The 51,156-nt window shown below is 38.5% G+C and carries 46 protein-coding genes, 1 tRNA gene and 2 pseudogenes; 24 read left to right on the forward strand and 25 right to left on the reverse strand.

Annotated features, from left to right (window positions below; translation table 11 throughout):
* Positions 1-289: 289 nt before the first annotated feature.
* The 3 genes from ACWIX0_RS06790 to ACWIX0_RS06800 all read right to left on the reverse strand — a co-directional run bounded on the left by ACWIX0_RS06790 (position 290) and on the right by ACWIX0_RS06800 (position 2,345).
* On the reverse strand, positions 290-457 hold the full coding sequence (locus tag ACWIX0_RS06790; RefSeq protein ID WP_454173051.1) for a glycosyltransferase family A protein: 168 nt from the start codon (positions 455-457) through the stop codon (positions 290-292).
* Between the two features lie 188 nt (positions 458-645).
* Positions 646-721, reverse strand: a tRNA-Val gene (locus ACWIX0_RS06795).
* A 421-nt stretch (positions 722-1,142) separates the two neighbouring features.
* A complete protein-coding gene (locus tag ACWIX0_RS06800; protein WP_454173053.1) occupies positions 1,143-2,345 on the reverse strand; it encodes a cation diffusion facilitator family transporter in 1,203 nt (400 codons plus the stop codon).
* 677 nt (positions 2,346-3,022) lie between these two features.
* Between ACWIX0_RS06800 and ACWIX0_RS06805 the strand changes: the two genes are divergently transcribed.
* The 4 genes from ACWIX0_RS06805 to ACWIX0_RS06820 all read left to right on the forward strand — a co-directional run bounded on the left by ACWIX0_RS06805 (position 3,023) and on the right by ACWIX0_RS06820 (position 6,841).
* On the forward strand, positions 3,023-3,559 hold the full coding sequence (locus tag ACWIX0_RS06805) for a hypothetical protein (RefSeq protein ID WP_454173055.1): 537 nt from the start codon (positions 3,023-3,025) through the stop codon (positions 3,557-3,559).
* A 62-nt stretch (positions 3,560-3,621) separates the two neighbouring features.
* On the forward strand, positions 3,622-4,635 hold the full coding sequence (locus ACWIX0_RS06810) for an AAA family ATPase (RefSeq protein ID WP_454173057.1): 1,014 nt from the start codon (positions 3,622-3,624) through the stop codon (positions 4,633-4,635).
* 22 nt (positions 4,636-4,657) lie between these two features.
* Positions 4,658-5,107 carry a hypothetical protein gene (locus tag ACWIX0_RS06815; protein ID WP_454173059.1) on the forward strand — a complete coding sequence of 150 codons (450 nt, stop codon included), beginning with the start codon at positions 4,658-4,660 and terminating at the stop codon, positions 5,105-5,107.
* Positions 5,108-5,116: 9 nt separating this feature from the next.
* Positions 5,117-6,841: a hypothetical protein gene (locus ACWIX0_RS06820; protein WP_454173060.1), complete on the forward strand. Its 1,725-nt coding sequence runs from the start codon at positions 5,117-5,119 to the stop codon at positions 6,839-6,841.
* A 279-nt stretch (positions 6,842-7,120) separates the two neighbouring features.
* Here the strand turns inward: ACWIX0_RS06820 and ACWIX0_RS06825 are convergent, their stop codons facing one another.
* The 4 genes from ACWIX0_RS06825 to ACWIX0_RS06840 all read right to left on the reverse strand — a co-directional run bounded on the left by ACWIX0_RS06825 (position 7,121) and on the right by ACWIX0_RS06840 (position 12,494).
* Positions 7,121-7,621 carry a chemotaxis protein CheW gene (locus ACWIX0_RS06825; protein WP_454173061.1) on the reverse strand — a complete coding sequence of 167 codons (501 nt, stop codon included), beginning with the start codon at positions 7,619-7,621 and terminating at the stop codon, positions 7,121-7,123.
* A 1-nt stretch (position 7,622) separates the two neighbouring features.
* Positions 7,623-10,085, reverse strand: coding sequence for a chemotaxis protein CheW (locus ACWIX0_RS06830; RefSeq protein ID WP_454173062.1), 2,463 nt, complete (start codon positions 10,083-10,085; stop codon positions 7,623-7,625).
* A gap of 341 nt (positions 10,086-10,426) precedes the next feature.
* Positions 10,427-11,443, reverse strand: a complete 1,017-nt coding sequence (locus ACWIX0_RS06835; RefSeq protein ID WP_454173064.1) for a chemotaxis protein CheW — start codon at positions 11,441-11,443, stop codon at positions 10,427-10,429.
* Positions 11,444-11,558: 115 nt separating this feature from the next.
* On the reverse strand, positions 11,559-12,494 hold the full coding sequence (locus tag ACWIX0_RS06840; protein WP_454173066.1) for a hypothetical protein: 936 nt from the start codon (positions 12,492-12,494) through the stop codon (positions 11,559-11,561).
* Between the two features lie 242 nt (positions 12,495-12,736).
* Here ACWIX0_RS06840 and ACWIX0_RS06845 point away from each other — a divergent pair, with 242 nt between their 5' ends.
* The 6 genes from ACWIX0_RS06845 to ACWIX0_RS06870 all read left to right on the forward strand — a co-directional run bounded on the left by ACWIX0_RS06845 (position 12,737) and on the right by ACWIX0_RS06870 (position 18,501).
* Positions 12,737-13,666 (forward strand): ribose-phosphate pyrophosphokinase, encoded by a 930-nt coding sequence (locus ACWIX0_RS06845; RefSeq protein WP_454173068.1) that lies wholly within the window; start codon positions 12,737-12,739, stop codon positions 13,664-13,666.
* Positions 13,667-13,878: 212 nt separating this feature from the next.
* Positions 13,879-14,730, forward strand: coding sequence for an ATP phosphoribosyltransferase regulatory subunit (locus tag ACWIX0_RS06850; protein ID WP_454173070.1), 852 nt, complete (start codon positions 13,879-13,881; stop codon positions 14,728-14,730).
* 297 nt (positions 14,731-15,027) lie between these two features.
* Positions 15,028-16,245 carry an adenylosuccinate synthase gene (locus tag ACWIX0_RS06855; protein ID WP_454173130.1) on the forward strand — a complete coding sequence of 406 codons (1,218 nt, stop codon included), beginning with the start codon at positions 15,028-15,030 and terminating at the stop codon, positions 16,243-16,245.
* A 116-nt stretch (positions 16,246-16,361) separates the two neighbouring features.
* Positions 16,362-16,811, forward strand: coding sequence for a flagellar export protein FliJ (locus tag ACWIX0_RS06860; protein ID WP_454173072.1), 450 nt, complete (start codon positions 16,362-16,364; stop codon positions 16,809-16,811).
* Entirely contained in the window at positions 16,808-17,518 is a 711-nt protein-coding gene (locus ACWIX0_RS06865; protein WP_454173074.1) for a MotE family protein, read from the forward strand. The genes ACWIX0_RS06860 and ACWIX0_RS06865 overlap by 4 nt, the downstream gene beginning before the upstream one ends.
* Before the next feature lie 701 nt (positions 17,519-18,219).
* Complete coding sequence (locus ACWIX0_RS06870; RefSeq protein WP_454173076.1) at positions 18,220-18,501, forward strand: hypothetical protein; 282 nt, start codon at positions 18,220-18,222, stop codon at positions 18,499-18,501.
* Positions 18,502-19,225: 724 nt separating this feature from the next.
* Here ACWIX0_RS06870 and ACWIX0_RS06875 read toward each other — a convergent pair.
* The 3 genes and pseudogenes from ACWIX0_RS06875 to petA all read right to left on the reverse strand — a co-directional run.
* A pseudogene (locus ACWIX0_RS06875) lies at positions 19,226-19,834 on the reverse strand (c-type cytochrome); the annotation flags it as partial.
* Complete coding sequence (locus tag ACWIX0_RS06880; protein WP_454173078.1) at positions 19,831-21,090, reverse strand: cytochrome b; 1,260 nt, start codon at positions 21,088-21,090, stop codon at positions 19,831-19,833. The pseudogene ACWIX0_RS06875 and the gene ACWIX0_RS06880, both read right to left, overlap by 4 nt.
* 10 nt (positions 21,091-21,100) lie before the next feature.
* Positions 21,101-21,601 (reverse strand): ubiquinol-cytochrome c reductase iron-sulfur subunit, encoded by a 501-nt coding sequence (petA, locus tag ACWIX0_RS06885; protein WP_454173080.1) that lies wholly within the window; start codon positions 21,599-21,601, stop codon positions 21,101-21,103.
* A 431-nt stretch (positions 21,602-22,032) separates the two neighbouring features.
* On the opposite strand from petA, the gene ACWIX0_RS06890 reads away from it, so the two are divergent.
* Entirely contained in the window at positions 22,033-22,947 is a 915-nt protein-coding gene (locus tag ACWIX0_RS06890; protein WP_454173081.1) for a BspA family leucine-rich repeat surface protein, read from the forward strand.
* Positions 22,948-23,583: 636 nt separating this feature from the next.
* On the opposite strand, the gene ACWIX0_RS06895 is transcribed toward ACWIX0_RS06890, so the two are convergent.
* From ACWIX0_RS06895 to ACWIX0_RS06920, 6 genes and pseudogenes are all read right to left on the reverse strand, one after another.
* Positions 23,584-24,519: a hypothetical protein gene (locus tag ACWIX0_RS06895; RefSeq protein WP_454173082.1), complete on the reverse strand. Its 936-nt coding sequence runs from the start codon at positions 24,517-24,519 to the stop codon at positions 23,584-23,586.
* 107 nt (positions 24,520-24,626) lie between these two features.
* A complete protein-coding gene (gene aroC / locus ACWIX0_RS06900) occupies positions 24,627-25,835 on the reverse strand; it encodes a chorismate synthase (protein WP_454173084.1) in 1,209 nt (402 codons plus the stop codon).
* A gap of 176 nt (positions 25,836-26,011) precedes the next feature.
* A pseudogene (gene rnc, locus ACWIX0_RS06905) lies at positions 26,012-26,686 on the reverse strand (ribonuclease III); the annotation flags it as partial.
* Between the two features lie 87 nt (positions 26,687-26,773).
* Complete coding sequence (gene rnhA, locus ACWIX0_RS06910; protein ID WP_454173086.1) at positions 26,774-27,211, reverse strand: ribonuclease HI; 438 nt, start codon at positions 27,209-27,211, stop codon at positions 26,774-26,776.
* A gap of 35 nt (positions 27,212-27,246) precedes the next feature.
* The gene (locus tag ACWIX0_RS06915) at positions 27,247-28,539 is read right to left on the reverse strand and encodes a tetratricopeptide repeat protein (protein ID WP_454173088.1); all 1,293 of its coding nucleotides are present in this window, start codon (positions 28,537-28,539) and stop codon (positions 27,247-27,249) included.
* A 110-nt stretch (positions 28,540-28,649) separates the two neighbouring features.
* Positions 28,650-29,738 (reverse strand): peptidyl-prolyl cis-trans isomerase, encoded by a 1,089-nt coding sequence (locus ACWIX0_RS06920; protein ID WP_454173090.1) that lies wholly within the window; start codon positions 29,736-29,738, stop codon positions 28,650-28,652.
* 317 nt (positions 29,739-30,055) lie between these two features.
* On the opposite strand from ACWIX0_RS06920, the gene glmS reads away from it, so the two are divergent.
* Positions 30,056-31,963: a glutamine--fructose-6-phosphate transaminase (isomerizing) gene (gene glmS / locus ACWIX0_RS06925; protein WP_454173091.1), complete on the forward strand. Its 1,908-nt coding sequence runs from the start codon at positions 30,056-30,058 to the stop codon at positions 31,961-31,963.
* A gap of 178 nt (positions 31,964-32,141) precedes the next feature.
* Here the strand turns inward: glmS and ACWIX0_RS06930 are convergent, their stop codons facing one another.
* The 8 genes from ACWIX0_RS06930 to ispG all read right to left on the reverse strand — a co-directional run bounded on the left by ACWIX0_RS06930 (position 32,142) and on the right by ispG (position 41,153).
* Positions 32,142-32,387 carry a hypothetical protein gene (locus ACWIX0_RS06930; RefSeq protein ID WP_454173093.1) on the reverse strand — a complete coding sequence of 82 codons (246 nt, stop codon included), beginning with the start codon at positions 32,385-32,387 and terminating at the stop codon, positions 32,142-32,144.
* A gap of 182 nt (positions 32,388-32,569) precedes the next feature.
* On the reverse strand, positions 32,570-33,406 hold the full coding sequence (locus ACWIX0_RS06935) for a 4-hydroxy-3-methylbut-2-enyl diphosphate reductase (protein WP_454173095.1): 837 nt from the start codon (positions 33,404-33,406) through the stop codon (positions 32,570-32,572).
* Positions 33,407-33,421: 15 nt separating this feature from the next.
* Positions 33,422-34,996 (reverse strand): 3-phosphoshikimate 1-carboxyvinyltransferase, encoded by a 1,575-nt coding sequence (locus ACWIX0_RS06940; RefSeq protein ID WP_454173097.1) that lies wholly within the window; start codon positions 34,994-34,996, stop codon positions 33,422-33,424.
* A gap of 8 nt (positions 34,997-35,004) precedes the next feature.
* Complete coding sequence (ytpR, locus tag ACWIX0_RS06945; RefSeq protein WP_454173099.1) at positions 35,005-37,701, reverse strand: YtpR family tRNA-binding protein; 2,697 nt, start codon at positions 37,699-37,701, stop codon at positions 35,005-35,007.
* Positions 37,702-37,711: 10 nt separating this feature from the next.
* Positions 37,712-38,713 (reverse strand): phenylalanine--tRNA ligase subunit alpha, encoded by a 1,002-nt coding sequence (gene pheS, locus ACWIX0_RS06950; protein ID WP_454173101.1) that lies wholly within the window; start codon positions 38,711-38,713, stop codon positions 37,712-37,714.
* Between the two features lie 149 nt (positions 38,714-38,862).
* On the reverse strand, positions 38,863-39,258 hold the full coding sequence (rpsI, locus tag ACWIX0_RS06955; RefSeq protein WP_454173103.1) for a 30S ribosomal protein S9: 396 nt from the start codon (positions 39,256-39,258) through the stop codon (positions 38,863-38,865).
* Positions 39,259-39,269: 11 nt separating this feature from the next.
* Positions 39,270-39,707 (reverse strand): 50S ribosomal protein L13, encoded by a 438-nt coding sequence (gene rplM, locus ACWIX0_RS06960; RefSeq protein ID WP_454173132.1) that lies wholly within the window; start codon positions 39,705-39,707, stop codon positions 39,270-39,272.
* A gap of 303 nt (positions 39,708-40,010) precedes the next feature.
* The gene (gene ispG / locus ACWIX0_RS06965; RefSeq protein ID WP_454173105.1) at positions 40,011-41,153 is read right to left on the reverse strand and encodes a flavodoxin-dependent (E)-4-hydroxy-3-methylbut-2-enyl-diphosphate synthase; all 1,143 of its coding nucleotides are present in this window, start codon (positions 41,151-41,153) and stop codon (positions 40,011-40,013) included.
* 187 nt (positions 41,154-41,340) lie between these two features.
* Between ispG and hypA the strand changes: the two genes are divergently transcribed.
* The 12 genes from hypA (at position 41,341) to ACWIX0_RS07025 (ending at position 50,279) form a co-directional block, all read left to right on the forward strand.
* Positions 41,341-41,703 (forward strand): hydrogenase/urease nickel incorporation protein HypA, encoded by a 363-nt coding sequence (gene hypA, locus ACWIX0_RS06970; RefSeq protein WP_454173107.1) that lies wholly within the window; start codon positions 41,341-41,343, stop codon positions 41,701-41,703.
* A gap of 10 nt (positions 41,704-41,713) precedes the next feature.
* Positions 41,714-42,508, forward strand: a complete 795-nt coding sequence (mua, locus tag ACWIX0_RS06975) for a nickel-binding protein Mua (RefSeq protein ID WP_454173109.1) — start codon at positions 41,714-41,716, stop codon at positions 42,506-42,508.
* 125 nt (positions 42,509-42,633) lie between these two features.
* A complete protein-coding gene (locus tag ACWIX0_RS06980) occupies positions 42,634-42,927 on the forward strand; it encodes a hypothetical protein (RefSeq protein WP_454173110.1) in 294 nt (97 codons plus the stop codon).
* Positions 42,927-43,214 (forward strand): type II toxin-antitoxin system RelE/ParE family toxin, encoded by a 288-nt coding sequence (locus ACWIX0_RS06985; RefSeq protein ID WP_454173112.1) that lies wholly within the window; start codon positions 42,927-42,929, stop codon positions 43,212-43,214. Before ACWIX0_RS06980 ends, ACWIX0_RS06985 begins: the two co-directional genes overlap by 1 nt.
* 105 nt (positions 43,215-43,319) lie before the next feature.
* Entirely contained in the window at positions 43,320-44,786 is a 1,467-nt protein-coding gene (locus ACWIX0_RS06990) for a Cas10/Cmr2 second palm domain-containing protein (protein WP_454173114.1), read from the forward strand.
* Between the two features lie 11 nt (positions 44,787-44,797).
* Positions 44,798-45,388, forward strand: coding sequence for an RAMP superfamily CRISPR-associated protein (locus tag ACWIX0_RS06995; protein WP_454173115.1), 591 nt, complete (start codon positions 44,798-44,800; stop codon positions 45,386-45,388).
* A 10-nt stretch (positions 45,389-45,398) separates the two neighbouring features.
* Positions 45,399-46,859 carry a hypothetical protein gene (locus ACWIX0_RS07000; RefSeq protein WP_454173117.1) on the forward strand — a complete coding sequence of 487 codons (1,461 nt, stop codon included), beginning with the start codon at positions 45,399-45,401 and terminating at the stop codon, positions 46,857-46,859.
* A complete protein-coding gene (locus tag ACWIX0_RS07005; protein WP_454173119.1) occupies positions 46,856-48,223 on the forward strand; it encodes an RAMP superfamily CRISPR-associated protein in 1,368 nt (455 codons plus the stop codon). Before ACWIX0_RS07000 ends, ACWIX0_RS07005 begins: the two co-directional genes overlap by 4 nt.
* On the forward strand, positions 48,220-48,666 hold the full coding sequence (locus ACWIX0_RS07010; protein WP_454173121.1) for a TIGR04423 family type III CRISPR-associated protein: 447 nt from the start codon (positions 48,220-48,222) through the stop codon (positions 48,664-48,666). Before ACWIX0_RS07005 ends, ACWIX0_RS07010 begins: the two co-directional genes overlap by 4 nt.
* Positions 48,659-49,867, forward strand: a complete 1,209-nt coding sequence (locus ACWIX0_RS07015; protein WP_454173122.1) for an RAMP superfamily CRISPR-associated protein — start codon at positions 48,659-48,661, stop codon at positions 49,865-49,867. Before ACWIX0_RS07010 ends, ACWIX0_RS07015 begins: the two co-directional genes overlap by 8 nt.
* Positions 49,867-50,115: a hypothetical protein gene (locus ACWIX0_RS07020; RefSeq protein ID WP_454173124.1), complete on the forward strand. Its 249-nt coding sequence runs from the start codon at positions 49,867-49,869 to the stop codon at positions 50,113-50,115. The genes ACWIX0_RS07015 and ACWIX0_RS07020 overlap by 1 nt, the downstream gene beginning before the upstream one ends.
* A complete protein-coding gene (locus ACWIX0_RS07025) occupies positions 50,112-50,279 on the forward strand; it encodes a hypothetical protein (RefSeq protein ID WP_454173126.1) in 168 nt (55 codons plus the stop codon). Before ACWIX0_RS07020 ends, ACWIX0_RS07025 begins: the two co-directional genes overlap by 4 nt.
* Before the next feature lie 111 nt (positions 50,280-50,390).
* Here ACWIX0_RS07025 and ACWIX0_RS07030 read toward each other — a convergent pair whose 3' ends face one another.
* Positions 50,391-50,522, reverse strand: coding sequence for a hypothetical protein (locus tag ACWIX0_RS07030; protein ID WP_454173128.1), 132 nt, complete (start codon positions 50,520-50,522; stop codon positions 50,391-50,393).
* Between the last annotated feature and the right edge of the window lie 634 nt (positions 50,523-51,156).

Raw genomic sequence — 51,156 nt, forward strand, 5'->3', positions numbered from 1 at the left:
TTTATTGACACTTTGACGAGAAATTTTGCTTAATTTTGCAATTTTAGCAGCCTCAATATCAAGACTTCTTGCAAAAGCTACGAGTGTAAGCGAAGTAGAAAACATATTTAAGAATCTTTTTTAAAAATCTCTCTTGTTTTTGATTCTCTTAGCCTTTTAAATTCTTGCAAAGGTTTTTATTATGTGGTGATATACTTGTTTTTCATCGTGTGCATCATAACTTAAGACTCCTTTGTTTGAGATTAAGTTGTCGTGAGCCTTAATAATTTAAGATTTGTTTCATTGTGCACTATTTCGATTTTAACGGGAAATTGCGTTTATATCGTTTGACAATAGCATAAGAATCATCAGTAGAACCATCATCTAAAATCACTAATTTATAAGCAAAATAAGCTTTTTGCATTATTGTAGATTCTATTGTTTTGGATAGCATGTTTTGCTTATTATAATTTGGCATTTGTTAGGTTTATTAAGAAGCCTTTATAAAAATTTATGAATTGTAGCCAAAAAAAATAAATAAATTCAATTTTTTATGATAAATCTTGTAAAAAGAATATTGATAAACTGCAAGGTAAGGAATGCTAAATAGTGCAAGTAATTTGTCGTCCATGTTCGATGCATAATCTACAAGTATAAAAGAAGTAATGGTGGCTCTGATTGGACTTGAACCAACGACCCCTACCATGTCAAGGTAGTGCTCTACCAGCTGAGCTACAGAACCTTACAATTCGCCTTTGGGTATGCAATGAGATAAGATTTTATATTTTTTGGAATGCACGCACATAGAGTGCGCTAACATTCTAAAAAATATAAAAAACTTACACAGCCACACTGCAAATGCTAGAATTTTTTTTGTAAAAAAGTGAAGTTTGATTAAAAAATAAGTCCAAATTATAAAGTATTTTTGTTTAATGTTTGCTTTATTGTTTTGTCTTAATAAGTCTATTTTGTCTGCGAAATGGCAATATGAGGCAATATTAGCGCATTTGTTGCAAAGCAATAATAAGCCTAGCAACAATAAATCTAGAAAGTGTTTGGCGAAAGTGTTTGGTAAGATTTTGCAAAACAGGCAAATCAAACAAATCAAAATCTAAAAAACCCACATTATCAAATCAATCTAAATCTTTTAAAAGCAAAAATTTTTATAGCCATTGCGGATTGGTTGTCCAGCTTACTGAAAGCCATATTTTATAGCTTGGTATGGCAATAGCGTTTTGGATTTCCTCACGGATAGTATCCAAATCCGCCACCCTCCCCGCATAATCCCCGCGCACCAAAATATTTATTTCCACCATAAAAAATCTCCCAGATTTTGCCGTGTGCGTGTCATAGTCCCTAAAGCCGTATTTTTGGCTTATTTCTTCCATTATGTGCGTGATTTTTTCATCTAGCTCTTTTGGAGCTACCATTATCAAATCTTTAAAATTTGCTATGGCGATTTTGGCAGGGCTTATGCAAAGTAGCAACGAAAGCACGCATAAAAGCGCAGGGTCGATATATCTTGCTAGGGTGTTTGTGCTTTTTGATAATGTGCCAGAATCTAGCGCGTTTGCCTCGCTACCCCCTCCGCTCAATACCACATAAATCACGCCAAATGCCACAATCCCGCCTAGATAAAGCACGCAGTCGATTTTCCACTCGATATTATCCACTTTGATTAGGTCAGATTCTAGGGCTTTGGACGCACGAAGTGTATAGATAAATAGCACCAAACAAAACATAAACGCGCATATACTATATGTCGCAGCACCGCCTAGATACACTTCATACCCACCACTTAGTAGGCTGCTAAGCGCGTTTATAAACGCATATACGCATACAAAAACTAGCACCAATGATTTAAAAAGATTTACCATAGGCTCAAAGCGCACATAGCCGTATTGAAACACATCATCATCTTCTTTGTAAATATAGCGCGAAGTTATCACGCTTAGCGCACCAAGTCCCACGCTAATAAGCGAGATAAAGCCATCAAATGCGATGGATAAAGAGCTAACAGCCACTCCAAATCCAATCCCAAAAATCGCTAAAAAAGCCGAGCTAAACATAGAAATTTTTAGCACTTTTTGTTCGCTTTTGGCTTCTTTTGTTAGATTTTGAGCGTTTTGTGAATTTTGGTTGTTTTGGATTTTGTTTTGGGGTAGATTTTGGGATTTTTGCTGATTTGATTCTCTTAATACGCGCTTGTTGTTGCGCACGGAAGTTATGTAGTTTAGTTTGGGAGCTATTGTCTTGCTAAAAGGCAGGGAGATTATGTTTTTTATGTCGTTTTTTGCGTTATTGGCAGATTCTTTGTTTTGTGAGGTTTGGTTATTTTGATTTTTTTGTGGGCTAGGGTGTTGCATTTGTGTCCTTGCTTGGATTTAGCGAGATTTTAGCAGATTTATCAATATCAATGCTTTTTGCTTTGTAAAATGTTTGTCAAATATTATTCTACTTGCTCGCATTATAGCCAAATCCAAGCTAACTAAACAATAACTAATCCACAATAATATCGCCACACAAAAAGCGATAAATAAAGGCGATAAATAAAGATTTTGACTAATGTCATTTATATCACTTGTAGCAAAATCACTCCATTTTAGAATCTATCTAGGCTTAATGCAAGCGGATTGTTTTTTATCATTTTTGTGTCAATATTTTATATAAACTTGCGCCCCCATTTTTAAATACTTCAGGCTTAGCCACAAAGATGATAATTTATCGTATGTGTATCCTGCTTAGATTTTATACAAAGCATATTTGCAATGACTACTTAGCATTGTTGGTTTTAGATTTTGCATTGTTGTTATATTGAGCGCGTGAGCGCGAAATATCTCTTTTGTGTTTTTAGATTTTTAGATACTTCGCTTGAACTTTAAGTCCGACAAATCTTTGTTGTTTTTTGAGATGATTATTTGATTGATATTTTTTTACATTTTACTTGACTTGTTGTTTTTTTTTTTTTGTATATTTTTGTTTTTGATTTTGGTGTCGTATATTTGCCAAATCAAAAATAACAAAAGCCAAAAAGGAGTAAAAAATGGCAGAATTAAGCTTTAGTATCAATCAAGATGATGGGCTAAATGTATGGATAAAACAAACTTTGCAAGATGAGCTAACGGGCGCGGAGTTTAGCAAACTTGAGAATGTGCTAAAAAATGAGCATCTTCAAGATATTGTAGTTAGCTACTCGTCTGATAAGATAAGTGATTCGTTGTCATCAACATCTTTAAGACCAATAGGTGGTTTGATAACTGACAAAGAAGCTGAAAATATAGAAATTGAATCAAAAGCTAGAAATATTCTTATAGAAAAAGCAGGGGAATTAGATGCAAGTGCTTTGCGAGAGATATTTGGAAAAAATGAGGCTAGTGATAAACAAAATAGTGCTATTACGATTATAAAATTTTTTCTTGCTGGCAAGGATTTTAGAGCTATCAAAGAATGGCTAGATAGCTCTACAAATGAGATAGAAAATGAATTGCTAGAAAAAATCACAGCAACACTGAAAAAAGGGTTAGAAATATGCCCAATTTTAGCTGTGGTCGGTGCGCATAATGTTGCTTTTCGTGAATAAGATTTTTGTAGCAACTAATTTTTGTTTAATGTCTTAGCAATAAAAATACATAAGAGGTGCAAATGTCTCAAATATCTTACAAAGCAAAAATCCAAAATCTAAAAGAGATTTTATCTCAAGGGCTTTTGGAAAAAGAAGAAATCATAGGATTGGTTTTATTGTGTATGGTGGCTGGCAAGTCAATATTTCTCTATGGACCGCCCGGGACGGCAAAAAGTCTCATTTCTAGGCGCGTATCTTGTGCTTTTAAAAGCAATAAATTTTTTGATTATTTGATGAATCGTTTTAGCACACCTGAAGAGGTGTTTGGACCACTAAAGTTAAGCGAGCTACGACAAGATAGGCTAGTGCGAAATATTGATGGATTTTTGCCAAGTGCGGATTTTGCGTTTTTAGATGAGATATGGAAAAGCTCGCCCGCGATTTTAAACGCCCTACTAACTATCATCAATGAAAAGAAGTTTAGAAATGGTGAGGCAAATATCGATGTCCCTCTTCGTGGGCTTGTAGCTGCGAGTAATGAACTGCCACAAAAAGGGCAGAGTTTGGAAGCATTGTATGATAGATTTATAATGCGCGTGGTTGTCCCTCCTTTGCAAAAAAAGCAAAATTTTGCTTTGCTGTTGCAGGGATTGCCATTAAGCGAAAAGATAGACATACCATCTCATTTGTTGTTTGATAATGATGAGTTGCAATATATAAAAAATCAAGCAAAAACCATCAAAATCAACAACGAAGCAATGAAAGTCATAGAGCTACTTCGCGCTAGTATCGCAATGTATAACGACAAAAAACCACAAGAAATAGAGCCAATCTATGTAAGCGATAGGCGGTGGCTAGCGGTTGTGGAGTTGCTCAAATTTTCTGCGTTGCTAAATGATAGGGAGTTTGTGGAATTGAGTGATTTGGGGCTTTTGAAATATTGTCTATGGAGTGATGAGAATCACAAAGAAGACATTGCAAAAATGCTCAAAGAATGTATCACAAACTCGCAAGATAGCTCATATAAAGATAAATATGAGACATTGCTTGCGGGGCTTGGGACAAATCCGCCTAAACAAACGACAAAATCATAAAATCTAAACAAGGAGAAATACAATGGCTGGCATAGAATTCAAACTTACACAAAAGCAAACAGAAGCGCTTGGTAAAATGTTGGGTGGAATGTTTCGCGGAACTAAAGGAACTACATCGTTTGATAATTTTATATTTGGCACACCACAACAAAACAATAAAGACACTTCAAGTCAAGAAACCACCACTTCTCAAGAAAAAAACACAAAAAAGCCCACACAAAATAAAAAAACACTCTCTAAAGAGCAACAAGAATCGTATATGCAAGATTGCGCTTCTTTGCTTGAAGGGCTACAAAAACAGCAAGAGCAATGCCGCGCAGAGATAGAAAAACTCAAAGATAATAATGCGTTTGCGCAAGATGATGATATGGTGATGCAATCGCTACAAGAAAGATATGAGAATCTAAAACAAACGATTTTAGATGTCGAAAAACTTCAGCACGAACTACAAAATGCTAATATAAAATCTTAAGATTGGCTTATGCAAAAAAATGATTTGGTGGATAATAATCCTCAAACTTCTCCACGCAATCAAAAATCCGCGTCAAAATCTAACGAGGTGGATTTGGTGGAGCGAGATTTTGGCATTAGAGCGAGTGAGATAGCTACGCACCGTGACTATGATTTGGAAAAAGACTCGCTAAATATCGCACAAGAGCTACAAAACAATATCGACAAAACACAAAGCAAACTAGAATCTATCCTAAAGCACAAGCCAAGCAAACTTCAAAAAGAGCAAAAAGAGCTAGAGCAAACCCTAAAAGAGTATGAAAATATCTCACAAATCACGCAAAAAGATTTTGAAAATCTATTAAAAAAGATTGCAAAATATGATGATTTTGGTGGCTATGAGGATTTTTATAAGCAAAAATTGCAAGAACAGCAAAACGATGAAGCAAGACATAAAGAGCTACTCTCATCAATCACACAAAACGCGCTTGATAAATGGAGACAAAATCTTAATCACAAAATAACGCAATGGGAGCAAGCAGAGATCGACAAAGCTAAACAAGATTTGCAAGATAGGACAAAAGAATGGATAGAGTTGATGAAAAAAATTGATAGGAATTTTACGCAAATGGGGGAAAGCTCTGAATTGTTTAAAGACTATGTAATGCAAAGCCTAAAAAATGGGCTATCTTCTGGCAAAAATGTCTCTCAATGCGTAAATTTAGACGACTTAAAAAATCCATCAAATCAAATGGAGGATTTTATCAAAAAACTATTTGGCAAAAATGGCAATAAAAAATCCAAAGATAAAAATAATGATGGCAATGACAAAGGTAAAAATAATGGGTGGGGTAGCTCAAATAACATAGAAAAACTTAGCAGAAAAATGCTAGATTTTCAAAAATGGAGCAGGGTTTTGGAGCGAGATAGCGTAAAAAAGCTCTGCGATATGCTAGGCAAAATCCACAAAGCCCAAAAAAAGCACGAGATTGAAAAATATACTAAAGAAGAGATTTTCCATACCAAAATCCCCACGCCTTATGCTAAAGAGGAAATTAGCGGAGTTACGCTTGGTAGGGATTTGGAAAATGTATTGCCTCAAGAGCTTGCACTGCTAGATGACAAAGATTTTAGCATTTTGTTTGATTTAAAATTTGCCGAAAATCGCTTATTTTGCTTTGAAAAACAAGGATACATAGACAATGTAGAATCAAAAACCACCACGCTTGAAAGACAAAAAGAAGTCGAGGACAAAAAAGGACCTATTATTTTGTGTATCGATACGAGTAGCTCTATGAGCGGGACGCCTGAGACTATCGCCAAAGCCATAGCACTTTTTATGGCAAAAAGAGCTATGGATACCAAGCGTGAATGCTTTTTGATAAATTTTAGCGTAGGGATTCATACGCTGGATTTAACGCCACCAAACGGACTTTTTGAGCTAATGGATTTTTTGGAAATGAGCTTTAGCGGTGGGACAGATGCTATGCCCGCGCTAAAAGCGGGGCTAAAAAAGATGCGTGAAGAAAACTACAAAAAAGCGGATTTGCTGATGATAAGTGATTTTGTGTTTAGTGATTATGGATTTGGTGATTTGGCAAGGCAAAAGGGGGCTACAAACAAATGCTACGCGCTATATGTGGGGGATTTTGACAGCACAAACGCTCAAAAATCAACATTTTTTGACAAGGAGTTTTATTATAACGACTACACACACGACATAGGCGAGCTAGATAGATTAAGCAAATATTTTTAGTAAGATAAAAAAAGGTTTGATAAAAACCTAGATAAAAATCTCAATGAAGTTTAATGAAAGCTAAAGTATTGATAAAACAAAAAATGGTGGCGTAAAATCTATTTTTTTACATATTTTTATCTATAAATGTTTTGCTTTGACTTTTTTGTTTCACAATTTTTTGTTGTCATAAAAATTTTCTATTTCGTAAAAATCCGCATTACGCAAAAATTTCTACCATACAAAACCCCCTCCACAAAAACCATACAAAATCTAAAATCTTAAAAAGTTCCTAAAATCTTAAAAATCTTTTTTGAGTAGCACATCTACTTTTAGGATAGTGATAAGCCTATCTTCGCGCTTGCCTACGCCATCTATCATACCGCCTTGAGAATTTACCAAAGTCTCTGGCACAGGGTCGATTTCAGAGCTAGATAGAGTGATAGCTGCTGTTAGCTTATCAATGACAAATCCCGCAAAATCATCATTTCTTTGCACGATAAGGTAGCGCGTGTCTTTGTCTTGTTTGATTGCGGGCAAGCCAAATTTTAGTCGCAAATCAATCAAAGGATAAACATTCCCGCGCATATTAAACACGCCTAGCACATAGCTTGGAGTGCCCGGCACGCGGGTAAATTCTGTGGGTTTTATGATTTCTTTGACATTTAAAATCGGCACGGCAAATTCTTCACTCCCCACGACAAAGCCTATGACTTGCAAGACTTCCTCTGGCTCTGCGCTATTGCTATCGCCTATGCTAACCATTTGTTTTTCTAGGATTTCTTTTACATTGTCGCTCATTTTACTCTCCTGTTGTTTCAAGGTGGATATTTCGTTTTACGACATTGACTAGGTAATCTGGCGTGTATGGCTTGGTGATGTATTCTGTCATACCTGATTCTACCCCACGCATTCTATCTGTCTTGCTAGTTCTGCTTGTAACGGCGATAAGTGGCAGGTTTTTAAATTTGTTATATTTGCGGACTTCGCTAGCGAAAGTATAGCCGTCCATTTTTGGCATTTCAATATCCACAAGCACGGCGTCTAGGGCTTTTTCGTTGTTTTTTACGATTTCTAGCCCTTCTAAACCATTGCTAGCTTCTAGCACGGTAACGCCTAAAGTCTTTAGGCATTTTTTCATTATCGCTCTATCGGTGTTGCTATCATCAATAGCTAGGACTATATAGTCAGATGGCGAGGTTTTTACCCTTGCTTGCTGGCTTTCCTCTGCTTTTGTGGTGATATTTACTTTGACTTCTTTTGCCATATCCATCATCGCAGCCACATCGACAATAAGCGTAATCCGTCCATCTCCCCTCACAGTCGCACCCGCTATGCCTTGAGTGCTTTTTAGGTAGTAGCCCAAAGATTTGATAACCACTTCTTCTTGCCCGATTAGATAATCCACAATCACGCCGATTTTTTGCTCTGCTAGGGCTATTATAACGACATAGACTTCATTTGGGGATTCTAGCACAGAATCCACCCCAAAAATATCTGTCAAACGCACGAGCGAGAGAACTTCATCGCGTAGTCTTAACACGCTTTTGCCATCTACGGTGTAGATTTCATCTTGGGTGATACGCACTGTTTCTTTGACAGATGAGAGAGGTATCGCATAATATTCCTCCTGCGCTCCTACTAGCAATGCTTGTAAAATCGCAAGCGTAAGCGGAATCTTTAGTTTGAAAGCCGAGCCTACGCCTTTTTCAGAATCAATTTCAATGATACCATTTAGTTTTTCGACATTGGTTTTTACCACATCCATTCCCACGCCACGGCCTGATACATTGGATACGACTTTGGCGGTAGAAAATCCGGGCTTAAAGATAATATTAAACGCTTCTTTATCGCTCATTGTATCGGCTTCTTTTTCGCTTATCACGCCTTTTTCGATAGCTTTTTGTTTTAGCATATCGACATCTAGCCCTTTCCCGTCATCGACTACTTCGATTACGATATGATTGCCCTCGTTATAGGCTTTTAAATCCACCCTGCCTTGCTCTGGCTTGCCTGCGGCTTTTCTATCCTCTGGGGATTCTACGCCGTGGTCGCACGAATTGCGGATAATGTGGATAAGCGGGTCGCCTATCTCCTCTACGACTGATTTGTCTAGCTCGGTTTCCTCCCCTGTGATGACTAGCTCGATATTTTTCTTTAAATCGCGTGATAAATCCCTAACCATTCGTGGGAATTTATTAAACACTTTGCCTACGGGTTGCATTCGCGTTTTCATTACGGCAAGTTGCAAATCTGTCGTTACGCTAGAAATCGAAGAAACAACTTGATTTAGCTCTTCTAAAAATTTCTCGCCATCATATCGTTCCTCGACATCGCCATAGATTTTGATTAGTCGGTTTTTGCCTAGCACTAGCTCGCCTAGCAAGTTCATAAGCAAGTCAAGCCTGCGGACATCTACGCGCACGGTTTGCTCGACATTTGTTGCGACATTTTTGGCTTCTTGTTTCGCGGCGGCTGGTTTTGCTGCTGGCTTTGGCGTAGCGGGTGTGGCTGGCGTGGCTTGGGTAGCTGGCTTTGGTGTATCAGGGGCTTGAGCGGGGGTAGATTGTGTGGCTGGGCTAGCTGGGGCTTGGATAGCGGGTGCTTCTCCGCTAGCGCGTTTTTGTGCACGAAGTTGTTTATCTGCTTCTTGTCGTTTTTGTAAAAGCCTAGCGATTTCTGCTTCGACTTCCTCGCTACTCATATTTGAATAATCTTTATCTGGCTCATCAGCTAGCGGATTGCTAGAATCGCTTGTAGTTTGCGCTGGCTGTGTGGCTTGAGATTGTGTAGATTCTGGTGCTGGAGTGGCAGGCGCACTTTGTGTGGGTGCTGCTTGTGAGGCATCGCCGCTAGATTCTGCAGGGGCTGCACCGCCTTGTGAGATAGCCTGGAGTTTTTTGACAATATCGGTAATGTCAATGCCTGCGTTTGCGTCTGTGCCCGCATCTCGTATGGCTTGCAAAAGGGCTTTCATCATATCGATTGAGACAAGCACCACATCCATTACATCTGGTGTGATTTTTAGCTCGCCTCTTCTTGCTTTGTTTAGGACATCTTCCATATTGTGCGTAAGCTTGGTAAGAATGTCAAAGTTCAAAAACGAGCTAGAGCCTTTAATCGTGTGTGCCACGCGAAAAATACGATTTAGTAGCTCCAAATCCTCTGGGTTTGATTCTAGCTCTACAAGGTCTTGGTCAAGCTGTTCTACCATTTCAAAGGCTTCTATCAAGAAGTCTTCCATTATTTCTTGCATATCGTCCATACTATACCTCACTTTTGGATTTGGCTTTGACTTTATGGTCTGGCTGATTTAATTTTGGGGTATTCTACCAAAAAAAGTTAAAAACCTACATAAACTACGACAAAAACTACGACAAAAGGCTAGCAACATTGCTCGCGCTTTTTTTTGTCAAAATTTTACCAAAAGGCTTTGTATTAAATTCGGCAAAGAAGCGTAAATATAAATTAGATTTTGCAATAAAATAAATCGTTGCATTACATTATGCTAAAAAACCTTGCGCGACTTACACAAAAAAAGTTTTTGCGCATTTTTGCACGCTAATTTTTGCACTCCAAAGTTTTTGCGCATAAGATTTTGTTTGGCTATTTTGATGATAAGATTTTTTTGATTTCTTCATAAAAAAGCTCTGGCTCAAATTTGACTATGTAGCCATCAGCCCCTACAATATTGCCTTTTTCCATCGTGTTTTGGTCGCATATCGAGGAGTTAAACACGATAGGGATTTTAGCAAACCGCACATCGCCTTTCATCATATTTGCAAATTGAAAACCATCTACTTTTGGCATTTCTATATCAGAGACAATGATTTTTAAATGCTCTTGCAAATTTGTGCCATATTGCTTAAATAGCAATTCCATTTTTGCCTTGCCCTCCTCGCCATCGATAGCTTCTATAATGTCAAATCCCATCGCTTTTAGATTTTGCACCACGCGCTTTCTAGCCACACTACTATCATCTAGCACAAGTGCGATTCCGCTAAATTTCTCTTGATCTTCCATTATTTCTATAATGTCATCAGCTTTTCTCTCATAAAAATCCAACTCATCAATAATACTCTCTAAATCCAAAATCAGCATTGTGTAGCCATCATCAATTCTTGTAGTTCCTGTTACCCTCCCGCGCTCTGAAGTGCTAGAGATGCTAAAATGCGCTGGCTCGACATTGCGCCAATTTATACGGCGGATAAGTTTGACTGCATCTACGATAAAACCTATTTGGATATTGTTAAATTCTGCGATGATGATTTTTTGACATTTTTGCAGTGGGGAGGCAAACGCAGGAGAATTTCTAGCAGAATTTTGACACGACAAACACCAATTTGATGGGATTTGTGCTGTGGGCTTTATATTAAGCCATTTTGATAAATCCACCACAGGGATAATCACCCCCCTTAAATCAAACAACCCAAGCACATAATCAGGGCTACCCGGCGCATCAAAAATCTCTGTGGGACGCTCCATCACAGATTGGACTTTTGCGACATTTATGCCATATATCCCCTCATAGTGTTGCCCATCTCGCTCCTCAAAGATTCTAAAATCTATGAGTGCGATTTCATTAAAAGATTCCATTTGTGTCGCGCTTAATGTAGTTGCCATTAGGTTTCTCCCGTTATGTTTTTTGTTTGGATCTTGCTAGTGGATTTGTGGCGATTGATTTTGGCATTCTATCAATTTTTGGCAAGTTTTTTGTAAGTTTTATAAAATCCAAAATCTACAAAAGCGTAAAAAAAACTTGATTACAAAAAAAAGATGGCAAAGAAATATATTCAATAGATTTTATTGTATTTTTTGTGTTTTGCAAATCTTGACTAAAATCCGTGATTTGCGCTCTTTGCCCGATGTGAAAATGCCCCTCTATGATTCCGCTTATTTGTTTTGTATGGATATTTTGGCTAGATTTTGCAAAATCGTTTATATATTTTTGTGCGCGTTTTTTGGCAAAATCATAAAATCCATTTTGGCTAAAAACTAAGCGTTTAATGCGCTTTTGATGGACTTTGTGGCTGATAAAATCATAGATTTTGCTAAAACTAAGTATATCTAGGATTTTAAATCCACTTAAAACTATCGCTAGATTCATAGTTTTTATGTAGATTTCATAGCCTTTGTCTATGAAAATATCGCCGTGTGCTAGGGCATAGATTTTGCCACCAAAATCAAAAAGCGCGGGTTGAGCGATTCGCGGATAGATTTTGACATTTGGCAACAAAGCAGAATCTATCCCAAAGTCGTGATTGCCCTCGAAATAAAAAACCTCGCATTGTTGGCTAAGAGCGTTGATTTTTTGGATAAGGTGGCGATTTTGCCTAGCAGAGCTAGGGATATGTCCAATCAATAAATCCGCAATATCGCCCATAAAAAACACTTGTGGAGGTGGCGAAATGATGAGAGAATCTAGCGTTTTTAAAAAAAGAGAATCTATGTTTGGTTGCGTGGCATTTGTGTTTTTTGCATTTGAAGTTGTCGCGTTTAGATTAGTAGCAAAATCGTGCCAATCACCACGCAAATTACCCAAAAAATCCCCCTGCGTATCAACCATATCACTTGCGCGGTAATGAGAATCTGCAATAAACACCGCCCCTTTTTCTAGCGTTGGCAATTTTTGCAAATGTGATAAATGTGTGGAGGTGGCGTTATGATTATCCATTTTTACTCTTTTTTAGCATTAAAATCTTGCGTTTATTAAGCTAGCTTTTTAGGCTTTTTGTGGGTATTTTTAGATTTTGTAATTTTAACCAAAAGTCGCTAAAAATTCACAAATTTACCAAAAAGCCACGACATTTAGGCAAATTTTTTCTATAATTATGCCTTTGTGTTTTTTAGTGTGTTTTTTGCTTATTTTAGATTTTTTACGCATTCAAAATCTCATCAAAGAAAGGCTTACAAACAATGCACGGATTTAAGATTTTTAGTGGCAATGCCCACGCAGACTTTAGCAAAGAATTTGCAAAACACTTAGATGTGATGCTCTCTTCTATCAGTATAAATCGCTTTAGCGATGGCGAAATAAGCGTGCAAATAAACGAATCCGTGCGTGGCAAAGATGTCTTTATCATTCAGCCTACTTGCCCCCCTACAAATGACAATCTTATGGAGTTGCTCATAATGAGCGATGCTTTTAAGCGAAGCTCGGCTAGTTCGATTACGGCTGTGATTCCATATTTTGGCTATGCTAGACAGGATAGAAAAGCAGCTCCTAGAGTGCCAATCACTGCCAAACTTGTAGCTAATCTAATCGAAGAGGCGGGTATAGATAGAGTGATTACTATGGATTTGCACGCGGGGCAGATTCAAGGTTTTTTTGATATTCCTGTGGATAATCTATATGGCTCAATCGCATTTTATGACTATGTGCGAAGCAAAGGATTTCAAAACCCAATCATCGCAAGCCCAGATGTCGGTGGCGTGCCAAGAGCTAGATATTTTGCTAAGCGGTTGGGCTGTGATTTAGTCATTGTCGATAAGCGCAGGGAGAGGGCAAATGAAAGTGAAGTGATGAATATCATAGGTGATGTGGAGGGAAAAAATGTTGTCTTAGTCGATGATATGATAGACACCGCAGGGACGATGTGCAAAGCCGCAAAAGCACTTAAAGAAAAAGGTGCGATTTCAGTTATCGCGCTTGGCACGCACGCGATTTTAAGCGGTGGCGCAATGGAAAAAATAATGCAAAGCGAGCTAGATGAAGTCGTGGTTAGCAATTCCATACCTTTAGCAAAAAAATGTGATAAAATCACAAGTTTGAATGTCGCGCCGTTGTTTGCAGAGGTGGTAAGGAGAATCTATCATAATGAAAGTGTAAATTCGTTGTTTATTTAGTTTAATAACATAACGCTAATCTTTTGGGTTATTTTGTGGGATTGCTTCGCGTGTTGCGCCTACGATGAATTTCATATTCTATCTTGGCTTACGCGCTTGCAAAACCCACAAACTAATCCCAAAATATTACGCGTTTATATGATAAAAACACTCAAAACAACAAAAAATCTAGGCACACCAAAACTAATAACTTAAAACAGCAAAGGACAAACTTGATTTTTGAGCACGAAATCCCCGAGGGGACAAAACTTTATTTTGGCAAATCCGCCCGCATAAAGCGCAAACTAGAATCTTATGCGTGCGAAGTGTTTAGTCAAAATGGATTTGAAGAAATCGTTACGCCGTATTTTTCATATTTAGAGCATCAGCAAAATATCGGCGATAGGCGCATTATCCGTCTAAACTCTCAAAATAATCATCAAATTTCTTTGCGATATGATTCTACGATTGATACGATACGAATCCTTACAAAAAGGCTAGGACGCGCTATCAATCATCAAAAATGGTTTTATATCCAGCCTGTGTTTAGCTACCCTACCAATGAGATTTATCAAATCGGCGCAGAATGCCTAAATCCAAGCAATTTCACTGAAGTGATAAAGCTATGTTTGCAGATTTTAGAGAATTTCTCGCTACAATCCCACCTGCAAGTAAGTAACACTAAAATCTTAAAACTATGTCTTGCAGAAATGGGGCAAAGCATAGAATCTTTTGGCACACTTTGCTTAGAGGAAATCACTCAAAAAGCCCCATTTATGCAAGAGATTGTAAAGCTATCTAGCATAGAGGATTTGGCAGGCTATGTCCCAAATGCGCCGATGTTTTTAAAGCTAGAGTGTGAGAGATTGCTTGAAAAGGCAAAATCTTGTGATTATCCTCGCACGCTTATTTCCCCACTAGAGCGGACGATGGTGGCTTATTATGATGATATTGTGTATAAGGGGTTTGCGCAAAATAGCGTGTTGTTTTTGGGCGGGAAGTATAAAATCCAAGATTGTCTTTGTGGGGGGGTGGGGATATATGAGGATAATGTGATTGCAAAAATCTTAAGAAATATTAAGTGAAATTCGCCTTTGGGTAATCATTGCATAGATTTTGTATTTTGCCACAAGGCACGCACGATAAGTGCGCTAACCTTGTGTCAAAATACAAAAAACTACACAAGCAATACCACAAATGCTAGAATTTAGATTTTGTGTAAAAATCGTAGCGTTTCTAAAATCTAAATTCTAGCATTTGCGGTATTGCTTCGTGCAATGCTTTTGTCCTGCGAATGAGGCGTATTAGACATACGCCGCAATGAAGCAGGGCAAGAGGATTGCACGAATTGATTACCCAAAGGCGAATTTTAAAGTAAGGAAATTGTAATGGCAGATTTAGTTGTTGGTATCCAATGGGGCGATGAGGGCAAAGGCAAAATAGTCGATGCCCTAGCAAAAGATTATGACTTCGTAGTGCGCTATCAAGGCGGACACAACGCTGGGCACACCATAGTCGTAAATGACAAAAAATATGCCCTGCACTTGATTCCATCAGGTGTGATTACCCCTCATTGTAAAAATCTAATCGGCAATGGCGTAGTCATCGACTTAGAATCCTTAATCAAAGAAATGTCCCAATTTGGCGACTTAGAGGGGAGATTATTTATCTCTGATAGAGCGCATTTGATTTTGCCATTTCACCAAGAGCGCGATATACTAAACGAAGCACAATCCAAAACCGCCATAGGCACAACAGGCAAAGGCATAGGACCCACTTATTGCGACAAAGTCGGCAGAATCGGCATTCGCGTATGCGATTTGTATGATTTAGACGCGCTAGAATCTAGGCTTTTTGAGCGAAAAGATTTAGATGAATCCCAAGTAAAATCTATCATTAAATTGCTAAAATCTTGCACACCTAAGATTTTGCCTTTTATCGCTGATAGCACAAACTTACTTTGGCAAGCACAAAGTAGCGGGCAAAAGATTTTGCTAGAGGGTGCGCAGGGCAGTATGCTAGATATTGATCACGGGACTTATCCATTTGTAACAAGCTCTACGACTATCGCTTCAGGTGCGTGCAGTGGGAGTGGCTTGCCACCAAAAGCCATAAACAAAGTCATAGGCATTGCCAAAGCGTATTGCACCCGTGTGGGAAATGGCGCATTTCCTAGCGAGGAGTTTGGCGAGATAGGCGAGCTTTTGAGACAAAAGGGGGCAGAATTTGGCACGACTACGGGTAGGGCTAGGCGATGTGGGTGGTTTGACGCAGTAGCAGCAAGATATGCTTGCAAGCTAAATGGCTGTGATGAAATCGCCCTAATGAAACTAGATGTGCTAGATGGGTTTGAAGAAGTCAAAGTTTGCGTAGCTTATGAATACAGAGGCAAAAAAATTGATTATGTCCCAAGCGATTTAGACAATGCAAAGCCTATCTATGAGGTTTATGCAGGCTGGAAACATAGTGCTAAATCCACCAAAATCGATGAGCTAGAGCCAAATGCAAAATCTTATATAGACGCACTTGAAAAGCTAGTAGGCGTGAAAATCTCTATCATATCCACAGGAGCGGAGCGCAAAGATAGCATTTATCGCTAAAACGCACTATCAAAATCTGCTACCAAAATGTGCTACAATATTTGTTGGATTTTAGCGGATTTTAGTTTTGCTAGATTTTGTGATGATTTTTGTAGATAAAAACACAAAGGGCAGAGATGAAAACTCCATTTGACGCACTTGTCCTAGCTCACAAAAAACGACTAGATGCAAAAGAGCTAGAGATCATAAGAGTAAATAACCAAATCGCTACGCAATATAGCACAATCGATGAGTTGCAAATTTCACTCTCTCAAATCACATATCAAAAAGAGGGCGATTTTGCACTTTTTTTGCAAACAAACGCCAAGCAAAAAACTATCATAGATGAAATCGATAGAATCCGCGCTTCTATATCCACACTCAAATCAAATCTAAAAACCCTAGAGCAAGAGCGCAAAACTATCTACATAGAATACGAAAAATACAAACATATCAAAGAACAAGAGAGAGAAAAACTCATAAAAGAGCTAAAAAAAGCCGAATCCAAAAACCTAGATGAAATCGCCCTGCTACTTTATAATAATCCCAATCAAAGCGAACTTTATAACCAAAAGGAGCAAGTATGAATGCAATAAAAAATACGCTGTTTTGTATGCTTTGTGCTAGTGTGGTGTATGGCGCACCTGCAAATACGCAAAACAAACAAGGCACGCAAAATGCAAATGAGATTTTGCAATGCAATGCCATATTTGAAGCGCGAAAAGGCGAGATAAAGGACTCTTTGCGTGAGCTAAATGAAAAAATGCAAAATCTAGAAGTCTATCGCAATGCCACACAAAATCTAATCGAGCAAAAACAATCTCAGCTAAAACTACAAGAGCAAGCCCTCCAAACCAAAATCAAAGAAGCGCAAGCAAGGCAAAAACAGGCATTTGACAAAGTCGCCGCAGAAAAAAAAGCAATCGAAGAGCTAATCGCTAAAAATGAAGAGATTTTAGCCCAAATACAAAGCACTTCAGCTTCCAAAGTCGCAAAAACTTTTTCAGGTATGAAAGACTCCAAAGCTGCTCCAATCTTAGCAGAACTAGATGATGGCGAAGCTGCTGAAATCCTAACCGCGCTAACCCCTAGCGAAGCTTCTAAGATTTTGGCAAAAATGGAAGCAAAACGCGCCGCAGAGCTTACAAAAGTCATCGCAAAAGGACCACCCTATAAAAAAAGCGATGACAAAAAAGACGCCCCACAGCCAAATCCTATCCCCGGACAAAATCCACAAGATGAACAAGCTGATGAAAAAGCGCAACTACGATTCCAAGATAATGGCGGATTTTGATGTGGCTTTATTTTGTGTGATTTGGATTTATTTGGCTTAGCTTAATTTTGCTTAATTGATTTTGATTTTATTTCATTTTATTTGCTTTCATTTGCTTTGGTTTTATGTAGCTTTATTTGGTTTGATTTTGCGTGAATTTGATTTTATGATAAATTAAAGACTCTAATTTTGTGATTGTTGCGCTGCGCTTCGTCATTGCAAGCGCAACTTTGTCATTGCGAGTGGATTTGATAAAATCCGCATCAATCTTTTTTATTAGATTTGTTAAAAGAGTGTTTTTTTTTTTTTTTTTTTGATATGGATTTTGTTTGCGTAGGTTCGCTTCCTAGCATTTACGCGCTAAATCGCCACTTCGTAGCTGTGGGCTTGTGTCGCGTGCGGATTTTGACTTGTCAAAAACTGCGTGGCAATGATAAAATATGTTTGGATTTTCACGCATTAGGTTCTGCGAAAATTTTTAAATCTAATGGCTATCAATGAAATCAGCCTAGAATCTCATAATGACAAAAATGCTCCACCTAAACCCATTAACGCGAGGGATTTGGAAACAACATACAAAATCTATGAATTCTTATCGTTTGCTCTACAATACCTGACAAATAAAATTGACTAAAAAATGATACAATACCAAGTTTAGCAAGTGCAAAGAATCTTGTGTTTGCGTAAAAATTACTTATTTTGCTGATAAATAAAGGGGTAGTATGACACGGAGAAAAATGCAGTTTTTTAAATTTCTGCGAAAAAAGGCTATGCTAAAAGATAAAAAAAAGGGCTACGCGGTTGGCAAAATGGATAGTTCATTTTCCTCAACTTCTAAAAATCCTTGCCAAGTAGAATGCCAAATCAAAGGCAAGTATGTGGAGTTTTCGTTTTATCCGTATATGCCAAATAAAAGAGGCATAGAGATTGACAAAAGTGAGCTAATCGGTAGTGTAAAGATTTCTAACAAAAACTTCAACCAAATTTGTGAGTTTTATTTGTAATGAATATTTTACGGTAAAGTAGATTTTGCAAAAAAAGTAGATTTTGTAGGAGGGTAGAGTTTGCGCGAAGCAGTTTTTGCAGAAAACATAGATTTTGAGTAGATTTTGCAATGAAGTCGTTTTTGCGCAGATTAAGATTTCGCAGTTATGCAAAAAATAGATTTTGCAAATAATATAAACATTTTTCAAAGATTAAGAGAATCTAGCGATTCTCTTAAAAATCCCCTCCATCAAATCACCTAAACTAATGCAAATTAGCCCACATTTTGCGCTTCCAAAGATACGCAAGCACAGCCATAATGCCAAAGAATAGCATTATTTTCCAACCAAAAGATTCTCTTTGCTCTTTTTTCGTGTCGCCTACTTCATTTAGGTAGTTTATGACTTTTTTCTCAGCTTCTTTTGTGAGTCCAAGTCTAGGCATAGAAGTGTTTGGAAGTAGCTTTTGCGGGTCATTTATAAACTTATAAAGATAGTCCTCCCCACGCGCACGAACCATCATAGACAAGTCAGGCGCACGCGCTCCTAGATACCTCTCCAAATCATCGGTGCTAGAGTTTGTGCTCATATAAAAATAAATATATGAGCGAGCTCCCAAGTAGCGATTTAGATCGCCAATGACGCTAGGCGAAGTCAGTTTGTCATAATTCACACTATGGCAACGCAAGCAGGCTTGTTCAAAGACTTCTTTATCGCTAATTTCTTGTGGCGCGATAGAGGCTAGATACGCCACGATATTTGCTATCGCTTCATCGCCTAGCCAATCATAGCCTGACATAGGATAGACTAAGTCCTCTTTATGCCATAGTTTAGAAGCCAAAATAGGATTTTTGATAAAATGCGCCAAAAAGTTGTGGTCTAGCACCGCTGCCACAGTGGATAAATCTGGCGGGATAACACCGTAAGCCTGCGAGACTTCCTCATCGCTTTGCTCAGTGCTACGAGCGGCTAAATCATCTTGAGATTTCACGGTGTGGCAGGAGTTACAATTTTCTATAAAAATTTGCTTGCCCTCTTCCGCATTGCCGTTTTTTAAATCCATCTTGCTCCAAAATCCATCTAAATTAGATAGATTTTCTTGGGCTTTGTCTAGCTCTTTTTGCGCTCGTTGTATGTTTAGTTCATTGCCACTTTTTTGGGCTTGTGCTAGGTTTGCATTTGCTTTTTTTACAAGCTGTTTTAAATCAAACACATCGCTTTTTCCACTTGCGACAAAATCAAACTGCGCGTCAGCTACTTTTGGGTGCATAATACTATGTGCTAAAGGCTCTACACCCCAATAAATCACACCTATGACAACCACAATAATGGCTAAAATCTTTATTTCTCTCATAGCCCACCTCCTTGCGTAGCTTTACGCTCTTTTATAGTGATATAAGGCAATGCTACAAATATAAGAAATAAAAATCCAAGCGAAGCTACACAGCCTATGTATGTGTTGATTCCCTCTGGTGGAAGTTTGCCATATATAGTTAGGACGATTAAATCAACAATTAGCAACCAAAACCACACAAAATACGCTTTGCGTTTGTGAGCTGGCTTTACCACAGGACTTCTATCAAGCCACGGAAGTAGCAAAAACACCACTTGTGCCACGCCAAATGCTGCAAGTCCTATGTCGCTAGCTTTGATTGGTCCTACATTAAAGAAAAATCCACGCAACACTTCATAACTCCACAAAAAATACCATTCAGGGTAAATGTGTGTAGGGGTTTTGAGAGAATCTGCTGGGTCAAAATTCACAGGGTCCATCGCAAAATCAAAGTGATAGCACACAAGGTAGAAAAATAGCACCATAAAGGCACAAACTACAAAAATGTCTTTTGACATAAACACAGGCCAAAAAGGAATCACTTTGGATTCTGCTTTTTTGCCCTCTTGGTATTTTTTTGCTTCTTCTTCAAAGTTGATTTCCTCGCCATCTTGGTTATTTACATGGGGAAATCGTAGTGAATAGAAGTGAAAAGCGATAAGTAGCATTATCACCACAGGTAACAACACAACATGAAGCATAAAAAATCTTGTCAAAGTCGCATCAGCTACCACATAGTTTCCTCTTATCCACTCGACTAAATCATCGCCAATAATGGGAATCCCACCAAATAGATTTGTGATAACCGTCGCAGCCCAATAGCTCATCTGCCCCCAAGGCAACATATAGCCACTAAATGCTTCCGCAGAAAATACCACAAAAAGTAGCATACCACCTATCCACACCATTTCTCGCCCCTGTTTATAAGAGCCATAATAAATCGCCACAAACATATGGATGTAAATAATCACAAACACCATACTTGCAGCCACAGCGTGGATATGTCGCCACAGCCAGCCAAACTCCACTTCTTTCATAATGGTGAAATTCACGCTATTAAACGCATAGTCCGTATCGGGCTTGTAATACATAAGCAAAAATAGCCCGCTTACCACAAGTAGCGTAAATAATGTCAGCAAAAGCACTCCCATAGCCCAAAGGAAATTGATATTTTTTGGAATCCAATATTCCGTCATCATTACCTTTAGAAACTTATTTACACCAAGCCTTTTATCGAGCCAATCCATAAGCCCTTCTGATTTGTTAAAAGTCGCCATTTTCTATCCTTTATGCTTTTAGCATTGCTTCATACTCAGGTCCAGCAACACCAAGTGTAAGCACCGTGCCTTCGATTTTGAATGGCGGAAGGTCAAATGGTCTAGGCGGTGGAGTGCCCTCGATATTGTAACCATCAAGACTAAATCTACCGCCGTGGCAAGGACAGAGGAAACTTTTTTCATCGGATTTGTAAAAAGGAATACAACCCAAATGAGTGCAAATCTGCAAACCTAGCGTATAAACTCCATCTCCGATTTTGAAGTTTCGCTTCGCATCAAAGCCATCTTGCGCTTCTTTTCTAATGATAAACACAGGCTTACCACGCCACTCTACACGAGAAAAATCACCCTCTTTTAATTCTGCTATATCTATGGTTGTGATACCAGCAGAGACGACACTTGGGAGAGGGTCCCAAGTTTTTTTCATAGCGATTAGCGAAGCCACAGCACCCACAGCGGTAACACCACCTAATGCTATGCCTAAAAAATCGCGTCTTTTGACTTCAGCCATTGCGTTCTCCTTTTGTAAAATCAAAAAGTTGATTGTAACGATAAACATTTAAAAAACTTATTAAATAAACGCAAAAATATAAAAAAACTATATAAAATCATAATTTCGCCCTTTTTGAGAATCAAAAATGAGCTAAAAAGTCTAAGCAAATATCAACAAATAGGCTTTCAAAGCGGATTTTAGGATATTTGCTTCGTTAAGAAACATTTTGTTAGTTTTGTGTGTTTAGCGATTTTGTGTGATAGATTTTGTGTCGTTTATATTAGTAGATTTTTATCTCAAAATCTTGTCTAAAATTTTAAGATAATTTACCTTATGTAGATAATTTTTGCGATACAATACCGACTTTGACTCTGTGTTTGTAGTCTAAACATAGCAAAATCAAATAATGACAAATCTCTGCAATCACTTAAAAATCCAAAGGAGAACCAATGCAACACAAACAAAATTGCGCACGGATACAACTTAGCAACATATATCAATATTTGCTTATCGGATTTTTGGGCTTCTTTTTAGCATTTAGCACGACAGGTTGCGCGCTATTTCAGCAAGAAAAAACAACAAGCGTAAAAGCCGATGAAATCGATGATGAGCCAGATACTACGCTAGAGGAAGAAGATGAGGAAGAAGTCGATATTTCAAAGCTAGAGATTCCAAAAGAATCGCTAAATATGCAATCTGTGGATTCTAAAAGATTTGCAAATGCTAACTCGGTAGGCACAGATGCGGACTACGAGGAGGAAGAGCTTAGTTGCCCTAAGCCAAAATATTTCCCCAAAAATCTAATTGCGCTAAAAAAACTCGTAAGAGATGAGAGTATATCATTAGGTGAGATTGACACGAGCAAAATCACAGATATGAAGCGACTATTTTTTGACGCAGAGGAAGACGAAGATGACCCTGATATTGAATATCTTATCCCTTTGCGAGATGAATTTAAAGGGATTGAATGCTGGGATGTCAGCAATGTCAAAGATATGAGCCTTATGTTTAAGGGATTAGAAACTTTTAATGAGCCACTAAATAGCTGGGATGTCAGCAATGTAGAAGTGATGATAGCGATGTTTGCTGGAGCAGAAGCGTTTAATCAACCGCTTGATAAGTGGGATGTAAGCAAGGTGCGCTCGATGAAAGGAATGTTTTATGGCACAAAGGCGTTTAATCAACCGCTTGATATGTGGAATATCCGCAATGTCAAAAATATGAATAAAATGTTTGAAAAAACCCCTGCTTATAAACAAAATCTTGACGCTTGGGGAGAAAAGCTCCGCCCTGATGCGATAATGAAAGATATGTTTAAAGATTCTGCCCTGCAGGCTCGCCCTCCAAAATGGCTAAAAAAATAACGCGTATTTTTGCTTGTTTTAATGTCATTTAGCTAAATTACTTTTTTAGAATTTTTAATCAATCAACTAACAAACCAAAATCTAAAATAGTTTTTTACGAGTTTTTAAGCGTTGATTTTGGTTTGTCTGCTTAAATGTTTTCTTGCATAATCAAAGCAAATATTGCAAAGTAATGCTAGCTTTGATTATGCTTTATCGCATTACAAATCTTTGTTTCAAATTTTTATCTTTTTTTAGATTCTTACTCTTTGTTGCGACTCTTTTTTTGTAATTCTAAAATCTTTTTTGCATTGCTTAAATCCAAGATTTTGTCAATATGCTATCAAACATTGATTTTGCTATGCGGATTTTACTATGTGGATTTTGCTATGTGTCGCAAGAAAATTATGATAGAAGTATGCCGTTATGGTATAAAAAAAGATTGCTACGCGTTTGTAAAATAGGCTAAAAAAAACAAAAACATAGCATTAAAAAGTGTTAGTTTAGGTTTGTAGCAAATGATAAGTTTGATAAATCCAAAGCCACTTTTTAGCTAAAATCCACATTATGCAAAATCGCTTTTTTTAATAAAAAGTGATTTTGCATAAAATCTAGGAAAAAGCTAAAAAAGGCTTTAGAGGTGTTTTGACTTCTTTTTTATTTTTTGGATTTTTTAGATTTTTTGCCTGTGTCAGCTTCTTGTGGTTTGTTTAGGGCTTCTATTTGTAGCTCTATTTCTGTTTTTACTTTTTTTACATTATCTAGCCACTTGCACGCCACTTCAAAGCCATTTTGACAGCCCATATCGCCCAAATCTATCGCTTTATCGATATATGGTTTTGCTTTTTTTGCGTCTTTGTCTTTTTCAAAATATATGCCACCTACGCCAAAGCAACCCATAGCACTTCCTAGCTCACAGGCTTTTTCATATAGTCTTAGCTCGTTTGCTTTGTCGCCCATATTGCCTACACCCATTCCATAAAATGTGCAAGCTGAGCCATATCCATTGTCGCAACTTTTGTATAAAACATCAATGTCTTCAATCAACCTATTTTCCCCAGCAAAAAGCGCGACTTTTAACACGCAGTATTTATCCCCCTTGCTTTTGCATAGGCTATGAAGTTTTTTTGCCTGTGCGACTTTGCATTTATCGCGCTGTGCCTCTGTCTTGTCCTCTAGGGAGCATTCCGCGCTTTTTTTGCTCCACTCGCTATTTTCCATTTCAGTTCCCACTTCCCAATCGCTATTTGGATATTTAGCTTGCAAATCTTGCGTTTTAGAATCCAACTCGCCACTAGATAATTCCGTTTTAGATTCTGCGTTCGCTTCTTGCACTGCGGCAGTTTGTGCTTGTTCGTTAGAAGTTGCTTGCGCTGTATCCTCTGCTTTTTGTGGGGATTGTGCTTGCGTTTGAGTGCCTACCTTAGATTCCAATGTAGAATCCATATTAGAATCTGCATTAGATTCTACTTTAGATTCTGTCTGCGTGTCTGTTTTGGCGTTAGAATCTAGGCTAGATTCTACTTCCTCGCCAAATCCAACCCCCACAAAACCAAAAATCCCAAATACTATTGCAATCGCTAATTTTTTCATAGCTACTCCTTATTAGAAAGTAATTTTGTATGGAAATTCTAGCACTTTTTTTTAAATTCAAATGATTTTATCATTTTCACCATTATTACGGCTAGAATTTAGGCTACTTAGTCCAAATATATTTTTTGTAAATTTGATAATGTAGCGCGGGTGTTTAGCAATAACATATCCGCTAATATAAACGCTAGCATACTCTCACACACCACGCTTCCGCGAATCGCTATGCAAGGGTCGTGCCTGCCTTTTAGCTCAAGTGTGTAAGGTTCTAGGGTGTTAGAATCCATTTTTAGCGTTTGCTGTGGCAAAAATATGCTAGGCGTTGGCTTAAAATGCACTTTGATGATGATATCTTCGCCATTTGCTATACCGCCCAAAACCCCACCGCTATGATTGCTAGCAAATCTAACATTATCAAAAATAGTTGCTTTGCTAGATTTTGCTTTGGTATCAAAGATAGATTTTGCGCTAGTTTTCTTGCTAGATTCCTTTTTAGATTTTGCTTTTGGATTTGTGCTAGATTCTAGCATCATTTCATCATTGTTTTGGCTACCTTTTTTTTTGCTAGATTCTACCCCGCTACCTATTTCTACGGCTTTTACGCCATTTAGCCCAAGAAATGCACTACCTATGGCACTATCTATCTTATAATACAACGGTTCTCCAAGTCCCCTTAACACCCTAGCATTTCCACTTGCTTTTATAATCGCGCACCCACCCACGCTATCCCCCGCTTTTCGCGCTTGCAAAATGATATTTTTTTGCTCATTTTCTTTGTCTTTATCAAGCGAGAAAATCTCACTTTTTAGCGCGTAGTCAAAATCTAGTTTTTCCCCCTTGCACCCGCCGATGCTAATAATCCCGCTTTGAGTAAAAATCCCAAACTCATCTAAAAGCATTTTAGCAAATGCCCCTCCTGCCACGCGTGCCACACTCTCTCTAGCCGAGCTTCGCCCTCCACCACGATAATCCCTAATCCCATACTTGCACTGATATGTAAAATCTGCGTGAGAGGGGCGAAACACATTTGCCACTTCGCTGTAATCTTTAGATTTTACATTGCTATTTTCAAAAAGTAGCGCGATAGGCGCACCCGTGCTAACACAATCAAAAACACCGCTTAAAATCTGTGGCAAATCCGCTTCTTTTCTAGGCGTGCCAAATGCGTTTTTGCCCCCCTGTCTGCGCGATAGTTCGTTTTTTAGCAATGTTTCATTTATCTTTACACCTGATGGGAATCCATCTATCACACAGCCAATATGCGTGCCGTGTGATTCCCCAAAAGTGCTTAGTTTTAAGGCATTGCCAAAAGTATTCATTTTTGTGCCTTTTTGTGAGATTTTTTTGCAGATTTTTCACTAGATTTCAAGCTAGATTTTTGGTTAGATTTTGATTTTTTGTCAAAATCTTTTGATTTGTCATCTTTGTTGTTATCTTTTTTAGGTTTGTTGTGTTTATCGTGTTTGGGATTTTTTTGGGATTTGTTTTTGGTATTTTGCTCATCTGTTAGCACTTGATATGCTAGCTTTGCGCAAGCTTGCTCAGCATTTTTTTTAGAGTTGCCATAGGCTTTTGCATAGATAGTATTGTGTATGCAAACTTGGGTAAAAAATTCTTTTTTATGATCAGGTCCTTTTTGGTGGAGTAGCTCATAGCTAGGCAGGACACCAAACCGCTCTTGTGTTAGTTCCTGCAAAGCGGTTTTATAATCAGTAAGCAAGTTTTCAAAGCGCATATTTGGGTAGAATCTCTCTAAGATATTTTGTATGATTTCGCGGACTTTATCAATCCCAGATTCTAAATACACCGCCCCCATAATCGCTTCAAAGGCATTGGATAGTAGCGAGTCTTTTTGCCGTCCATTGTTTTGCTCTTCGCTCATAGATAGCACAAGAAAATCCGCTATGCCTAAATGCCTAGCAAAGCTAGCAAAACTTTTTTCATTCACAAGGCTAGCACGCATTTTGGATAATCTCCCCTCATCAAAATGCACAAACTTGCAAAACAAATATTCTCCCACTAGCAAATCTAGCACCGCATCGCCCAAAAACTCTAATCGTTCGTTATTTTTGGTATTTGCGCAGCTTTTGTGGGTTAGGGCTTCTTGGAGTAGATTTTGGTTTGTAAAATGATAGCCAAGCGCGGATTCTAAGGGAGCGAAGTTAGACATTTTTTTCCTTAAGTTTTTTGTTTGTTAGATGTTATTTTTTCATAAAATCGTGTTGATTATGGCATTTGATTGCTTAAATACATTTTGTTATTTATGTGTTTTTTGAATGCTTTGGGCTTGCTCTCTTGCTATTTTATCACATTTTTCATTCATCATATCGCCATTATGCCCCTTTACCCAAGTAGCCGTGATTTTGTGCGGTTTTGAGAGAGATAGATACTCTTGCCATAGCTCGACATTTTTGACTTTGTCAAAATCTTTTTTTACCCAATTTGGAAGCCATTTGTTGATTGCCTCGCACACATATTTTGAATCACTAAAAAGCTCGATATTGCAGGGCTCTTTTAGGGCTTTTAGCCCTTCTATGACGGCGAGTAACTCCATACGATTATTGGTAGTGAGGGGGTGTGCGCCTTTGATGATTTTTTCTGCGCCTTTATATAGCAAAATCGCGCAATATCCGCCAGCACCCGGATTGCTTAGACACGAGCCATCAGTATGGATTTGAATCGACTTTGTTTGCATTTTTTGCTTCTTTTGTGGTTTTTTTGGGTGTGCAACTATGTAGTAGAAAAATTGCTTGCAAATTGTTTGGCACTATTGATAAACGCGCTATTTTTGGCAAAATCCATATTAGAATCTTTTGTTGTGGATTCTATGATTTTAAATACCAAGTCCATTTGCCCGATATTCGCACACAAAGGACAGCGATATGAATCAAAAGGAAAAATATTTTTGCAATGATTGCATCGGTATTCAAAAGTTAGCTCACCTTTTTGGAGCGAATGCGCAAGCAAAATCCGTAATGCTTCTAGCTCAAACACATCGCATTGAATCTCATCTTTGACATAGCCTTTTGCACGAAAAATATCCAAAATATTTTTGTGATTTTTTAGCTTTTCAAATGGGATTTCCTCTTTTTTGAAACGCCACAAAATATCTAGCACTTCTAAAATCTCATTTTGGTTGTTTGCTAGATTTTGCGCTTTGTTTTGTGGATTTTGCGTGGCATTTGTAGTGAGGTGTTTGCTAGAATCTAGCACTTCTAAATCCTTATTAAAATCCGCATTATAATCCATATTAGATTTTAGCGCATCGGCGTTGTTTTTTGCATTTTTGCTATGTTGGTTTATCCTTATTACCTCTTGCCAAAACGCTTCCCTATCATACATACTTAGATATTCTAGCCCTAAGCGGTTTATTTGAGCGCAATATCGCATAAGCGCGATGATTTCTTTGCGCTTTTTTTCTAGGGATAAAAAGTTGCTATTTTTTAGTAGCATAAAATGCAAGAATATGCGCATTTGCTCATTTTGTGCCCGCTCTTTTTTTAAGCTTAGCTCTTCTATGGATTCTAGCGCATCTAGGGCTTCTTCATATTCGCCCATACTCTCATACACGCGCATTAGATAATCTAGCACTTGTTTGTTTCTAGGATAAGATTTTATGATTTCTAAAAAGATTTCTTTTGCCCTTTGTAAAAACCCCGCTTCAAAATAAGTAACTCCTAATGATTCTAGGATAATGATTTTTTCCTCCGTGTTGCGTGCTTTTTCTAGCAAGCCTAAATAGATTTTGATAGCATAGCCTCTATCGCCCGCTAAAGAGTAAGTTTTTGCTAGTAGTATTAGCGGTGGGGTGGGGTTTTTTGAGATAGAGAGAAAATCGATAATCTCATCGCTAAGAGAACCCTCGCTATATGATTTTGCAAAATCCTCCAACGCCATTTCGCGCTTTTTTGCCTGATATTTATTTTTCCCCCAATCCGCAAAAATAATAATCGCCACAATGCCTAGCAAAATGCTAGCACCAAAAAGTGGGTCGTGGTAAAAATACATTATTTCATCAAACATTTATGCTTCTTTTGTTTTAGATTTTGGGTTTTTGCTTTTTTTATTGTCTTTGTTTGCTTTTGGATTTTACTTTTTTTGATTTTTACTTGCTTAGTTTAGCTAGCTTGCTTTTATGGTTCGCGCAAAGTCTGTATATGCGCTTTTTGCTTGATTTTTTCAAAATATTCGCTTAGGACTTTTTCTTGATTGTTTTGAGATAATTTTTGGGCGATATAGTGCCTTGCTTCATCAAAATTCATCACATTTTTGCCAATCTTTTTTACCACACGAAAAGTTACATAGCTTCCCCCGCCCGCATCTAGCACGGGGGTAAATCTCCCCTCTCTTAGCGATGAAAAAAGCTGTGCTATTTGTGGATTTAGCGCGCTTAGCTCTAATTTTTCTTGTGTTTTTTCTACGCCACTTATGGAGGTGTTTGGATTTGCTATGGTGCGCTCTAGTAGCTTTGGATTTTTGGAAGTGTAGCGTGCGACTTCAACTTCTTTTGGCGTGCTAAACTCGCTTTTGTGCTCATTATAATACCTGTGTATCTCATCTTCGCTAGAAGTTTCAGCAGATAGCAAGACATTTCGCATAAGCTCCCTAGTTTCTATTTGGTCTTTTAGCTCATCTCTATACATATCATATTCGATTCCCTCGCGCTTTAGGGCTAGCATAAATTGCTGCATATTCATTTGATTTTGATTGGCTATGTTTTCGATTTCTCTATCTAGCCTATCATCATCGACATTGATTTTTAGTCGCTCGATTTCTTGGGTTTTTAGCCGTTGGGCGATAAGAAATTCAACCGCTTTTTCTTTGTCAAAATGTCGTTGTTTTTGGATAGTTTTGATTTCATACAAAGTGATAGGATCGCCATTTACCTTGATAGCGACACCGCCTACGATATGCTCTTTTTTGGGTGAGTTTGTAAGCGTGGCTTGCGCAAAATCATTTTTTGATTTTGATTCATTTGATGAAGTATCTGTGTTTGTTTCTATGCTATTTTCTACGCCTTTTTCTGCGTTGGTTGCGGGGATTTGCGAAGTTTGTGTTTTTTGCATAGATTGCGCTTCTTGCGTAGATTTTTGATTAGATTTTGTGTTTTTAGCTATGGCAATGGTGCTAAACGCGCTTATAAACAACGCGCAAGATAAAATGTTTAAAATGCGTATATTGCGCAATTTACTGACTAGATTTTGCATATTTTTCTTTGACATATTTTTCCTTAAAAGATGAGATTTTGGCGTTTATTTTTGTGTTTTGATTTTGCAAGCGCAAGTTTAAACAAGTTTAAAATCAAGTTTAAAGCACAAGGCAAACAAAACAAAAGATTCTAACACATATTTTTTAATCATAGATTTTATGATAAATTTTGCGCTAATCACACATAAAATCCCCTAAAATCCATAAATATAGGCAAGACACAAACCAAAATATATTTTTACAAAAATAGTGTAGAATTGCATTTTGGCACGCCAAAGCACGCAATGTGCTAACAAATACTCCAACAAAATACACAATAAAGGACAACCAAATGTGTGGAATCATAGGCTATGTAGGCAAAAAAGAAAAAAAAGAGATTTTGCTAAATGGACTAAAAGAATTAGAATATCGTGGTTATGATTCTGCTGGATTTGCTGTGCTAGAAAAAGCTGAAAATAATCAACAAAATATCCACGCTTTTAAGGCAGTCGGCAAGCTAATCAACCTAGAATCTAAAACCAAAGATTTTAGCTCAAATGGGTTTGGGCTAGGCATAGCACATACTAGATGGGCAACTCATGGCAAACCAACCGAAATCAATGCACACCCGCACACAGGGGAGTTTAGCTATGTCGTGCATAATGGCATAATCGAAAACTACAAAGAAATCAAAACAGAGCTAGAATCTAGCGGACATAGTTTTTTAAGTCAGACAGACACCGAAGTCATCGTTCATCTTTTTGAGGAAAATCTAAAAGTAGCAAAGACGCCAAGAGAGGCGTTTGAAAAAACCGCTAGCAGACTAAAAGGCGCGTATGCCGTCTTGCTAATTAGCAAAGTCGCACCAAATGAAATCTTTTATGCTAAAAATGCAGCCCCGCTAATCATTGGCAAAAGCTACGCAAATAACGATAAAAATGACAAAACAAATGCCGAAATCTATTTTGCCTCTTCAGATGCCCCACTTATAGGACTTGTCGATGAAGTCGTATATATACAAGATGGGAGCTATGGCAGCTCGCTAGATTTTGATACACTCACGCCCAAAAAACCTCTAAGCATAAGCAAATCCTACGCACAAAAAGATGGATTTCGATACTTTATGGAAAAAGAAATTTATGAACAAGAAAAAGTCTTGCTAGAAACGATGATGGGGCGCGTAGGTGGCGAAGTAGATGGCATAATATGCCTAGATGAGCTAGAAGCACTTGGCATAAAAAGCACAGATTTTAGCAAGACTAGCGATTTAAGCAAAAACAAAGCAAAATCTAAAAACTGCGATAATGCCATAAAATATTCTCAAATCACGATCTGTGCGTGCGGGACAAGCTACCACGCAGCCCTTGTAGGAAAATATTTGCTAGAGCGACAAGCAAAAATCCGCACAAATGTCGTGCTAGCAAGCGAGTTTCGCTACGCAAAGCCTATTTTAAGCAATGATGAACTTTTTGTAGTGATTTCTCAAAGTGGCGAGACAGCAGATACGCTAGAAGCCCTAAAACTAGCAAAACGAAGCGGGCTAGACACGCTATCTATCTGCAATGTAGATAATAGCTCAATCGTGCGAGAGAGCAAAGCCACAATCCTAACTCGCGCAGGCATAGAAAAAGGCGTAGCAAGCACAAAAGCGTTTGCCACGCAAGTAATGGTGCTGTGGATTTTATCTGCGTATCTAGGCAAAATCAAAGGTGAGATAGATTCTAGCGGACTAAAAAAGCAAGCAAGCACAATGCTAAAAGCCGTGAAAGCCACCAAAGTAACGCCATCTTTGCACGAAAAAATCAAACGACTATCCAAGCGATATTTGCACGGACACGGATTTTTTTTCATAGGACGAGATGTGTTTTATCCGCTAGCATTAGAAGGTGCGCTAAAACTAAAAGAAATCAGCTACTTGCACGCAGAGGGCTATGCAAGCGGGGAAATGAAGCACGGACCTATCGCACTAGTGGATTCTAACCTTTTCACTATCGCGCTCATGCCAAAGCACCTATTGTATGACAAAATCTGCTCAAATGTCGAGGAGCTAAGCGCGAGAGATGCGACTATCTGTGCAATATGCCAAGATGATTTTGCGCTAGCTGATGACTGCATACGCATAGCCTCCGCTAGTAGCTATATGGAGGAGTTTTTTTCTATGATGATAGCACTGCAGTTGCTATCCATTGAAGTGGCGATTCGTCTAGGAAATGATGTGGATATGCCACGAAACCTTGCAAAATCTGTAACCGTGGAGTAGGGTTTATTGTTTTATATTTTTGCGCGGGCGCGGGAATGTATATTGAGAGACTTCGGTTTTTTGCGAAAACTTGATATGGTAATAGGATAGATTGCCACGCAAAAATTCGCTTACGCTCATTTTTGCTCGCAATGACGGAGTTTTTTTGTCATATTGAGCGCGTAAGCGCGAAATATCTCTATTTTTGTTTTTTAGATTTTTGAGATACTTCGCTTACGCTCAGTATGACAAATGTTTTTAGCATAAAAAAGTTGTTGTCATTGCGAGCGCAACTTGTTGCGCGTGGCAATCCACAATTAAAAACATAAAAAATGGATTGCCACGCATTGTATTGCAAATGCAATTCTCGCAATGGTGAGATGTTTTGGGTTTCGCTAAGTATGGCAATGGTATAGATATTTACGCTATCTTTATTCGCTCGCAACCATATTAGAGCAATTTAGTATTAAAGCAATTTAGTGCGGAGCTATTATCTTTTTTTTATCCATTTTATCCCCTCGTTATCGGTAATTATGGTTTGAGATACTAATGATGAATAATGCTAATGATAGATTTTAATAAACGCATAAAAAATTGTTTTAAGCCAAACCAAATAAAAATTAAAAATCAAATCCCCTCGATATATTCGCGCACTTTTTGGACAATCCAATCAGGCGTGCTAGCACCCGCTGTAATCCCGCAAGTTTTTTTACCACTAAACCATTTTTTTTGGACTTCGCTTTCATCTTCGACAAGGTAGCTATTTTTGCAGTTTTGCTGAGCGATATGTAGCAGTTGCTTTGTGTTTGATGAGGTTTTCCCCCCTACAACTATCATAATATCCACTTTTTTGCTTAGCTCTCTAGCGGCGTTTTGGTTGTCAAAAGTGGCATTGCAAATCGTATTAAAGATGCGCACTTCTTGGCATTTTGCGATGAGAAATGTAGCCACTTGACTAAAGGCTTGGATTTGCTTGGTGGTTTGGGAGATTAGGGCTACTTTGCGTGGGAGTTTGATAGATTCTAGCTCGCTTGCGCTAGAGATGACTATGGCTTGATTGCTTGCATAGCTCATCACGCCTTTTATTTCAGGGTGCTCTATATCGCCAAAAATTACGATTTTATAGCCTTGTTCGCTCATTTCTTGGGCGATTTGTTGAGGTTTGGTTACAAATGGGCAAGTCGCATCGACAAGGTTAAAATCTTTTTGTTGTAGATGTTCTAAATCATCTTTTGGAATCCCGTGCGTGCGGATAATAAGCGTGCTTCCGTCTTTTTGGTTTTTTATCGCCTCTTTAAAATCCTCGTGTAGTCCCACACCAAAATCGCGTTTTAAGCGATTTATTTCTTGGTAGTTGTGGATAAGCGGTCCTAGAGTGTGCGCGCCCTTGTTTTTTTCTGCGATTTTTATCGCTCGGCGCACCCCAAAGCAAAATCCGTGTTTTTTTGCAAGTAGTACTTCCATTATGCAAGCCTTATTTTAAGAAGTTGTGATATTTGCGATTTGGGATAAAATCTGCAAAAAATTTGGGAAAGAAATATTTATGCAGGATTCATCATCGATTTGCAATGGCGTGATAATCCCCGCAATCGCAAAGCTCATAGCGATTCTATGGTCGCCAAAAGATTTGATTTGTGGGATTTTATTTGTTAGGTTAGATTTTTTATGATTAGATTTTGTATTGCTAGAATCTAGGGCAAAATCAATGCTAGATTCTAGCTTTTTTGTGTGGCGAAAAAATCCACCACCATAGATAACATAGCCATCATCTTTTTCTTCATACTCCACGCCAAGCGCACTTAGATTGCATAAAACCGCTTTGATTCTATCGCTTTCTTTCACGCGCAATTCTTTTGCGTTTTTTACCTCGCTTACTCCATTTGCTAATGCCATAGCGATACTAAGGGCTGGCAGCTCATCAATAAGCCACGCGATATTTTCCTCTACTTTTACCCCCGCTAGATTCCCGCTAGCCACATATATATCGCCTATTTCTTCGTATTGCGTTTTGATATTTTCATAGCGCACTTTTGCCCCCATTTTTTCTAGCACTTTGTAGGCTTCTATGCGCGTGGGATTTAGCGCGACATTTTTTAGCAAGATTTCGCTATGTGGTGTGATAGCAGTGGCTAGGGCGAAATAAAACGCACTTGAAGGGTCGCAAGGCACACTAAAATCTAGTGGCTCTAAAGCCCTCTCAAGCGGGGAAATATGGATTTTGCGTCCGCTTAGATTTTGCGTGGCTAGATTTTGTATTATGTGATTTTGTTTGGCTAGATTTTTATTGGTGTTTGTATCGCTTAGATTTTCTATTTTTATGGGGGCGTTCATTCCTAGTAGCATACTCTCTGTATGCGCACGAGTTAGCGTTGGCTCGATATATGTGCTTTCGCTTCTTGCGTGCAAAGCAGAGAGAATCAAAGCAGATTTTACCTGCGCGCTTGCGATTTTGCTAGTGTAGCTAAAGCCATCTAGTTGCTTTGAGATAATGCTAAGTGGGGCTAGCCCACCGCTTCGGCTAAAAATAGTTGCGCCTATGTTTTGCAATGGCAATATCACGCGATTCATCGGGCGAGCGCATAGGTATCTATCCCCGCTTAGCACGGCGTAAAATCCGCTTGAATCGTTGCTAATCGCAGAATCTACGCTATTTGCGTCAAAATCTTGCAATATGTGTTTGTTATTTGTTTGGCTGTTTTTTTGATGATATTTTTTACTTCCTGCAAGCCCTGCTAAAAGCCCGATATATAGCCTCATAGCAGTCCCTGCATTGCCACAATCAAGCACACAATTTGGCTCGATAAAATCTTTTGGAGGGGTTAGTTTTAGCATTATTTTGCCATTAGAATCCGTGCAAGATTTTACGCTTAATCCTAATGCTTTGGCGATATTTAGCGTATTTAGCGTATCTTGGGCTTGCAAATAATTATAAACTACGCTTGGTTTATCGCAAAGCAGGGCAAACATAGCACTTCTGTGCGATATGGATTTATCTGGCGCGATAGAATCTATCTCTAAACAAAATGATGATTTTTGGGGGGAAATGCGTATCATATTAGATTTTATTGTTTTAGCTTCGCACCAAAGCTAGAATCTAGCACTTCTAGCACCGCTTGCACCCTTTTGCCTAGCTCATCTTCGCTAAGGCTAGAATCTATGGGCGTAAAAACTAAGCGAATAGTAAGCGCAAAGCCATCTTTTTCATAAATATCTAGCGGATAAGCCCTGCTAAGATGCTCTATGTCTGCGCTTAAAATCGCTTCTTTTATGTCGCTAAAAGGAATGTCTTTGTTGATTAGCACCGTTATGTCGCGCTCATTTTCGTGCAAGCGCGAAGTAGGCAGGGCTTTGGCTGGATTTAGCTGTGGGATTTCATAGATTTCGGCAAAAAAGCTATCAGCGATTTCTAATTTGGCTTGGAGCGTGGGATTTAGCTTTGCTACTATGCCGATTTTTTGCCATTGTTTTTGTGCGTGATTTTGCTCTTTTTTAAAATCGCTAGAATCTAGCGTATTAAAATCTTGCTTATCAAAATTTTGTTTTGGGATAAAAATCTCTGCGCAAATATGCGGGTGTGCTTGGGTCGGAATCTCACTTGGCTTTTGCAATCTAAAATCCCCTAAAATATTTGCTACCACCTCACAAAAGCTATAAAAATCCCATTTTTTGCCTTTGGGGTAGGGGTAGGACTCCCCTCTCTCTAGCCCGCTTGCTACAATCCCAAAATGCTCTTTTTGCTCTCTTTTTGCGTCATAAACTGCGCCTATTTCAAACAATCTAATATTTTTGTAGCCTAGATTTTGGTTGCGCTTAATGCTCTCAAAAAGCGATGGGATAAGGCTACTTCTAACCGTGTCTAGCTCGGTTGTGATGGGATTGCTAAGCTCTAGGGCAGAATCTAGCACTTCATAGCCCCATTCTTGCAAGACGCTTTTTTGGGCAAACAAAAAATGGATACATTCATAAAATCCATTTGCTAGAGCGCGTTTAGCTAAATCGCGCTTATTTAGATAGGAATGAAGCGTTGGCGTGTAGGCTTTTGGCTGGATACCGATGTAGGGTTTTGGCTCAATATTTTCTATGCCATAGACGCGCAAAAACTCCTCTGTGATGTCTTGCTGGGTGTGAATATCGTGGCGATAGGCTGGAGGAATGATACGAAAAATATCGGCTTCGCCATTTGCCTCAAGCCGAAAATCTAGTTGCTTTAGAATCTGTGCGATTTGCTCTTTTGATACATTTTTACCTATGGCTTGGCTGATAGCTTCAAATGACGCACTAATGACAATCCTATCTTTTGCTTCTTGCATTTCTAACTCTTGGTAGCCCGAGTAGATGAGACAATCTGCACGAGTATGCAAAATCTCACAAAAGAAATTCATACCTACAAATAGCTGTGGATTTGCCCCGCGCATAGAGCGGTAGGTGGTGGTTTTATCTTGGGCGATTTTGTGGGTGAAAAGATTTTGAGAGATAATATGTGGGGATAAAAAACTAGCCTGTATCACCACAATCAATGAGTCATCAGCCTCTTTTTGACTAGAATCTAAATCGTCCTCAAAAAAATCCTCCTCATCACTAGAATCTAGCTCGTATTCTTCGCGCTGATATTTTGTGATAGTAAAATCTTGGTTTGCTATTTTGCTATCATTTTTGTTGATATTTTTGCTAGCGTTTGGGCTAGATTGTGTTGGTGGATTTTGGGTAGATTTGCTGTCCTCATCGTTAGGATTTTGAGTAGATTTTTCATTAGATTGCTTGTTTGATTCTTTATTTGACTCTTGGGATTGTATTTTTTTAAAATCATCTGTTTTAGCATAGCTTTTTACCCCTATGACGCAGAGTTTGTTATCATCTCTATCATATACGCACTCAAAGCCTTTTTCATCTTTTTGCACTTTTAGCATCGCGGGCAATGCGCTATCGCAAGGAAGCGCGTAAATATCTAGTAGCACACCTGTCATAAAGGTAGTGAAAATTTTGTGGTTTTCTAGGGTATTTTTGGTAAGCAAGCCATTATAAGCGAGGATTATCTCTTCGATTACGGAGGGGCAAATATGCGTAATCTTAGCGACTTTGTAAAGCAAAATAGAATCAATATTGCATTTTGCAGTGGTGTTTAGCACCCTGCCTAGCCCTAGTGCTATGGCGTTTTCTCTCTCTTTTGGCAATGATACATAGCTATCAAACACGCTTGCCAGCTCTCTTGCCACACCTAGCACAGATAAGCAATCGCCACGATTTGGGGTTAGAGATATTTCTAAAAAATATTGATTAAAAAATGGATAATCGCTTAGCTCCCTGCCTAATTCTAGCTCGCCCACGCTAGAATCTAGCACCATAATCCCATCATTTATCTTGCATAGCCCAAGCTCGCTAGAGGAGCAAATCATACCATAGCTAGTTACGCCTCTAAGATTGCTTTGTTTGATTTCAAAAAACGCGCTTTTTTCATCTTTTGGCGGGAGTTTCGCGCCCTCTAAAGCAAGGGCTACAAACTGATTTTGCTCTACATTTTTCGCACCACATACGATTTGGAGAGTTTGGCTGCCTATATCGACTTGACATACGCTTAGTTTATCGGCATTTGGGTGGGGGGTTTTTGCGACTACTTTGCCTACGACTACGCGTTTAGACACTTGCAAACGCCATAATTTTTCTACCTCGATTCCAATGTCATTTAAAATCTTAGCAATTTGTTCAATATCGCGTCCCTCTAAATCGATAAATTGGGATAAAAGATAGGTAGAAATAATCATTCAAAATCCCTTAAAACTGCTCTAATAATGCCAAGTCATTTTCATATAGACTTCGCATATCACTAATCCCAAGACTTAGCATACAAAGCCTCTCAATCCCCATACCAAAGGCATATCCGCTGACATTTTCATAACCTACGGCTTTAAATACATTATCATTTACAAGCCCACAGCCAAGCACTTCTAGCCAGCCACTATGCGAGCATACGCGACAGCCCTCCCCACCGCAAAATACGCACGAAATATCCACTTCTGCGCTCGGCTCTGTGAATGGAAAAAATGAGGAGCGAAATCGCACTTTGACTTCGCCAAACATAAATTTCAAAAAGTTTTCTAGCACATATTTTAGATGCGCAAAACTCACTTTGCCCACTTCATCGACTAAAAGCCCCTCTACTTGATGAAACATAGGAGAATGCGTCAAATCATAATCTCGCCTAAAAGTCGCGCCCGGACAAATCATTTTGATAGGTGGTTTTTGAGCTAGCATAGTGCGGACTTGCACGGGGGAGGTGTGCGTGCGGAGTAGCTTAGAATCATTGAAATAAAAGGTATCTTGCATTTCCCTTGCGGGGTGGTATTTAGGCAAGTTTAGCGCGGTAAAATTATGAAAATCATCTTCTACTAATGGACCCTCACATAGCTCATATCCCATACTTACGAAATAATGTATAATTTTATCTTTTGTGTAGTTTATGGGGTGTCCTACGCTTCTGTTTTGGGTTGTATTAAAAAGGCTTACATCAATTTTTTCTTTTTCTAGCGCGGAATGTAGTTTAGCAGATTCTAGGGTGGCTTTTTTTGCTAGGTATAGCGATTCAAAAGTATTTTTTAGCTCATTTAGCTCTTTTGCTTTTTGCTTTTTTTCCTCTTGGCTTAACTCTCGCAATAGCGCAAATTGCGCTGTCAAAATGCCTTTTTTGCCAAGAATCTCTACGCGTAGATTTTCCAACTCCTGCAATGTTTTAGAGCTTTGAATCTTATCTAAAAACGATTTGTCTAAAATCGACATTCATACTTCCTTAAATTAAGCCACTTAATGTTTTATTTGAGCTAGCATTTTAAGCCATAAATTAGTTTTTAGCTTACTTCTAAATCCCCCTCCTAAAAACCATAAAAAACCAAGTAAAGCACCAAAAACCAAAACCCCCCCAAAAAATATTATCTCTTAGAGAATTGTGGGCTTCTGCGTGCTTTGCGTTTGCCGTATTTTTTGCGCTCTACTACGCGTGAATCGCGTGTAAGTAAGCCTTTTGGTTTCAAAACCGCCCTAAAGGCAATATCATAGGAATTTAACGCCTTAGAAATCCCGTGCCTTAGGGCTTCTGCTTGTGCGGAGTAGCCACCACCAAAGGTGTTTGCCTCAATATCTACTGATTTTTCTTGCTTGGTTAGCACGAGCGGTTGGAGGACTTTTTTCTTTATCGCTTCGTGTCCGCCCAGCCACATATCTAGCGTTATTCCATTGACTTTTAGCTTGCCACTGCCAGATTTTAGCCATACTTTAGCGATTGCAGTTTTTCTTTTGCCTGTTGCATAGATTTTTTTTGTTGCCATTTTTTTCCTTTCTACTTGCTTTTATTTGCGCTTTTTGTGTTGTTGATTTGCGCTGTGTGTGGGTGTTCTTCCCCAGCATAGACTTTTAGTTTTTTTATCATTGCTCGTCCTAATTTTGTCTTAGGTAGCATACCTCGCACCGCTAGGTAGTATAGCTTTTGTGGGCTTTTTTCTAGCATTTCTTGCAGGGTTTTTGATTTTGCGCTACCAAAATAGCCTGAATGTGTAAAATACTCTTTGTCTTGGAGTTTTAGCCCAGAAAATGCGACTTTTGTGGCATTTACCACTACTACGAAATCCCCACAATCCACATTTGGCGTAAATGATGGCTTATGCTTGCCACGCAAAAGCGTGGCGATTTGCGTGATGAGTCGTCCAAAAGTTTTGTCTTTTGCATCAAGCAAATGCCACTCTCGTTTGATTTCGCTTGATTTTAGCGATTTTGTCATTTTGTCTGTTTTGTTGGTTTTATTTGCCATTTCAATGTCCTTTATGACTTCAAAGTTACAAAAGCAAAATTATAGCTTTTTTTGCTTAAGTAAAGCTTAAATTATGCAAGATTTAAGGTTTTTTGCCATAGTGCCTTGTGGCGCGTATTTTAGATTTTGATTTGTAGATTTTGCAATAAAAATAGATGTTTAATCTAGCGTCTAATTAGCATCTAGTTGGTTTAATCGCTACTTTGTTTATATCTTGCAAAAGTGTTTAACCCAAAACCTTTATAAACCAATCCTGCTTTATTATTTAGTTTTTTAGGCTTCTTTAGCTTGCATTTCTTGTGCTAGATTTTCTACTTCCGCGACAAATTCCTCTAGCAACTGCGATTCGGGGAGTTTTTTTAGAATCTCCCCCTTTTTTATTATCATTCCGCTTTTGTTGCCAAACGCTATGGCAATGTCTGCGTGTTTTGCCTCGCCTAGCGCATTTACCGCACAGCCCATCACGCTTACTTGCATAGGAGTTTTGATATGGCTTATGCGAGATTCTACGGCTTTTATCATCTCTACTAGATTTGCTTCTATCCGCCCGCAAGTCGGGCAAGAAATGATAGTGATTCCCTGCTTTTGTCGCCCGCTATATCGCAATATAGCGCGTGCTAGGGCGATTTCATTTTCTAGCTCGCCTGTGATAGAGCAGCGCATCGTATCGCCTATGCCCTCCATAAGTAGCCCTCCTAATGCCATAGAGGATTTTATCGTGGAGTGAAACATCGTCCCAGCTTCTGTAACGCCTAGATGAAAAGGATACTCCACAAGCGGACGAAGCATTCTATACGCGCTCATTGTGCGCTCTGCATCGCTTGCTTTTAGCGAGATTTTGATATTGCTAAATCCAAAATCCTCTAGCAATTTAATATTATAAAGCGCAGATTCTACCATTCCTTTGGGAGTCGCGCCATATTTTATGTCAAACTCTTTTTCTAAGCTCCCGCCATTTACGCCGATTCTTATGGGGATTTGTGCTTCATTGCAGGCTTTTGCTACGGCTTGTATTTTTTCTTTGCTACCGATATTTCCGGGATTTATGCGTATGCAATCCACGCTTTGGGCAGCGATTAGTGCGTATTCATAGCGGAAATGAATATCAGCGATAAGTGGCAGTGGCGAGATAGATTTTAGCTCTTTTAGCGCGTTTGCGTCTTTTAGGTCATGCACTGCTACGCGGACAATATCCGCACCTGCTAGGGCTAGTCTATCAAGTTGTTCTTTGGTAGCTTTTATGTCTTTGGTTTTAGAAAAAGTCATACTTTGCACAGAGATTGGCGCGTCTCCTCCTATGGCTACTTTTCCTACAAAAATCTGCTTTGTAGGATAGCGAGCAGGCAAGGTAGCGGAAGTAGTAGAAGCGTTGGTATTATTTTTTGTGCTAGAAGTTGTTTTAGATTTTGTTGGCATTGGTGTTTCCTTTTTTAGATTTTGCAAATAATCTCTACGAAAATCTTTGTAAAAATAAATCTTGCATTGTAGCCAAAATCTATAAATGTGAAATTATGCGAAAATGTGCTAAAATCTAGCATTTTTTTTAAGCAGATTTTATCTCGCTTAAAAGCCAACTATCAACAAAACAAACAAAAGAGGACAAATGCACGAATATTCCATCATATCCGCACTCATAGAGCAATGTGAAGAAATCGCTATCCAAAATCGAGCCTACAAAATCGATGAAATCACCATTAGCGTGGGTGAGCGAAGTGGCATAGAAATCGAGCTATTAAAAAACGCATTTGATACATTTGCGATGGAGAGCATAATATGTAGCGGTGCAAAGCTCATCATAGAGAGGCAAGAAGTAGTCCTAGAATGTGCTAAATGTGGCAAACAAACAAGCGCAAAAGAAATGCAATACAGCAAATGTCAGCACTGCTCTAGCACGCAAGTAGAAATCATAAAAGGGCGCGATATAATGCTAATGCGACTAAATATGCTAGAAAATCAAACAACTTAAAGGAGCATAAATGGAGCTAGAAAAAGAAATCATAAAAGAAGTCCTAAGGCGAGCAGAAAACGAAAATCTACAAGATATAAAAGATAGTTGGGATATGCGCGGTTTTATCGGGCGCAAAAAAGATGAGCTGACAAATGAAATCAAAAGCTATAAACAAGAGATTTTGACTTATCAAGATGAGTTAAAAGATTTGCGAAAAGAGCTAGCAGAGGGCAAAAATACCATAGAGGATTTAGAATCCAAAAAACAACGATTAGAAGAGGACATAAAACAGCTAACCCAAGAGCTAAAAGTCGAGCAAGCAAAAAGCGAAGTCAAAGCCGAGCAAAAAGAAGTCCTAAACTCACGCCAAAAACTCCTCCCCGCCGCCCTAAAAAGCGTGCAAATCTACCTAAAAGACGGCTCTGTGGCAAAAGCAAAACCAGCCCAAAAACTATTTGGCGAGGATATATACAAAAAATATCGCGTAGAGCTAAAAGAAAACCATATCTTAAAAATGCAGCTTACCGAACTAGAGCTAGAAAACAAACGATTAAATATTGAATTGCGCGATTTTTATGCCGAGCTAGTGCTAGAGGGTATGAGCGAAAATCAGCAAAAAGAAGCGACAAAAAAAGCCAAAATCGAAATGCTTTTTGATGACAATAAAGAATCTAACGACAAAGCAAAAAATCAAGCAGGGCAAAAAGAAAAAAAATCTAGCGAAATTATTGACTCTAAAGGCGATTTTATCGCTACGCAAGAGGATATAAGCGAGTTTAAACAAATGCTAAAAGCCCAAAAAGAAAAAAAGACAAAAAAATGACAAAACGCACAAAATGACAAAACGCATTGTAAATTTTTGTAACTTGATTTTGTAAGTATTGCGTAGGCATATTATTTATACTATAATTAAGTTACTTAGATTATGCTACTTGACAAGGATAAACAATGACAGATTACAGCACATACAACGCGAGCAAATTAAGGCACGCTCTAAATTCCACTCGCAAACAAATCGCAAAATTTGAAAACGAAATAATCAAGGCGGATAAGCAGATAAAAATATGTAGTGCAAAACGCGAGACATATTTACAAAGAGAAGCCATTATCGCAAGGGAGCTAAATATGAAGTTAGCAGTTCCAAACGAGGAAACACGCAAGGCATTAGATGATGATTTTATTGTCGCTAGTGGAATCAATCATACAGAGTTTATGGCGTCCTTAGATGATGAGGACTCATAGTGCGAGAAATTTTTTATTATAATACTTACAAAAAAGATTTAAAGCTAGTAAAAAAGCAAAGCTCAAGCAAAGGTTGGGATTTAGACAAAATTGATGAAGTAGTTTTGATTTTACAAACTAGCGATACTTTGCCACCAAACTTGCAAGACCATAATCTTTTGGGAATTTATAAAGATTTTAGGGAATGCCATATTTATGGGGATTTAGTCATTGTTTATACACGCAACGAAACAGAATTGCATTTGCGCAGAATAGGCAGACACCAAGACTTATTCAAAGATTATTAAATAGTGCAAAAACGATTTTGCAAAATCTATGTGATTAGCTGTTGATTTTTTTTTTTTTTTTTGTAATATTGCGTTTTTACACAAAAACTTAAAAGGAGTGAAAAAGTGGCTTATCTTTATGGATTTAGCGCGATTGGGTTACAAGATTTTATTTTTCGCACAAACGCATTGCGTGAGATTATCGGGGCAAGTGAGTTAGTAAAGAGGATTGATAATTTAGGGCAGAATTTACAAAATTTTTTGCAAACAAATGGCGTGAATCTATCCAAAAACCCCGAAGTGATTTTATCAAATGCGGGGAATTTTCGTGCGATTTTTGATAATGAAGCAGATGTGCAAAATGTCATCAAAAATCTACCCAAACTAATCACAAAGCAATCTTATGGACTTCAAATCGCTCAAAGCCTAGTAAAAATGCAAGGCGATGATTATAAAAACGCGAACTCCACGCTAGAATCTCGCCTAAAAATCGCACGAAATAAAATCACATTTCCGCTTGATTTTTCGCTACTGCCATTAAAGCATAATCCAAAAACCGCCCTCCCGCTTATTCCGCAAAGCAAAAATGGCGAAAAATGCGATAAATCCACACTTCAAAAATTACAAGCCTTTGATGATTTTAATCAAATTCACCCAGATTCTATAAACGAACTAGCCCAACTAAAAAATGCCAAAAACAAAATCGCCTTGCTTTATGCCGATGGCAACGCGCTAGGCGCAATCGTGCGAAATTTAGACAAAAATGAAATGAAAGATTTTTCACATAAGCTAGACAAAGCCACAAAAGACGCGTTTAAAAATGCCTGTGAATCCACAAAACAAAATCTAGCCAACAACGATAGCTTCAAAATCCGCGAAGTGATTTGCGGTGGCGATGATTTGGTAGTGGTTTGCAACGCCGATATTGCGCTAGATTTTGCAAAAAATTTTTTAGCGCATTTTGAAAATGCCACACAAAATATTCATAAAGGCGAAAATCTAACCGCGTGCGCTGGAATCGCATTTTTTAACCACAAATATCCCATTCACTACGCCCTAAAACTTGCCAAAGATTTGTGCGCTCGTGCTAAAAGCGACTCTAAAACCATAAATGCCAAAAATCCGCCCTCTTGCCTAATGTTTCACAATATCCAAAGCTCTGCGGTGCGAAGTTTTAGCGCGTTTGTCGAAAATGAGCTGACTTTAGGCACAAACAAAGTAGCACAAAATGCCGTTAGATTAGATTTTGGTGCGTATTTTTTGCGACAAATCAATGAATCTACGCCTACGATAGAAAACTTGCTAAATTTAATAGATATTTTTAGGGACAAAGATTCGCCTCTGACGCGCCTTAGGCAATGGCTAAGCATATTAGAATCTAATCGCAATTTAGCGGACAATGAACTACAACAAATCGCTAAAATCTACGCGGATTTTGGCAAAGGCAATAGAGATAATCTAGCAAGTTTTCAAGCCCTGCATAAAGATTTGCGCCTAGAAAATCTCATAGTGCAAAAAGACGGCATAGAAAAAACGCCCATTTTTGACATTATCAGCATTATTTCAAACACGCAAAGCATACAACAAAAATGAGGGGGAGCAAAATGAATAAACCTAGCGAAATTATCCACTACAAAATCACATTTTTAGATTTTTGGCATTTAAGCAGCGGGCTAAGTGGCGGAGTGCGGTTTGACAATAGTGCGATAAAAGATAATGAAGGCTTCCCCTTTGTCCCTGCTAAAAGCCTAAAAGGCGTTTTGCGCGAAGTAGCGACTTTGCAAAAAGCACATTTTTCAAACGACTTTGTAGAATCTTGCTTTGGTGAAGAAGTGCAAAAAAATCGCGCACCAAACGCTGGGGCTTGTCATTTTAGCAATGCGACTTTAAGCCAACTTACCAAAAAAGAGCTAAAAGCCCAAAATCTAACACATTTTTTATTTGCCAAAATCGCATCCACAGCGATTGATGAGCGTTATGGCAGTGCAAAAGATGGCTCATTGCGCGAAATCGAAGTGATAAAGCCCATAAGTCTTTATGGCACAATCCACAATGTCCCATCACAGCACACCCAAACTATGCAAAATCTACTCAAATCCCTAAAATCAATGGGGCTAAATCGCAATCGTGGATTAGGACGGCTAAAAATAGAGATTTTGCAAAATAACGCAAATAGCGCAGATTCTACGCATTAAAGGGGGCAAAATGAAGCAAATATATTTCAAACTCACGCTTTTAAGCGACATTGTTTTGCAAAAAAGCGCGAATACGCAGGGCAAAAATCAAAGTAGGGATTGTATCAGTGGCGCGGTGTTTTTGGGTATCGTAGCAAAGCATTATGATGAGTTTGCAAAGCCTTTTGATATTTTTCATAGCGGTGCGGTGCGATTTGGCGAGGCAAAGCCGCTGATAAATGGCAAAATCGCATACAAAACCCCACTTTGCTTTTTTGCTCCCAAAAATGCCACGCAAAAAGATAATGGTTCTAGCGAAATCTACAACGCGCTATTTTGTGATTTAGGCAGTGAAGTATTGCAAGAAAAGCAACTAAAACAGATTCGTAGCGGCTACATAAACGAAAATTTACAAAAGGCGGATTTAGCGACTAACTACACACAAAAAGTCAATCTATCTACAAAAGATAATGACGGAAATAACGCAATGTTTGGATATGAAGCTATCGCAAAAGGTGCGGAGTTTGGCTTTTGTGTGAGATTTGAAAATAGCGTAGCCCAAAATGACATAGATAAAATCACACAGATTTTGCAAGGATTGCACTTTATCGGCAAATCTAAAAACGCCGAATATGGCGAGGTAAAAATCGAAGTTATGGAGGATTTTAGCGAGATACCCACAGAATCACATAGCGTTATAAATACAGATTTACACAGCGATTCAAACGAGGTTTTTCTCTATGTCGCCTCCCCTTTGGCACTTTTTGATAGCGACACTACGATGCCTACTTTTAGTCTAAATGCGAAAAATTTAGGGCTAGATTCTGCCAAAATCGTGTGGCATAAAACACATTTGCAAACCCAAATCTACACGCCTTATAATCAAAAGCGAAAAGCAAAAGATAGCGCACGGCTAAGCATTTTGCAAGGTAGCGTTATCACGCTTACAAATCTAAGCCAGCGCGATAAAGAAAAGCTAAAACAAAGCGTATTTTTCGTAGGGGGATTTTTAAGCGAGGGCTATGGTGAAATGCTAGTGAATCCTAGCTTTTTACTACACGGGCAGGGCACAAAATCATTTGCGTTGCAAGATGGCAAAATCAAAAAATCTAAAATCGATTGCACCGCTTTGCAAAATTTACCAAAAGATAGCGATTTAATCGCGTATTTGCAGGATTTAAAAAAGTTAGAATCTAACAAAATCAATATCCAAAACGAAGTCGATGACTTTATCGCTAATCACAAAGATAAATTTGATAGCGTTACAAACGCGCAATGGGGAAGTATTCGCGCATTTACCCAAATGGTAGATGAGGGCGAATTAGCAGGGTATATCAAAGAATACATAAACGAAGAGCGATTAAAAGAAAAATGGAGCGATGGGCGTGAAGTGCTAGAAAATTTTGTAGAGACGCACGACAAAGACGCCATTGCTTTGCTTGCTACGCGTATGCCAAAAGCGCAAGATTCTAAAAAAGGGGGCGATAAATGAGCAACACAACAATTTTAGCACATATCATTTTGGAGGCAGATTCCGCGCTTCATTTTGGCAGTGGGGATTTTGATATGCTTTATGATAGCCCCATTCAGCGCGATTTTAATGGATTGCCCATCATTCTTGGGACTAGCATTTGTGGCGTGATTCGCGCCCTTGCAAAGCAAGAGAGATTAGATTTAGATTCGCTTTTTGGAGGACAAGATTTTGGCTCGCGCCTTATCTTTTCAAACGCTCTTCTTTTGGACGAAAATATGAAAGTCAAAGAAAATCTAATCCCATTTAGCACACTTGCAAAATCCAAATTTTTATCGCATTTTCTCTCTTTGCCACAACGGCAACACAACGCCATTGATTACAACGGCACTTGCAAAGACGGCGCAAAATTTGATGAAGAAGTCATTTTCAAAGGCGCACGATTTAAATGTGCTATGTCTATGGATTTGTCAGGTGGCGAAAATGAGAAGCGCGACAAAGAAGCGTTTTTTAAGATTTTAAGCCTTTTTTACTCGCCATTTATTCGTTTCGGAGCGGGTAGCACAAAGGGCTTTGGCAAAATTAAAGCACACAAAATCACTTATGAGATTTTGCAAACCCCTTTTAGCAAATCCGCTAGTCTAAATGAAAATCTAAGCGAACATTTCACGCCCGATTCTAGCATTTTATCGACAAAAAATTTCACGCATTACACGCTAAATCTAACGCCAGAGAATGTCTTTTTATTTGGTGCGGGATTTGGCGACAAAGAAGCTGATAGTATCGGTGTGAGCGAAAAAATCATCGATTATGACAAAGGCGATTTAAGCAAAGCAAAACTACTAATCCCCGCAAGTAGCATAAAGGGCGCGGTATCCCAACGAACGCGCTTTTATATCAACAAACATTTAGGTAACTTTATCGGCGAAACTAACGAGCTAGACAAAAAAGCCACACAAATCCACGCCACACTTTTTGGCGGTGCAGAATCTAGCGACACAAAATCTGCAAAATACCAAGCCACAAAGGGCAAAATCCTAATAAGCGATTTGTATTTGGATTTTGATAAAAACAAAGATTCACAGATTTTCGCTCACAATAGCATAGATAGATTCACAGGCGGGACGATTGATGGGGCGTTTTTTCAAGAGAGCGCAAACACAAGCCCCGCTTTTAGATTAGATATTTTTGTGGTAAATACGACAAATAGGGCGGATTTTCAAGATTTTGAAATCGCTTTGAAATCTTTTGAAAAGGCGTTACAAGATATTTGTGCGGGGATTTTGCCACTAGGGGCAATGAGTAGCAAAGGACACGGATTTTTTAGCGGGATTTTAGAAAAAGACGGAGTGCGCTTAAACGCGCAAAATGGAGAAAAAATATGAAAAATTTTGATGAACTAAAAGCGCAATTTAGCGCGTTGCAACGCGAAAATAAACATTTTGAGGGCTATATTTTAATGAGCGATAAAGAGCCCAAAGATTGTTTATTGGATACGCCACAGATTTTGCCTAGCTTTGATTCGCTTCACAATGGGCGCAATTTTATCGTAGAAGCGGGGCTATTTTGCGCAGATGCAAATGAGTGCATTTGTATCCGCCAAATCAACAACGGCTTTTTATTTAAGCGATTTTGCCTAAATGACTATCCGCACAAGGATTTTGAAAATTTCATCGCCATAAATGGAAAAGTGGCGAGAGTGGCGCAGATTTGGGAGGAAGTGTGCGATGAGGTATGTGAAAATCTGCCTGTTTTAACGCATAAATTTAGCGTATTTGCAGGATTTAATCGCAATATAGATTCTACAAAAGGGGGCGAAAATGGATAAAAATTTTGGAAATTATAACAAACGCGGTGGCAATCAGCGCAATCAAAATCATCAAAACAAACCAAAAGGGCAAAAAACGCCACCACCATATAATTTTATAGAGCCAAATGAGCGCGTATTTTATCCCCAAGAGTTTGGCGAAGTCGCAGATGATAAAATCAGTTTTACGCAACCTTTCAAAGATTCTCAAAGCGGGATTTTAGAGCTTACAATCATCGCAAAAAGCGACATTTTCACAGGTGGCTTTGAGGGCAAAAATGCCGATAAGAAATCTCCAAAAGATTTTTTTAAAATCGGTGATAAATACGCCCTAAGCGGTTCTAGTGTGCGAGGGGTAATTCGCACCATTTCACAAGTGCTTAGCTTTGGCAAATTTAAAACAGACGCGCCAGATTATAAGAAAAAAGGCGAGTTTGTGGAGCGAATCAAAAGCAATTTTAAATCAAACGAATCAAAGCTAGATATGACAGAGCGAATCTTTGGGCAAATTATCAATGCAAACGGCAAAAATTTCGCGCTAAAATCACGCATTAGTTTTTCGCATTTTATCGCTAGTAAAGTTTGCAGGGCACAATACACAAATCCCATATACATTTCTATGAAGCCCGATTTTGAAAAATCCAAAACCTACAAAGATAAGCAAGGTTTTAGATTCTACGCCCCACTAGGCAAAATTGAGCAATCAAAAGGCAACCAAAATAACGACAAAGTTTCATTTACCATCTCCCCACTAGGCAAAGGCACGGAGTTTGAAGGCAAATTGCGCTATTTCAATCTCACCAAAGCCGAGTTAGGTTTAGTCTTGCTTTGCCTGACTTCGCTTGATAGCGACAAAGGCGAATATTACAAATTTGGCGGGGCGAAATTCTACGGCTACGGCGATACGCAAATCAAACTAAATGGCATTAGCGAAGCCCTAAAAAATGACTGCATAAACGCATATAAAAATCTTTTGGCAAAAACGGATTTTGAGCTAGATTCACGCATAAATGATTTGCGCAACGCAAGCAAAAAACAAGGCAGTAGGGATTTTTTGAGCGCAAAAAACGCAAATCAAAATAACTCAAACCACAACAATACAAGCCAAAAACCCACCACACACCACAATGCAGCCCAAAAACATACGCAAGATAAACTACTTAATAAATACCAGCAAAATATTGATACAGATGATAATGATGACGATTGGAATGGATTTTAATGTATTTTTGTCATTTGCGAGATTCGCACCGCAAATCTTTGCACAAAGATTCGTCGAAGCAATCCACAAATTCCCACTCCCTTGCGGAGTGTAAGTTTTTATTTCCCCCTCCCTTGCGGATTTTATACCCCACCCTAAATCCCTCCCGCAAGGGGAGGGACTTTTTTGATTCCCCCTCCCTTGCGGAGGGGGTTAGGGGGTGGGTTTGTTATTTTTGGCATATTGAGGGCGTTGGTTTGTTATATTGAGTTTTCGTAGCAAACGAAATATCTCTAAAATCATAGATTGCCACGCAAAAATTCGCCTACATTCATTTTTTACTCGCATTTTTGCTCACAATGACGAAAAATCTACAATGACAGAGGAAAAATCTAAAAATACCCACCCCCTAGCCCCCTCCGCCACATTTTGATAATTTGGGGGAGGGGGGAAAACTACATTGTCATATTGAGCGTAAGCGAAATATCTCTATTTGTGTTTTTAGATTTTCTAAAGAAGTTGCACTTTGAGATACTTCGGTTTCTTACGAAAACCTCAGTATGACAAGTTTTTGTCGTGGATAGATTGCCACGCGGATTTTGTCAAATCCGCTCGCAATGACAAAATTTTTTGTCGGACTTAGATTTCGCAATAAACCCAAGTATCTAAAATCCATAAAAAACACCCAATAAAAACTCTAAAAACACCCCAAAAAACTATCAAAAAAAACACCAAAATCCACATAAAAAATTCTAAAAAATGTTTTAAAATCCCACCCAAAATCCAAAAATAATCCAAAAAATGCAAAATCTCAAATCCACACAACCCCGCCCACTACGCCACTCCAAAGCCTAAACACCTTGTAAAATGGCTATTTCAGGATATTTTAAGCATAGGAAAGCTATAATTCTCCCTGTCAAACGGAATTTGCGGAGAGTCGGTTTGAGCATGACCTGATTTTACAAGGGACTAAAACTGCGTAGTTATCTAACTCGTCTATCACTAAGTTTGAGCATGACCTGATTTTACAAGGGACTAAAACATTACATTGTGCTACCGCGTTTTGTTTTGGTTTGAGCATGACCTGATTTTACAAGGGACTAAAACCACCTCCACAATTTCCGTAAGATTTTTTAATACGCGATATAAACACTTTATGTGTTTATTCGCTATTACAATAATCTATGACATAGATTATTGTAATAGCGAAATTTTTTTCTCAACTTTAGGATTTTTTAGATTTTTTTAGACTTGTGGATTTTTTAGGATTTTTTGCTCTTTTTAGATTTTAGGCATGTGTGAAATATCTC

It is taken from the genome of Helicobacter sp. T3_23-1059 (assembly GCF_053654515.1).

Excerpts from the sequence above, each read along its gene's own strand:
- ACWIX0_RS06935 (WP_454173095.1), bottom strand. The coding sequence starts at position 33,406 with ATGGAAGTACTACTTGCAAAAAAACACGGATTTTGCTTTGGGGTGCGC.
- ACWIX0_RS06840 (WP_454173066.1), bottom strand. The coding sequence starts at position 12,494 with ATGGATAATCATAACGCCACCTCCACACATTTATCACATTTGCAAAAA.
- ACWIX0_RS07020 (WP_454173124.1), top strand. The coding sequence starts at position 49,867 with ATGTATTTTTGTCATTTGCGAGATTCGCACCGCAAATCTTTGCACAAA.
- ACWIX0_RS06865 (WP_454173074.1), top strand. The coding sequence starts at position 16,808 with ATGAATGCAATAAAAAATACGCTGTTTTGTATGCTTTGTGCTAGTGTG.
- ACWIX0_RS07010 (WP_454173121.1), top strand. The coding sequence starts at position 48,220 with ATGAAAAATTTTGATGAACTAAAAGCGCAATTTAGCGCGTTGCAACGC.
- ytpR (WP_454173099.1), bottom strand. The coding sequence starts at position 37,701 with ATGATTATTTCTACCTATCTTTTATCCCAATTTATCGATTTAGAGGGA.
- ACWIX0_RS06940 (WP_454173097.1), bottom strand. The coding sequence starts at position 34,996 with ATGATACGCATTTCCCCCCAAAAATCATCATTTTGTTTAGAGATAGAT.
- ACWIX0_RS06790 (WP_454173051.1), bottom strand. The coding sequence starts at position 457 with ATGCCAAATTATAATAAGCAAAACATGCTATCCAAAACAATAGAATCT.
- ACWIX0_RS07015 (WP_454173122.1), top strand. The coding sequence starts at position 48,659 with ATGGATAAAAATTTTGGAAATTATAACAAACGCGGTGGCAATCAGCGC.
- rplM (WP_454173132.1), bottom strand. The coding sequence starts at position 39,707 with ATGACAAAATCGCTAAAATCAAGCGAAATCAAACGAGAGTGGCATTTG.
- hypA (WP_454173107.1), top strand. The coding sequence starts at position 41,341 with ATGCACGAATATTCCATCATATCCGCACTCATAGAGCAATGTGAAGAA.
- ACWIX0_RS06890 (WP_454173081.1), top strand. The coding sequence starts at position 22,033 with ATGCAACACAAACAAAATTGCGCACGGATACAACTTAGCAACATATAT.
- ACWIX0_RS06835 (WP_454173064.1), bottom strand. The coding sequence starts at position 11,443 with ATGGCAACTACATTAAGCGCGACACAAATGGAATCTTTTAATGAAATC.
- rnhA (WP_454173086.1), bottom strand. The coding sequence starts at position 27,211 with ATGCAAACAAAGTCGATTCAAATCCATACTGATGGCTCGTGTCTAAGC.
- rpsI (WP_454173103.1), bottom strand. The coding sequence starts at position 39,258 with ATGGCAACAAAAAAAATCTATGCAACAGGCAAAAGAAAAACTGCAATC.
- glmS (WP_454173091.1), top strand. The coding sequence starts at position 30,056 with ATGTGTGGAATCATAGGCTATGTAGGCAAAAAAGAAAAAAAAGAGATT.
- ACWIX0_RS06820 (WP_454173060.1), top strand. The coding sequence starts at position 5,117 with ATGCAAAAAAATGATTTGGTGGATAATAATCCTCAAACTTCTCCACGC.
- ACWIX0_RS07030 (WP_454173128.1), bottom strand. The coding sequence starts at position 50,522 with ATGGATTTTAGATACTTGGGTTTATTGCGAAATCTAAGTCCGACAAAA.
- ACWIX0_RS06800 (WP_454173053.1), bottom strand. The coding sequence starts at position 2,345 with ATGCAACACCCTAGCCCACAAAAAAATCAAAATAACCAAACCTCACAA.
- ACWIX0_RS06880 (WP_454173078.1), bottom strand. The coding sequence starts at position 21,090 with ATGGCGACTTTTAACAAATCAGAAGGGCTTATGGATTGGCTCGATAAA.
- ACWIX0_RS06920 (WP_454173090.1), bottom strand. The coding sequence starts at position 29,738 with ATGTCAAAGAAAAATATGCAAAATCTAGTCAGTAAATTGCGCAATATA.
- mua (WP_454173109.1), top strand. The coding sequence starts at position 41,714 with ATGGAGCTAGAAAAAGAAATCATAAAAGAAGTCCTAAGGCGAGCAGAA.
- ACWIX0_RS06995 (WP_454173115.1), top strand. The coding sequence starts at position 44,798 with ATGAATAAACCTAGCGAAATTATCCACTACAAAATCACATTTTTAGAT.
- pheS (WP_454173101.1), bottom strand. The coding sequence starts at position 38,713 with ATGTCGATTTTAGACAAATCGTTTTTAGATAAGATTCAAAGCTCTAAA.
- ACWIX0_RS06980 (WP_454173110.1), top strand. The coding sequence starts at position 42,634 with ATGACAGATTACAGCACATACAACGCGAGCAAATTAAGGCACGCTCTA.
- ACWIX0_RS07005 (WP_454173119.1), top strand. The coding sequence starts at position 46,856 with ATGAGCAACACAACAATTTTAGCACATATCATTTTGGAGGCAGATTCC.
- ACWIX0_RS06830 (WP_454173062.1), bottom strand. The coding sequence starts at position 10,085 with ATGGACGATATGCAAGAAATAATGGAAGACTTCTTGATAGAAGCCTTT.
- ACWIX0_RS06825 (WP_454173061.1), bottom strand. The coding sequence starts at position 7,621 with ATGAGCGACAATGTAAAAGAAATCCTAGAAAAACAAATGGTTAGCATA.
- petA (WP_454173080.1), bottom strand. The coding sequence starts at position 21,601 with ATGGCTGAAGTCAAAAGACGCGATTTTTTAGGCATAGCATTAGGTGGT.
- ACWIX0_RS06805 (WP_454173055.1), top strand. The coding sequence starts at position 3,023 with ATGGCAGAATTAAGCTTTAGTATCAATCAAGATGATGGGCTAAATGTA.
- ACWIX0_RS06845 (WP_454173068.1), top strand. The coding sequence starts at position 12,737 with ATGCACGGATTTAAGATTTTTAGTGGCAATGCCCACGCAGACTTTAGC.
- ACWIX0_RS06810 (WP_454173057.1), top strand. The coding sequence starts at position 3,622 with ATGTCTCAAATATCTTACAAAGCAAAAATCCAAAATCTAAAAGAGATT.
- ACWIX0_RS06895 (WP_454173082.1), bottom strand. The coding sequence starts at position 24,519 with ATGAAAAAATTAGCGATTGCAATAGTATTTGGGATTTTTGGTTTTGTG.
- ACWIX0_RS06915 (WP_454173088.1), bottom strand. The coding sequence starts at position 28,539 with ATGTTTGATGAAATAATGTATTTTTACCACGACCCACTTTTTGGTGCT.
- ispG (WP_454173105.1), bottom strand. The coding sequence starts at position 41,153 with ATGCCAACAAAATCTAAAACAACTTCTAGCACAAAAAATAATACCAAC.
- aroC (WP_454173084.1), bottom strand. The coding sequence starts at position 25,835 with ATGAATACTTTTGGCAATGCCTTAAAACTAAGCACTTTTGGGGAATCA.
- ACWIX0_RS06815 (WP_454173059.1), top strand. The coding sequence starts at position 4,658 with ATGGCTGGCATAGAATTCAAACTTACACAAAAGCAAACAGAAGCGCTT.
- ACWIX0_RS06860 (WP_454173072.1), top strand. The coding sequence starts at position 16,362 with ATGAAAACTCCATTTGACGCACTTGTCCTAGCTCACAAAAAACGACTA.
- ACWIX0_RS06870 (WP_454173076.1), top strand. The coding sequence starts at position 18,220 with ATGACACGGAGAAAAATGCAGTTTTTTAAATTTCTGCGAAAAAAGGCT.
- ACWIX0_RS07000 (WP_454173117.1), top strand. The coding sequence starts at position 45,399 with ATGAAGCAAATATATTTCAAACTCACGCTTTTAAGCGACATTGTTTTG.